This is a genomic window from Agrobacterium sp. Ap1 (assembly GCF_017313375.1).
GTDB classification, from domain to species: Bacteria; Pseudomonadota; Alphaproteobacteria; order Rhizobiales; family Rhizobiaceae; genus Neorhizobium; species Neorhizobium cellulosilyticum.
In genome coordinates this window covers 1-47,195 of sequence record NZ_JAFLMY010000031.1, presented here as the reverse complement: position 1 = coordinate 47,195, position 47,195 = coordinate 1, and the positions used below count along the sequence as shown (strand labels likewise).

Genomic DNA, 47,195 nt, shown 5'->3' with positions numbered 1-47,195 from the left:
GCAGCAAGCTGACACTCATCCGGCCCTCTGGGATGAGCCGTGGCCGTCTAAGCTACACCACTCCCTGGGACACGATCTGGTCGCCGGTCGCCTTGCAGTGATGAATGGCGAAATCAGCTTCGTTTATGGTCGATCTTATCTCGAAAACCCGAGCTCGGTTGCCCTTTATCTCCCGGAGTTACCGCTCGAAACGGGCGAGATCAGACCTCTCCATGGTCTTTCAATGGCCAGCTCCATTCGCGACGCTTCGCCCGATGCATGGGGACGTCGTGTTATTCTTAATCGCGCGTTCGGCGTGAAAGGCGGCGAGTTGAATGGACTGGAACTTGATGAACTGACATTTTTACTTGAGTCAGGCTCAGACCGAATTGGGGCGCTCGACTTCCAAGCATCGGCGACACACTATATTGGCCGGGGGACCGGCCACGCCACTCTTGATCAACTTCTGACCGCTGCAGAGCGAGTTGAGAAAAATCTTCCTCTCAGCCCCGAACTTGATCAAGCTCTCCATCACGGCAGTTCGATCGGTGGGGCGAGGCCAAAAGCCCTAATCGACGATGGTGCACGTAAATTCATTGCAAAATTCTCGAGCAGTTCCGACACTTATAGCGTGGTGAAGGGCGAATACATCGCGATGCGCCTAGCAGCTCTTTCGGGACTTAACGTGGCGCCGGTAGAAATCGTTCGCGCGTCCGGGAAAGACGTGTTGCTTGTTCAGCGCTTTGACCGAGTCCACGCGGGCAACGCTTGGTATCGCCGGTCGATGGTATCTGCCTTGACCATGCTTGAGCTCGATGAAATGCACGCGCGATATGCAAGCTATCAGGACTTGGCGGAAACGATACGCATTCGCTTTACAGCTGTTCCTGAAACATTGAGAGAGCTGTTTTCGCGTCTATGCTTCAATATTCTCGTTGGCAACACAGACGATCATGCCAGAAATCACGCTGCTTTTTGGGATAACTCGTCGCTGACGCTCACACCGGCCTACGATGTTTGTCCGCAACCGCGGGCAGGAGGGGAAGTTGGCCAAGCGATGCTGATCGTTGATCAGGACAGAAGCAGCAAGATCGTAACCTGTCTCAACGCAGCGCCGCACTTCCATTTGAGCCCGGCTCAGGCGATTGAGATCGTCAGCCATCAACTGCGGACTATCGCAAATAATTGGCGGGCATTGTGCGCTGAGGCAAAGCTGGGCGAAGTGGATCGAGCGCTTTTTTGGGGACGACAGTTCCTGAACCCCTATGCGTTCTATGGCCTTGACGGTGAAGCGAGCGAATTGGTGACACTGGCAGACACGATACGGGCTGAGCAAGCATAAGCGGCCATCCCTCCGAAGCTGCGCGCTCAATACAATTAGGCGGTCGATACTTCTGCTAGATCTTCGGAAGCGACAGCAAGACGGCGATAGCAATTTCGAGGCGATTCTGACTTTGCAATTGTGACGTTATCGAACTCAATCAACCACTTGGCTGACCGAGGACACGTGTCGTCAGTTCGAATCCTTTCACGACGGCCAAGTGCTAGAAGGTACTCCTCATGAAGGATCTCGTAAGAGGATAACGGCGTCCCCCCTGTCTCGCGTTATCCGTTCAATTTCCTGATACCCCATGCGCTGGGCAAGGCGCATCGATGGGATATTTCCGACCGCTATCAGACAAGCCGTGTGCTGCTTTCGTCTTTGGTCGAACCATCTCTGGGCCGCGCTCGCAGCTTCCAAAGCGTAGCCACGTCCATGAAACTCTGCTCTCAGTGTCCAAGAGATTTCGATGTTGGTCTGCGCGAGGCTCCCCAGATCGCGTTCGAACATGCCAAATCCCACCTTGCCGACATAAACGCCGCTATCCCGCTCGATCACGGAGAACAGGCCAAATTGCATCAATTGCCAGTGGCCGACATCACGCAACAGCCTGGCCCAAACGTCGCCTCGGCTGAGTTTGCCAATATGACGCGACACTGGCTCCTGCGAGAACATGTCAAATGTCGGCTGATAGTCATCTAGCGTTGGCAAGCGGAGGATAAGGCGGTCAGTATCTATCACGCGTCGCTCTGGTTGGGCTTGTTTCGATAGACCGATCCTAATAAGTCTCCGCTATCGAAAGTCTTATAAACAGTCAGCTAATGGGACTGGCTTGTACCAAAAACACTGATGCAATAGCAACCGACCCTTGCAATGCCAGTGCAAAATTCGCCGAGCTATCGTTTCAATTGATTCCGCATTTTTCGCCAGTGAATGAGGTAACCGAAGCCTGGTCCGATCAGCATGCCACCAATTATCCAATGAACGAGCGTTAACGGCTTCTCGTCGGGATTATGGTCGGTAATGTAGAGACAGAGAAAAAAGGCGGCCACACCAAGGACGAGCAGAAATAACGGAAAGAGTAGGCTTTTACGAAAACTCTGCATCGAACTTCATGTCCCAAAAAAAGCGCGGTCGGCGTGATGTTATCCCATATCGAGCGATAAACAAGCTGCGGCACATCTTGCAGTAGCACGCGTCTGCTTTTCGCTAGGCGGCGCCACTGTCTGTGTTGCAACGCGTTCGGTTTCTGCGAGTTTTACTGGTCTTCAGCCAGAGCCATCCTCTCTTCCTCCTGGTTCCGTATCAGGTGGATCTAGATTAGCATCTGGTTCGCCAACCCGAGGAAGCCACATGTGCGGACGTTGGCAATTCGCGCGATCTCTGACAACCGAAAAGTTAACGCGAAATGCCCGGTTTAGGCCGTTGTCAGTTGAAGCCTGGAGTGACACCGCTGCACTCAACAACGACGCCCCCCACTTCTTCAGCAATCAGAGGCGCCCGAAGAAGACGGCCTGTCTTCACCAACATCATCAACAACGTCTTGATCGGTCTCCGCAGCGGGTAAAAAGCTGTTGCTGATCTCCTGGACGGAAGCTGCTGGCTCCCTCTTCCGCTGTGCCCGATGCAGTACAAGTTTGTCATATCGCGACCTAAGGCTGGAGATATCGAATTCGCCACGAATCCATAGCTCCACCCAAGCAAGGAACTCGGGATCACCGTCAATCGGTGTTCCTCTGGCCTCCGCTTTGGTGCGGACCTGGTCGAAGATCTTCCGCCTCTTATCGCTGTCGATCATCAAAGCTGAATCTCCCAATGTCATGTTCACCGTTAATGCGGTTAAAGGAAAACACCGATGCCTTCCGTGTTGATGACATAGATGAATTCCTCCCAAGCCTCTTGGCAGACGCAAATGAATCGGTCCAATCCGTGACCTGCTCTTCCAGGCTGGCGACCTCCATTTGCCAGTGGTCACTGCCGGTACGGCGAAAGATCTCGACAATGACGGTGATGCCGCTTTCCGTGTACCGGCCAGAAAGTTGTGAACGTTCAAACGGCGAAGGGTCTTGCGTCATGAGCTCGCGCTAAGTGATTGATCGGAGGCTAATATTGCGATTGTTCCGCTTGGCCGCAAGCGGACTCCGGTTGATCGCCGAGAAGAGTCTTATCCCTGCGAAAGCGCCTCTGCCCACGTCGCGATATCTTGGGCCGCGGTTGTAATATGATCTTTGACTGTCAAACCCGAAATCGCTTTGCGTGGTTTGAAATCGTGGTCTCCGTCGTCCAGCCAATTTAGCCGGATGGCGTTACTCAGTTGATAGCCTGCAACTTCCGCTTTCGATCCGAATGGATCCCGCGTTCCCTGGCAGATGAGAGTAGGCGTCGAAAGCTCTGCGAGATGGGCCGTGCGCAGCTTTTCGGGCTTTCCGGTCGGATGAAACGGATAGCCTAGGCACAACAATCCAACGATCATTCCTTCTCTATAAAGCTCGTCTGCGATCATGCTCGCAACACGTCCGCCCATCGATTTCCCGCCTATGACGAGTGATCCCTGCTTGCCGAGTTGCGAGACGACCGCCTTGAATTCGTCTTGGAGAAGCTCTGCCCGTGGGGGCGGCCGACGTTTTGAAGAGGTTCGGCGCGATGCCATGTAATCGAACTCGAACCGAATGATCTTCAATCCATGATCGGACAGCGCCTGTGTGATGGCGTCCATCCACTGCGTGTCCATCGCACCGCCGGCACCATGAGCCAGGAGGATTGTGGTCTTTGCTTTATCCGGACCTGCAACCAGAAATCGATGCGTCATGGCAAGCCTACCGATTTTTCTTCATGGGGCCTCATCGGTCCGCCGCTGCATCTCGACGTTAGTCATCGCATGTTGCTGATCAAGCAGATATCGCTCGACATCGCCGCCGCATGCTTCCTTGATCTCAGCAATTGTAAAGCCCTCGGACTGGCCGCTCTCGACCAAGACCTTTGCCTGATCGCGAAACTCCGCCTTGTTCTCATAAAACCCAGGTGAATTGATGATCTCCTGGATGCGATCATCCAACCAGTCGTTGATTTCGGCCATCCCAATACTCCTTACATCGATTGGGATCTGGCGCGGGTGAGCGTCATGGCAAGCGGGCAGACGCTTTAATCTGGTGGGAGACCGACCCTTTAATAGTGATCGGGTGGAAGCACTGGCGATTGGAGGCAGGGAAAGCAAGCGTGACATTGGTCACCGTCATCGCTGATCAGCCTTTCGCAGCCCATCGCGGCCATCCTCCGCAATCGAGCGAAGGTAATCCCCGCGCCATGCTTGCGAACAAGGATCTTTCGCTCGAGTTCGTCTGAGCGCTTACACAAGCGGCATTCCACGGCGATGACAGGCATTTTTACCTGTCGAAGCGTTGTGGTCATATCAAGGATGTGGGGCGCATCTCGTTTAGTGGGCAACGCCGCCGCCTATAATGGCCCCTGCCTGACCGCCAAAATTTTCTTGCACCCGGAAATCTCTCCCTTTGCCTTTCCAGCGATCTGATTCAAAAACAGAATCTGCGATTTCACTAAAATTATTGGTTTTGCGGCCTCGCTCGGAGCACCGCTTGCGCTGAGGGTCTCGGACTTGCCGAAAGCGATCTCGACGAGGCTGCCAATCTGTCCGCGAAGAACCCATACTGGAACCCGCGTCCCATCGATCGGGATGCGATCTGCGAACTTCTGCAGCGGGCCTGAGAGGGGAGGGCAAGGATATCGACCCGCGTTTACGGGAAGTCATGGCTTGTCTCGTCAAGCACCTGCACGCCTCTGCCAAGGAGATCAATCTGACACAGGGCGAGTGGGAATATGGTATCTATTTCCTGACGCGCACGGGCCAGATCTGCAGCGGCGAGCGACAGGAGTTCCTTCTGCTCTCCGACACGCTCGGCCTTTCGATGCTCGTCAATGCGATCAATAATCACCGTCCGCCCGGCGCGACCGAGAACACCGTCTTCGGCCCCTTCCATGTCGCAGGCGCCCCGGTGCGGCAGATGGGTGACATCATCAGCCTCGACGACAACGGAGAAAGCTGCTTCTATGAGGGCACGGTGCTCGACCTTGACGGCAATCCGGTCGAAGGCGCCAGAATCGACGTCTGGTCCGATAATGCCGACGGTTTCTATGAGGTGCAGCAGCCGGACATCCAGCCGAAATGGAACAATCGCGGCATCTTCGTCACCGGCGTCGTCGGGCGCTACAACTTCATCGGCATCAAGCCGGTTTCTTATCCGATCCCCGGCGACGGGCCTGTCGGGTACATGCTCGGCCATCTCGGGCGGCATGCTTACCGGCCGGCGCATATGCATTACCTAGTCACCGCACCGGGCTTCCAGAAACTCGTCACCCTCATCTTCGTAGGCGATGACGCCTATCTGGAATCCGACACGGTGTTCGGCGTCAAGAAGACGCTGGTCGCGCCCTTCGAGCGCCTCGTCGATGGTCCCACGCTCTGGCACTCGACTTTCGACTTCGTGCTCGCTCCGCTTTGAAAGGCCGCATGGCAAACAGTTTCAACCAAGGATGTGAATCATGCCCAACGTAAAGATCTACTTTGACCATACAATCTGAAACGACCGTTCCGATGCGATCAGGGAGACGCTCCTGCCCATTCGCGACCTGCTGTGCGCGGATCTGCAGGTCGACGTTTCGGACTGCCAACTGGCGATCCTGCCGGTGTACGGCCTGCCCGACCAGCCGGCCATCAATCTGGAAGTCATCATCCTGCCGAAGCCGGAACGGACGCGCGAGGTCATCGCCGTCGGGACCCGGTTAAAGGCCACCCTGGCGGAAGCCTCCGGCGGGCGGGTCGCGGTGCGAGCCGCCGCCCTCGATCCGCAGACCTATGTGGCCTTGAAGTAGGCAGGGCGGATCAGCGCTCTCCGAGAACACCCGTCAGACGCTTCGTGGCCGGTATTCGACCACGCCCGCAGTAAGATCGGAATAGCCCGGACGCATAATCGGGAGCGCGGTAGCCATCCCGCGCATCAGAGCTTAATCACCGACGTCACTGAGTTCCGCCTCTACCCATACGCGATCATCGTCATGACCAGCCATTCGTTTGGACGGTCGGTTCCTCGTGCCCAAAGCATTGACAACGGACATCAGAGCGGCGGTTCCTCCGTAATCGACGACGAAGACACGACCGCTTCCCGTCTGGGCGATCCCCGGACCTGGCGTGCGCAACGCCTCGCCAGTCTCTATGCGTGGACCGCCACCACCCAGGATCGTTATGTCACCGCCGAAAGGTTGGGCTTTCCGTCCGCTTCAACGGGCAGCAGGACCAGTGCCGGGAAACTCGGATCATCTGCTTGGCGAGGTACGTTCAACAGCGTCTGTTATTGATTCGAGGGTGAGGCTTTTTCCAACCGTGCGACGGCCTTGGGATCGGAAGCCTCCTTGTGAAGCGTGTCCCAATCGTCAGGCGGATTGCCGTCATCCAGCATCCCCTTGAAGACCTTATAAGCGTCCGTTTTGGAGCCGTAGGTCCGCAAGCTGTTTTCGTCGTTCACCCATGCGAAGATGATGACCTTGTTGGTGCTGCTGTAGCGGAAAAAGAGCCGGAAACGACCATTGCCGAACTTGGCGCGAAACCAGTGCTTGCGGTCATCGCCAAGAGTCGCGCCTTGTCGATAGATGGATGCTGTCGGGTCCGATGGCACATTGACGGTGACAAGCTGAACCAAGGACGCAAGCAACTTAGCGTCGGCGGATTTCTGATAATCGTCCGGTTTCTTCGCTTTGAGCGCGTCGCCCGCCTCGATCAGCTTTTCCCATTGATCGAGAAAGAGAGGGTGTGCGAGGACGGTCCAGCCATTGATAGTCGGCATATCAGATCGAAACGTCCCCCTCGATCTCGGCATCGAGATCGACCGTCATGCCCGCCGTCAGGGCAACAGCCCGGTCGAGCAAGGCTTGTGGGAACGGAAGAACTGATTTCTCGGGCTGCTTCGCCATGTCCCGTGCGAGAAATTCGAGAAAACGGTCGATCACGGGATCGGCGGTTTCTTCAATCTCGGCCTTCTGGACATAGACGCGGTGGTGCTCATCAATGAGAAAAGCAATGCGTCCACCATAGTCAACGCCCAGCGCCTGCCGAACGGACTTCGGCACGGTGGTCTGTCCCTTGGCGGTGATGGTGCTTTCTTCTTTCAGCAGGGCTCCCATGGCGGGCCTCCATAAATCGGTGTAGTAGAATGTAAGGAATATTCCTTATCATGTCAAGATTGGCCGTTGCCTTGGTCTGCCAGCCGTTTCTGCGCCTTTACTTCACGTGCTGGCCGACACCGTTCACCAGACGCGCCAAGGCGGAGAAAAACCCGTCATCAAAACGTCGCATGGCCTTCACGAAACTGTCTCCTGCAATTGCTAGATCGCCGTCATTGCAATTGTGTTTGCACAGGAGATACGGATGTCACAGAAATTGCAGACTACCATCGCGGCCAGCATGATTGCCCTGCTCGCCAACATGGGCGTGGCCGAAGCGGCGACGACGGTGAAATTCTGGCATAGCTTCAACAAGTCAAACGGCGAAGCGCTCGACAAGATTATCGCCGGCTTTGAAACCGCCAACCCCGGCATCGACATTGAGGCCGAATATGTCGGCAGCTATAATGACATCATCGCCAAGCTGCAGGCCGCCATCCCGGCGCGCCGCGCTCCCGATGCCGTAATCCTCGAAGTCACGCGTTACGGCCTGTTTGCCAACAACAAGCTGCTGACAGATCTGACGCCCTATTTCGATGCCGATCCGCTGAAGGCCGATCTGTACGATTATGCTCGCGAAGTCGGCATTATCGACGGCAAGAATTATGTCGTGCCGTTCAATTCCTCGACGCCGGTCCTCTATTTCAACAAGGATATCTTCGCGCGCGCGGGCCTTTCCGCCGACACGCCGCTGAAGACGTTTGCCGACATCAGTGCTGCCGCCAAGACGATCAGCGAAAAGCTCAGTTCGGAAGGCATTTCCGGCATTGCTGCACCCGGCCAGTTCGCACGTTGGGGTCTTGTCATGGCCAATGACAGTGAAATGGTGGACCCGAAGACCGGCGAAATCCTTCTCGACAAGCCCAACACGATCGAGGCCTATCAGTGGATGGCGTCGCTGGTGAAGGACGACAAGGTTGCTTCGCCCGATGGCGTGACTGAAGAAGACAATGGTCGTGACGCCTTCCTCGCCAAGAAGGTCGGCATCATGATGAATTCGACCGGCAATTATGTCGGCTCGAAAAAGGCACTCGGCGACAGTCTCGCCGTCCGTCCGATGCCGTGCAACAAGGCTTGCTCGGTTCCGATCGGCGGCGCCGGCATCGGCATCATGTCGACTTCTGAAAAGGACGTGCAGGACGCAGCCTACAAGTTCATCAGCTATGCCGCATCGCCTGAGGCCAATGCAACTTGGTTTGCCGGCACCGGTTACCTGCCGATCAACAAGAAGAGCGCAGATCTCCCTGTCGCCAAGGAAGCGCTTGCAACCCAGCCGGGCATCGATGTCGCAATCGAATCCCTGCCGGTTGCCCATGGTCGTGCGCGCACCACCGTTGTCACCTGGATGCGCACCACCGAATACAAGATGTGGGAAGCCATGGCGCTCGGTCAGCGCAATGTCGAAGAGACGATGAAGGACTTTGCAGTGCAGACCCGCGCTGAAGAAAAACGCGTCGGCCACTGATCCTCTCTGAAAAGGGCACCGGCAGACGCTTCTGGCGACTGTCGGTGCAATGATGACCATGCTTCGTAAACTCACGCCCTATCTTTTCGTGGCACCGCTGATGATCTTCATCGCGCTGTTCACCTACATCCCCATTCTCGCCAGCATCAATCTGAGCTTTCGCGAATGGAATTTTCTAACACCCGACATGCCCTTCGTCGGTTTTCGCAATTACGAGCAGTTGCTTGCCTCCCGAGACCTGTGGAATTCCCTCTGGGTGACGACACTCTTCGCCGTCCTCTCGGTGCCACTCCGGCTCGGCCTTGCGCTGGTGATTGCCAACTATCTCGTGCGGGAAAGCATGCATGTGCGGCTGCTGCGCGGCGCGTTGTTTCTGCCCTCGGTGACATCCACCGTCTCTATCGCGGTCGTGTTTTCGTGGGTTTTCTCAACGGACTACGGCATGGTCAACGCGTTGCTCGGCACGTTCGGCCTGGGCAAGGTTCAGTGGCTGCAAAATCCGCATCTGGCCCTCTGGGTGCTGATCTTCGTCAACACATGGAAACAGATCGGCTATGACATCGTCATCTATATTGCCGGCCTGCAGGCAATTCCACGCGAGCTTTATGACGCGGCAGCCGTCGATGGCGGCAAGCGTCTGCATGTGTTTCGCCGCATTACCATGCCGCTGGTCATGCCGACCACCTATTTCCTTCTGGTAATCTCGGTGATCGAAGCCTTCCAGGTTTTCACGATCGTCAACGTCATGACGAAAGGTGGGCCGGCAGGGGCAACCGACATGCTCGTCAACCTTCTTTATGAGATCGGCTTCGTGCTTTTCGATATCGGCCGTGGATCGGCACTGGCGGTGCTGCTGTTCATCCTGCTGGTTGGCCTCGCCATACTGAAATCGCGCATCATCGGGCGGAAGGTGCATTATGAAGCCTGAAAACCCCATTCTTGCCGGGCTGGCGCTGGTCGCCGGCCTGCTGTTCCTGTCGCCGGTGCTCTATTCGATCTGGATGTCTTTCCAGACTGTTGACGCCTACTATGCCGGTGAACTCGGCTTCACCCTCGACAATTACGCGCGGGCGGTCGGGCAATACAATTTCGCCCGCTATCTGCTGAACAGCCTGATCGTCTCGGGACTGGTGACGCTTATCGGCATCACCTTCGCCACCATGGCAGCCTACGCTTTTGCGCGGTATTCATTCCGGGGCGGCAATTTCCTGTTCGCGGCCACCGTCGCGACCTTGATGATCCCGAGCCATATCAGCCTCATTCCGAACTATCTGACACTGGCCAAGGTCGGGTTGCTGGACAGTTATGCCGGTCTCATCCTGCCGGCGATTTCCAACGGTTTTGCCGCCTTTTTCCTGCGCCAGTATATTCGCGGCATTCCAAAGGCGCTGGATGAGGCGGCCTATATGGACGGCGCCTCGTCGCTGCAGGTTTTGTGGCGCATCATCGTGCCTTTGTCGCGCCCGGCCATTGCCTCCATGGCGCTCTACATCTTCATCACGGAATGGAACAACTACATCTGGCCGCTGGTCGCCGTCGGCAAGCAGGACCTTTATACGCTGCAAATCGGTCTGGCCCGTCTGTACCGCATCAATCCCGGTGAAGGTCTGATCGACTGGCCGCTGGTCATGGCCGCATCGACCATCACCATTCTTCCCGTTCTCCTCGGTTTTCTTCTGGTGGAGCGCCATCTCGTGCGCGGCATCACCATGGGCGCCGTCAAGTAATCCAGGATATTTTGACATGACACGCATTGCATCCCATCGCGGGGGTACGCTGGAATTCGGCGACAGCACGCCTCACGGATTTGCCGCCACCGCCGCCATGGCGCTCGAAGAAGTTGAGTTCGATCTTCACCCAACGGCGGACGGCGCGATTGTCGTCCATCATGACGCCACGCTCGATGCGACGACGGATATGACAGGCGCCATCGCCAACATGACGCTGGCCGAAGTCAAGGCGGCGACGATCCGTTATGGTGCCGGCAGCCACCCGATGACGCTTGAGGAATTGTGTGCGCTTTATGCGGGCAGCCATGTGAATTTCCGCTGCGAGATCAAACCGGGCACGGACGGGCTTCCATATGAAGGTTTTGTTGCCCCCGTCATTGCGGAACTGAAGCGTCATTCGATGCTGGAGCGCACGACGTTTTCATCCTTCCTTGTCGCCTCCATGGACGAGATTGGCGAGGCGAGCAGCCGTCCCAGGCTCTGGCTTGTCAGTCCGTCGGTCCTGCGGCAACTGGGGCCGGACGCTGTCATCGAGGCGGCGATTGCCCACGGCATTCCTGAGATCGGTGTCCACATCGATACCGCCGATGAGGACCTGATGGCGAAGGTGCAGGCCGCCGGCCTCGATTTCGGCTGCTGGGCGGCCCACAGCCGAGCGCAGATCACCAAGGCGCTCGATCTGGGCGTGAAGGTTTTTACGACCGATCGCCCGACGCTTGCGATCGCCGTCCGTGCCGAGCATCGCGGGGAGGCCTCGGTATGAGCGGGATTTCTCTGCGTGATATTCGCAAGGCTTATGTCAACGGCCCCCAGGTTCTGCACGGCGTCTCACTCGATATTCAGCCGGGCGAATTCGTGGTGATCGTCGGCCCGTCCGGCTGCGGCAAGTCCACGCTGTTGCGCCTTATCGCCGGGCTCGATCGCTGCGAAGACGGCACGATCGAGATCGGTGGACGCCGTGCCAATGATCTGGCACCACAGGATCGCGACATCGCCATGATCTTTCAGAACTACGCACTTTATCCGCATATGACGGTGCGCGAAAATATTGCATTCGGTCTGGAACTGCGCGGCATGAAGAAAGCAGAGCGCAACGAACGGGCGCAGAGTGTCGCGAAAACTCTGCAACTCGAAAGCTATCTCGACCGCAAGCCGGCAGCCCTTTCCGGTGGTCAGCGTCAGCGTGTTGCTATGGGGCGGGCGATGGCCCGCAATGCCTCTATCTTCCTGATGGACGAGCCGCTTTCCAATCTCGACAATGCTCTTCGCATTACCATGCGCACCGAGATCAAGGAACTTCACCGGCAGCTCGGTGCAACCATGGTCTACGTCACCCACGACCAGACGGAGGCCCTGGCTCTGGCGGATCGTATCGCGATCATGAAGGATGGTCATCTTCTGCAGTTCGATCGCCCGGACGTGATCTACGACCGTCCAGCCAATCGTTTCGTGGCAAGTTTCCTCGGCAGCCCGCCGATGAATTTCGTCGCCGCCGACATGCTTCCCGATTGGAATGGGCCAACGGGCCTGACATCCGGACTACGCCCAGAAATTCTTTCCGTGCATGGTGCAAAGCCGAGCAACACAGCGCTCCCCGCGCGTCTGCTACTGTCCGAGATGACCGGTGCCGACATGCTTCTCCATTGCGAAAGCCCGGCTGGACGCTTGACGGTGTCCGCGTCGCGTCATGACCTGCCGAAAAATACCGAACAATTCTGGATTGCTTTCGATCTTGACCGCGTGCTGTTTTTCGATAGCGAGAATGGCGACCGTGTTGATCTTCCGGTTGCAACGCAGTCGTAGCGATAGCCAAGCCTCGAGAATCCGATGGACAAGCAGGATACACCGCTCGCGCTAAGCGATCTCATCAGCCGTCACTCGACGCGATTGACCGATGCCGACACGCGCCTGCTTGATGTGTTGATACAGGACCCGATCCGCGCTGCGCTGGAAAACGGCAAGGATGTCTCTTCGCGGGCAGGGGTCCATCCCGCCTCGGCGGTCAGGCTTGCACGGCGCCTAGGCTTCAAGGGTTATCCGGAATTTCGTGGATTTCTGCAGTCCAGCCTAACTGAAGGCGGCGGCGACTTCGAAAGCCCTGCCGCACGCATGGCCGCACGCCTAGTGAAGGCCGAAAGCGATGGCTTGCTGGCATCGGTACTGGACAGCGAGATCGCAGCTCTGCAGCAGGCGCGCAACAGTGTCTCCGATGCGGATATTCGCGCATTCTCGACAAGTCTTCGCGACAGTCGTCGGATTTTCGTCTTCGGGCGAGGGCATTTTGCGGCACTGTCGTCTCTGATCGCCCTTCGCCTCAACCGATCCGGTTACGAAGCGGTGGATCTCAGCAGCCAGATGCACCAGCTGACCGAAATGCTGTCCACCTTGTCTGCGCAGGATGTCGTCTGGCTGCTCGCCTTCCGAAGAGCGCCGCCGCTCATGCAGGAAGTGCGCGATATCGCGGCGCAACGGGGAGCAAAAACACTTGCTGTGACGGATGTGGGAGGCACAAGGATTGATCCGGCACCCGACCATCAAATCCTGGTCTCTCGAGGTGATCCGGGTGAATCGCAATCGCTCGTGGTGCCGATGACCATCGCAAATGCCGTTATTCTGGACCTCGCCTCGATAGATGACGGCCGTTCGATTAAATCGCTGAATGAGTTCAAGGCATTCAGGGCGTCGTCACGTCTGGCGGTTGGCTAAAAGGACATCTTCGACATTCCTTAATACCCATGCTGATGATCGGTCATGATAAAAATATCACTATTTCAGCTGTTTGGGGGCCGTCGAACATAGCGGCCGACGGTTCTGTTCTCATCAAGAGCTTAAGACGAGCAAGCTGCCCATCTTATCCGTGGATATGAATATGTTGGGGGTAGCAAGATCTTTAGCGGCCGATCGTAGGAAATCCGCCTTCAGATGCGCTACGACGGCAAGCTTTACCTGATCCGCGACACCTTCAATGGTCTCCGCCTCCAGTGCCAGTATGGCGTGAAAGGCGAGGGCACGGCAGTTGACTGGAAGGATTGCCGACATGGCGTAAACTTCTCTGAGATTGAGCCGTTCGCGGTTCTGCCGGTGGATGAAGCCACGGTTCGCACCGACGCTCTGAAAACCCTGCACGATCTGATGACCGATGAGTATGTGCCTCACGCAATCCGTGCCGATATCGCGAAATACGTCATCGAGAGCCGTATCGGCTGATTATCGAGCCATAGCCTGAAACGAGAAAAGCGCGCCATTGAGCGGGTTTTTGTTTATCTGCTTTTCTTTGGGGCTATGGTGGCGGAATGTTCGTAGATGGTGGATTCGTCAATGAAAATGAGAGCGGTCGCTTTTCTTCTAGCTTCGGCTACATCGGCATCGGCTGCGATGTCTCCGGGACCGCCGCCGTGGTCGTGCAATCCCATCGCGGCATGTAACGCAACTGATGTTTGCGTTTCACTGATGTCGTTCCCTTTGAGGTTCAGCCTTGCCCGTGTCGAAGGCGATCAGACGAAGTACGATCTTAGTGGAGTGGGTGGGGCAACAACTTCTGCACTTGAAATGCCGTCGTTGGCTGATGCGAAGCGATTTATCGAGACAGACGAAACCTACGACCGGATGCCGTACCTCTTAGTCCGGAACGAACTCGTCAGTGACAGCAACGGTTTCTGGCTACTTTCGTCATACACGCGAGCCGGGAAGCGCCATATGGGTGATGACAGGCTGCTGATTTCTTGTAATCGGATACGGCACTAGGTCACCTTGTGGTGATGCGCCTCACCGCATCGATCGACGCCGCGAAAGCATCGTTTGCACGCGCCTCAATCTCTGCCGCATCGCCGGTATCGGTCTCCAGGTCGAGCGTATTGATAGCATTCCAGCTTGCCGCCTGTTCCATCTTGGATTTCATGATGTCGCGGGATAGCTTAGCGTTGGCAGCAGCAAGGACTTGGGCATCGGAGATCATCTGCTGAATGGTCCGCTCGTTCAGCGACACCGCGTCTTCGAGCCGGATGTTGTTCGCCTTCAGGACGTCGATCGTGGCTGCATCCCGGCTGGACTGATACCCCCAGCACCCGCCCATGATGCCGATTACAGCAATGAGACCGACAAAAATATAGAGCGTGATGGATTGGAGCATGCCGGTATTTATCGGGCTAGGTGCGTTGATCGGCATTGGTACAAATGTGTTGTTGCAGCTAGATTTAGTGTTTCTTGCGGGATTTTGTCAGAATATATGGAATGTCAGCATTCTTCAGCAGTGAGGCTGGCATGGAACTCATCTGGAAAAAAGGCGTCGACGTGAAGATCGCAATAGCTCCGCGATCGGTGCTCATTGTGTCGGCGGTCGTATTTAGAAGCTACACGCCCGAACAACTCGCGTCGTTGTCCACTATTGTGCGTTCGGTTCTGTGGTAAGTCGAAGCGATTTAATATGCTTCGATGCGATCCGACACATCACCATGTCCGGCACAGATGGACGATCTCCCGATGGAACCGGTCAATGCCCGTGATCTGCGACTATCGCTTTGATGACCGGCGATGACGAGCAATAGTTTTGCCAGTCCGATTCCATGACGCGCTTACGTTTGCGGGAAGTGCCTTTCAGCGGTGGTAGTGTTTTGGTCGATGTGAACTGCTTCTTGCCAACGTACTTTTTGCCGTTGATCCGGTCGGTCAGCACATATACGAACCCGACGTGATTGCCGATGTGGGCGCTGGTGAACGGCTCACCGCGATAAATCCAAGTAATATGCGTCGTCCTCTAAAACGCATATTTATCCAGCCGCCATTATTTACGCTGATGAGTAAGCCTTAATGTATGTTCTGTGAATATTCGCTGTAGGTGCTGTGGATGTTCGCCTGTTGTTGGCGGCGGTTATCAGTATTTGCACTGTCGAATAAAAAAAGACGCGACGAATGGTCGGGCCTGATGGAGGTTCAAAGCACTTTCCACCTAGAGAACACTAAAAAGCGTGACTGCAGACAACCCGACCTACTGAACGAGGTGGTTATCTAGCGGCTTCATCATCGCCTTTAGTTCTGAAGAGCCGCGAAAACCGGCAAGCCAAAGATTGACGAGATCGCGTGCCAGTTCGTCCAAACTTGGATCAGGCGCAACGATGCCGCGATCCAAGCGAATTTCTTCCAGCACGGCTTTGAGTGTTGTGAGATCGGCTGGTTCCAGCGCTTCGAATGCCGTAAAGTACATCTGCGGTGCCTCATTTTCGCCATAACCTACCAGAGGTTTGGGGTAAGCGAAAAGATGCGAGAAGTTGCAATAGCTTACATGTGATTGCCTTAATCGATGTTGACTCCGTCGCGCGATAAGAACATAACAGGAACATAATCCTATTTTGGAGGCTGTTATGTCTGCTGCTGTGAAGATCGAAAAAGCTGAAGCCGACATCGACAAGGCTCAGATGATCCTTGATGCGTTCGGCGGAAACGCATTGGCGGCACTTAGGTCAGTGGTTGCAGATGCTGAACATCTTTGCGCTGAACTGGAAACGGCAAGCTTGTATCTGAGCCATGGTGCCGCTGGTGGCTGGACGCCATCGTTTGAGCGTGATCGGTGATGGAGGCGATCGAAGCTGTCCTTGAGCAGTTGCGGGCGCTTAACGCGAAGCCGGATACGCCGATCAGCATCTTCGACATCGGTATTCCGATGATCGGAGCAGGGTACAGCCAAGACCGGATTTTGAACGCGTTGTATTATCCTGAGAGCAAGAAGCAAATCGAATTGCTTCCGGGTAACCGGCTTAGGCTAATTTAGCTGTTATTCACTCATGTTTCTTGACAAGTCGCACTATTCGCCCAAATATTCGGCATCTGCTTAAAAATAAGAGCAAGACGGCAGTATAGGAGCAAATCATGGCTGTCGATATCCTCGCGAGCGCTCCATGGCGCGCGCCTGTACTCGTGCGAATTGGTCACGGCTCATCGGAGCCAGTCGAAAGTGCGTCTGACGCGATGCATTATCTGCAAAACCGGTGGCCTCATGAACGCGGTGATCACTATCGCCGCGCGATGAACGTCTGCAAAGAAGCAGCGCAAGGGTCTGTGCCGACTGAAGTTGCGCGGGAGGCGTTCATATCCGCAGCGATCGAAGCTTACGTTCTCGCTTGATTTACGGGGGAGTGCTCTCTGCCGCGCGGGGTGAGAGAGGTGCGCGGCAGAGAGGCACCGAACAGTCATTGCGTTAGAATGACTGTCGCTTTAGCGAACTGAGATTGTTGTTCGGGGTTCCGTTCGCTAAGCAACTTTTTTGGCTGATACCCCTGCCGCCGATGTAGAGGTCAGCGACAGGGAGTACCACAGCCCGACCACGGCAATGGAGCGGGCTATCTAAAGACAGGAACCCCCTGCCGGAGGGGGACAACGGCAAGGGGCCTTGGAGATCGGTAGGTAGCAATGATTACCGATGCATGCCTAACCGCGCGATCTCGACCGAGTTCCATCGGCAAAAGAAAACCCCACTGCAGAGCGCAGCGGGGTGAGGATAGCCAATCTGAGAGGGGACAAAACAGACCGGTAGCCAAAGAACGGCGGTTGTAGCGATTGGTTCCCTCAACGCAAAAGGGTCCGGAAGCGGAAGCCGCCGAACCCTCAGTATGCAGGAGACACATACGTCTCTATTTAGTCGAGCAAGCTAACGTGCTCGATCAGCCTCTTCTTGTTTTGGGCGTGGTCCATAGCGGCTTTCAGGAAGCCGAAGTCCTTGCACCACTTGATCAGCTTGTCGTAGTTCGCGAAGAATTCGTCACGGGCTTTTCGGTCGTAGACGAGCGTTTCAATGTTAGAAGACATTTCATTTCCTTTGGAAGGAAACGATGACGCTTCATCATATAAAGATGGCTCTCAAAGCCTCACGTTGGTCATGGTTTCGAGGTTGGTGGATTAGTCTTTTCGTTCTCTTGTTCTTTTTTGATTGGTGCGGCTGCTAGAGCCTTTTCGATAGCCTCCTTCTTCTGCTTGAGGGTGTATGCGTTGCCGGACTTGCCGTAATAGTGGAGGTGACCACCAAGGCTGCGACCGCTGATCGACGCCTTGATGCCGAGATCGACGCCGCTGATTTTCAGCAGGTCATCCATGCGGTGACGCGCTGAATAGAATGACTTGCCCGGTGTGACCGTGGTGAAGAACGGGCTGAAAATCTTGTTGATGCGTGATGGACCTTTGTCGTCCTGAAACTTGGGAAATCCGTTCGTGTACTTCTTCAGGATGGCGATGCCTTCGGCGGTGACGATCGGCAAATCTCTATGCCTATCTCCACCAGATTTGACGCGCGTTCGCAGGGAGTTTTCACCGACGTTATTTTCGGATCCGAAACAGGCAATCACCAAAAGTCTGCTTGCCGGTATTCGGGCCCAGTTACCAGAATATATCGCGAGCGCGATCCACGCAGAATCGGGCCGTGAGGCCGTTCTTCCGATTGATGTGGCCGGCGAGTACGCACAGCATCAATTTTTCGCTGATCTCGCGGTCGGCTTTTCGCGCGGCGCCCGACTGATCGAAGGAGGGATCGAGCATATACGGGCGACACCTGTGGCGCGCTTCTTCATCGCAGTTCCCACAACGGAGGGCGAGTTAGCAGGCGATCTTAAACGCAAACTGATTGCTGCGGGCGCACGAGTGGTGATGCTTGGTTATGTCTGATGTTCTGATCGATCTGTTCATCAGCGCCATCGTGGAAACGCTGATGATGACTTTTGCATCCGGCCTTATTTCTCTAGCGATCGGATTGCCGCTTGGTTTGGCGCTTGTCGCAACTGCGCGTGGCGGTAGGCTTACATTGTCGCCCACAATCTCGGCTGCTTGGTCGTCGCCAAACTCGGGGCGCGCCCTGCCGCAAAAAGAATAAGGGCAGCTTTGCTTGTCGCGCCTTGCGACCCAAAGCTGACCGAAGACCTCCATCCAGGGATGATCGATTTTGGGCAAGCTCCGGTCGGGGCGCCGAGATGTCCAAGCCTGATTGTCGGCAGCCTCAACGACCTCTACATGCCAATCGATGAACTCGCACAACTCGGGCAGTCATGGAACCTACCCGTCCACAATCTGGGCCTCGCAGGTCATATCAATATCGCAAGTGGTTATGGTCGGTGGACGGGCGGTTATCGTCTCTTGGATCAATTAGCGAGCGTTGCCAGGGCGCGGCCGGTCAGTACAAAGGACCAGTTCCAACCGATGAGCGACCTTCGCTCGTGTTGACGGAGCGGTATGTTTCAACTCCCGATCCACTGTCTCATCTAGAGCGTCCCGCTGAGGATCCATCCGAACGATGCGGGGAAGAACACCATCGGCCAGGCTTAAATCGACATGGAGATTTCTTCACATGCTGAGAGAGAATGACTATCTCAAATTCAGCCCGCACCCAGATACGCTATTCGCAAACTGGTTGCGTGCTCGCTGCGAAAGTTCCCCGGCTGTTGCACCCAACGGTGATGAACTTAGACCGCGATTAGGTTCTGAACTTTCATCATCCCCTATCGACACCCAAGAGGCGTAACAAATGGCAAAATCAATGCATCTAACCGCGTTCATGCGTCCCGTCAGTCTCCATACGGGAGCGTGGCGTTATCCTGGCTCCTATCCTGATGCCAACTTTAATTTCGGTCATATTCGGTCGTTTATACTGAAGCTGGAGGCGGCGAAATTCGATGCATTCTTCATGGCCGATCATCTGGCGGTCCTCAATATGCCGGTGGAGGCGCTGAAGCGCAGCCATACGGTCACCTCGTTTGAGCCGTTCACACTTCTTTCGGCGCTCGCCGCAGTCACGGAAAAAATCGGTCTTGCGGCCACGGCGTCAACCACGTTCGACGAGCCCTATCATGTCGCCCGGCGCTTCGCTTCGCTGGACCATATCAGCAACGGCCGCGCCGCCTGGAATATAGTCACCACCTCCAATCCGGATTCGGCGCGTAATTTCGGCTTGGATGAGCACGTCGAACACGGTGAGCGATACAAGAGGGCGAAGGAATTCTACGAGGTCGTCACAGGCCTTTGGGACAGCTTCGCGGACGACGCCTTTATCCGCGATCAGGAAAGCGGGATCTTCTTTGATCCAGCGAAAATGCATGTTCTCGACCACAAGGGTGACGAGCTCAGCGTGCGCGGCCCGCTCAACATCGCCCGGCCCGTTCAGGGCTGGCCGGTCATCGTGCAGGCGGGACAATCCGAGCCCGGTCGTCAGCTTGCTGCCGAAACCGCCGAACTCGTCTTCTGTTCGCCGCGCGATCTCGCCGCTGCCAAAGCACTTTACGCCGACATCAAGGGGCGAATGCCAGCCTTCGGTCGCGCGCCCGAGCATATGAAAATCCTTCCCGCGGCCCTCATCGTCATCGGCGACACGGTCGAGGAGGCCAAGGCAAAGCGATCCAGGCTCGATAGCTTCGTTCACTACGACAGCGCGATTGCATCACTCTCGATAGCCCTCGGACATGATGTATCGACCCTCGATCCTGACGGTCCCTTGCCGGCTATTCCGGATACCAACGCCAGCAAGACCGGGCGGGCGCAGGCATTGCGGTTGGCCACCGAGGAAAATTTGACGGTTCGCCAGCTTGCGCAACGCTATGGAGGATATGCCGGCCTCGCCTTCGTTGGAACGCCAAAAACCATCGCGGACGAGATGGAGGCCTGGCTGGCGCAGGGGGCGTCGGATGGCTTTACCGTCGTCTTCCCCTATCTTCCCCAAGGGCTGGACGATGTCACAGAGCAACTCATTCCGGAGCTACAGGCGCGCGGGCTGTTTCGACAAGATTATGATGGAACGACGCTTCGGGACCACCTCGGCTTGCCACGCCCTGTTAACCGGAACTTTGAATGATTGCTTCAATGCATGTTGCGACAAACTTGGCGTGTTCAGGAACCTGCGGGAAGCCCATCAGCTCGCCGAATTGTCCGCGTGCAAGCGGGCCTGCAATGAACAAGCTTTGGCTGGCCGCGCCCGCTTTCCCGATAGCGAGGGCGTCGCGGTCGCAGTCGAGGCCGAGGCCGGTTGCGTCGATCTTGATATGTCCTGCTTCGGAAAGGCGCCAAAGCCAGTCCTGGCTCGAAAGAAGCTGACTATGGGCGGGGCCGGTCGTCACCACCACAGCATCGAACTCATGTTGCTCCATGCCATCGCCACCGCGAGGCCTGATAACGATCCGGATCACGTCATCGACGATTTCCGCCCCTTCAATCGATCCGGCCAGGATTTCGAGCATGCCTGTCGCAATTTCATGATCGAGCACTTCTTCCACCTGGGGCGCGATGCGGAAACGATGCACGTCCCAGTAGGGACGCAAATGGCGAACGATCCGGCGCCGTTCTGCCGTGGAAAGTGCCGACCACAGACCACTGCCCTGAGCTCGCACCTGATCCAGCACCGCATGCCAGGTCAGCCCTTCTTTCGCGGCATCGCGGATGGCCTTTCGGATGCGCATGACAAGTCTCGCAGCGCGCGTTTCCGGCGATGACAAGAAGTCGCCGTAGGGTTCTTGCGTGACCGCTGCGTGCCCACGCGAACGCAGCCCGCGCCGCGATACGGCGGAGATCCTGCCCCTATGGCCGCGTTGCTTCAGCGAGGCAATCACATCGGCGGACGTCAGGCCGTTGCCGACGACAAGAACGCGATCGCCTTGTCGGATCGGAGCCAATGCTACGGCTGCGGTCGGGTTAGCAACGAAACGGGGATGTCCCGCAAGGGCGCTCGCAAGCCGGCGGGGTGGTGCAGGTGCCGGATGTGTGGTCGCGATGACGAGTATGTCGGCATCGACAGTCTCACCGTTATCGCTGACGACATGCCAGCGTCCGTCGATTTTCTCTACGGTACTCGCGGCCGAGCGCACATGCCTGATTCTACCGGTTTCAAGCAGCGGACGCACGCAGGAAAAAACGTAGTCGCCGAAAACGCCGCGTCGCGGAAAGACTGAGCCATCTGGGCGGATCGCTTCGGCGTCATCACACAGGATGTCGGCTGCCTCAAGCCATCGAGTGAAGTGATCTGGATCATCGGGCAGGAGGCTCATCCGTGCTGCCGGCACGTTGATCCGGTGGACGGGATCGGCCGTATCATAGGCCAGTCCCTTGCCGATCCTCTCGCGGGGTTCGAATATCACGATATCTGGGTCTGGCGTTCTTTCATGCTGGGCAAGATGATAGGCGACCGCAGCACCAGTGACGCCGCCGCCTATGATGGCGATGACCGTCTTTGCGGAACCGGCTGATGATGGGCGGGATGAAGAATGGGTCACGGCTCAACGCTTCAATTGGACTGGCGGAACTTTGGGTCGGCATAACAGCTTCATCAAAGCTATAAATTCCATAGAGTAATCCGACAATGGAAAGGCTTTGCTTATCCTTTACCTGATCGACGCTTAGGCTTTTGACAATCGCCAAGTGGTTGGTGGTGCCTGATCATTGGTGGAGAGGAATTTAGCATGCGATCGATCATTGCAAAGCTTGCGGCTGTCGCCGCCATTATGGGGATGGGGTTCAGCCTTGCGGCGACGCAGGCTTCGGCTGCCGATCTTTCCGAAATCCGTATCGACTGGGCAACCTATAATCCGGTGGGCCTGTTGCTCAAAAAGGAAGGGCTGCTCGAGAAGGAATTCGACAAGGACGGGATCAAGATCCGCTGGGTGCAGTCCGCCGGTTCCAACAAGGCGCTCGAATTTCTCAATGCCGGCTCGATCGATTTCGGCTCGACGGCGGGAGCCGCGGCCCTGATCGCACGCGTCAACGGCAATCCGGTCAAGTCCATCTATGTCTATTCCCGCCCCGAATGGACGGCGCTGGTGGCCGGCAAGGATTCCCCGATCAAGAGCGTCGCGGATCTCAAGGGCAAGTCGGTCGCGGTTACCCGCGGCACTGATCCGCATATCTTCCTCGTGCGCGCGCTGGCCGATGCCGGGTTGAAGGATGGTGATGTGAAATTCGTCCTGCTGCAGCACGCCGATGGTCGGCTGGCGCTGACCCGCGGTGATGTCGATGCCTGGGCAGGGCTCGATCCGCTGATGGCGGCGGCCGAAGTGGAGGACGGCGCGCAGCTCTTCTATCGCAAGCCCGAGAACAATACCTGGGGCGTGCTGAACACGACCGAAACCTTCGCCAAGGACCACCCGGACGTCGTCAAGCGGGTGCTCCGCGTCTATGAGCAGGCCCGTAAGCAGGCGTTGGCCGATCCGGCGGCTTTGAAGGTCGCCCTTATCGAAGCCGCCAAGCTGCCCGATGCGGTCATCACCAAGCAGCTGGAGCGGACCGATATCAGCAAATCCCGCATCGGCGACGAGCAGCGCGACACGATCCTCAAGGCCGGGCTTGCCCTGCAGCAGGCCGGCGTTCTGCCTGCCGATGCGGATATCGCCAAGGTGACGGGTGAACTGATCGATCCGAGCTTCGGCGAAGCTCTTGTCCAGTAAGAGGGGCAGGCCGTGACCACGACCGACATTCTGACAGACCGGCTGCCGCGGGAAACCCGCGGCAATGCCGTGCCCGCCCGGTTCGGCCTTTTGAAGCGGCTCGGCCTGGCATTGGCGCTACCGCTCGGTGGCTTCCTTCTCTGGCAGGTGGCCGTGTCATTAGGCCTTGCGTCTGGCCGGCTCGTGCCGCCGCCGTCACGGATTCTTTCTACGCTTTGGCAGCTTGCGCAGGCAGGCGAACTTTACCAGCACGTCTCGTCGACCTCCCTGCGGGTTCTTCTGGGTTTCCTTGCGGGCTCGCTTGCGGGCGCGGTGCTTGGCAGCGTCACGGGTTTTTTCGGCTTTGCCCGGCAGGTGGTTGATCCTACGCTCCAGGCACTGCGGGCCATTCCGTCGATTGCCTGGGTTCCCCTTTTCATTCTTTGGTTCGGGATTTTCGAGACATCGAAGATCGTGCTGATCGCAACCGGCGTGTTCTTCCCGGTCTATCTCGGCGTGTCGACGGCGCTTTTGTCGGTTGACCGCAAGATCGTCGAAGTGGGCCGGATATTCCGGCTGTCTGGTTTCGAACTGGTGCGTCGGATCATGTTTCCGGCCGTTCTGCCGGCCTTCATCGTCTCGCTGCGCTCCGGCCTCGGTCTTGGCTGGATGTTCGTCGTTGCCGCCGAGTTCATGGGCGCATCCGAGGGGCTGGGCTATCTCCTGGTCGACGGCCAGCAGTTGGGCAAGCCCGACCAGATCGTCGCGGCGATCATCGTCTTTGCCATCATCGGCAAGCTTTCCGATGGGTTGCTGGTCTTTGCGACCAAGCCGCTGATTGCCTGGCAGGATAATTTCAAGCGGGAAGGCATCTGATGTTATCGCTGAATGGGTTGTCGAAGACGTTCAGCAACGGGGTACAGGCGCTTGGCGGTTTCACCCTCGACGTGCCGGCCGGCGAAATCGTTGCCGTCATCGGCGGTTCTGGCTGCGGCAAGAGCACGTTGCTCAGGCTTGCAAGCGGACTGGAGAGACCGACGCGCGGCGAGGTGACGATCAATGGCGATGTCGTGCAGGCGCCGCATCCGTTGATCAACCTGATCTTCCAGGAACCGCGCCTTCTGCCCTGGTTGACGGTCGGCGACAATATCCGCTTCGGCCTCACGCATCTTTCGGCCGCAGAACGCGACCGGCGCACGAATGCGGTGCTGGAACAGGTTCACCTGACCGGATACGAGAACCGGTTGCCGAAGGAATTGTCCGGCGGGCAGGCGCAGCGCGTGGCGATTGCGAGAGCATTGGTGACAAGGCCGGAAGTACTGCTTCTCGACGAGCCTTTCTCGGCGCTCGACGCGCTGACCCGCGCTGCACTGCAGAATCATCTTCTGGAGATCTGGCGCGAAAGCCGGCCGACGATCATCATCGTCACGCATGATATCGATGAGGCCGTGGCGCTTGCCCACCGCGTCGTGGTGATGCAGCCCTGGTCCGGACGGATCTTGGAAGAGATTGCCATCGATCTACCGCTCCCGCGCGATGGCGAGGACGGCGATGTCGAGCACTATCGACGCAAAGTACGGGCATCGCTCGATCGGTCGCTGGCAGGACGGCACGAGACGGCGCGCGAAGGTCTCGCAGTTTCTCGGTGAGCCTTATCTTCTGCCGGGAGCCTGGAATTGCTGCTTTTGAAGGCTCTCTCCTTGCAAAGACGCTCTTTTTCCGAGGCGCCGAATTAAGGGCATGTTCATCTCCTGCCGGTCCGCAATTTAGTACATGGTTTTAGTAGAGAATATTGGAATTCGACGCGTTTGCGGCGAAACTGGACCTCCACAAATACCAAGAAACGGAGGTCGGTCATGATCGGTGGTGGCATTTCTATCTTCGGGTTCGATCTTTTCGGTCCGCTTCGCAAGGTCGTTGAGGATGCAAGGGAAGAGGCGCGGCGGTCGTCCGCGTCGTATCAGGAAAAGGCCGCGGAAGACCGCAGGCAGGGTGTTGTGGAACGCGACGACAATGTCGCCTTCTACTGGAGCCTCCATTTCGGTTACTGACGAGGGAGAGATCGATGGCCCTGGCTTTCGAGCGGCAACCCGAGCTTGGCCGGGTGTTTCGCAAACCGGTGATTAGTCTGGCTCAATTCGAACGGTGGCTGGCGCATTGCGCCATCACCGGGGCTTTCGGTTTCGTCACCGGTTTGCTCATCTTCCTGTAAGCGGCGCGTGATGCGCCGCACGTCGACGGGGACGCGATCTGTCCCCGGTCTGAGGCGGTCGCAACACGCCGGTTGCCATGTCGGCCCAACCCGGAATGGAATTCTTCCGGAGTGGCGAGGATTAGTCGTCCAATCCTATCGAAATTATCGCTCTGATCTTAGCCTGTCTCTTAATCTTGCTGTGCCCGGCCGATCCTTGGTCGATGGCGCATGCAGCCAATCGCTTCCGCGGAGAGCGGCAAGCTCCAAGGGAAGGACGAAACCTCATGGCAAATGCCGGGCAGCCGCTTGATTTTCTCTGGTTCATCCCCTCGTCGGGAGATGGCGCGTATCTCGGTTCGGATGATCTCAATCGCCCCGCCGATCCGGGCTATTTCCGCGAGATCGCCAAAGCTGCCGACCGGCTGGGTTATTCCGGCGTGTTGATCCCGACGGGCGCAGCCTGCGAGGAGTCCTTCATCCTCGCGGCCGATCTCGCCGCCCATACGGAAAAGCTCAAGTTCCTGGTCGCAATCCGTCCCGGCGTCGCGTCTCCCGCTTACTATGCCCGCCTGACGTCCACTCTGGACCGCGTCTCCGGCGGCCGGCTTCTCCTTAATATCGTCGTAGGCGGAAGCGCGCAGGAACTTGCCGGTGACGGGATCTTCCTGCCGCATGACGAGCGCTACCTGCATGCGGGCGAATTCTTCCAGGTGTTCAATTCGCTGATCGAGACGGGCCATGCGCATCTCGACGGCAAATATATCCAGGCGCATCATGCCGATCTCGGCCTACCGCCGGTGCAACAGCCGCGCCCGCCCATCTATTTCGGCGGTTCCTCCGACGCGGCTATCGATTTTTCCGCCGGCATCATCGACAAGTATCTCACTTGGGGCGAACCGCCGGCCCAGGTGGAGGAAAAGATCACCAAGGTGCGTAAAGCCGCGGCGCTGCATGGGCGCGAGGTCTCCTTCGGCATCCGCCTGCATTTCATCGTTCGGGAAACGGATGAGGAAGCCTGGGAGGCGGCCGATCGACTTATCTCTAAGCTTTCCGATGAAACCATTGCGGCCGCGCAGGAGGTTTTCGCCAAGAATTCCGACAGCGTCGGCCAGGCGCGCATGGTGGCGCTGCATAACGGCCGGCGCGACAAGCTGGAAGTCTCTCCCAATCTGTGGGCGGGTGTCGGGCTCGTCCGTTCGGGCGCGGGGACGGCCCTGGTCGGTTCGCCCAAGACGGTTGCTGCGAGGCTTCGGGAATATCAGGAGCTTGGCATCGATACGGTGATCGCGTCCGGCTATCCGCATCTGGAAGAGGCCTACCGGGTGTCTGAACTGCTTTTCCCCGAACTCGGCCTTGCCGGCCCGCGCAACCAGATTCGCTCGTCCTTCGGTGCGAAACACGTCTTCGGCGGCGGTGGCCATGGTGGCAACGTCAAGGTGGCATCCGGCTCGTAAGAGCGGATGAAATGGGGCAGCCCGTCTATGTTGTAGAGCGACACAAGTGTTCGCGCTGGAATTGATCCGAGGCAATTTATTCCACGGCGCGATTTCCAATCGAAACGGCGTCTCTCTCAAAACCCATTAGAACTATTAGATTGATGGACATTCGTCTTTTGAGAGGGTCTCATGAAACTTCTGGCTATCATTTCCGCAGCTGTCATGGCTGTCGCAGCTCCCGCATTCGCCGAAACTGTCAAGATCGGCGTCGTGCCGGGTGTCTATGGCGATAGCGTCGAGGCACTAGTACCCGAGGCCAAAGCCGCCGGCATCGACCTGCAGGTCACCGAGTTCAGCGATTGGACGACGCCAAACGAGGCGTTGCAGGCTGGCGATCTCGATCTCAATTACTTCCAACACAAGCCGTTCCTGGCCAATGCCGTGAAGCAAAAGGGTTACGAAATCGTGCCGATCGGCGTCGGTACGCTCGCCAATATCGGCATCTATTCGCTGAAATACAAGGATTTCGCCAGCGTGCCGGACAAGGCGGTCGTGGCGATTGCCAACGATCCGGTCAATCAGGGACGTGGCCTTCTGCTTCTGGAGCGTGGCGGCCTCATCAAGTTGAAGGACGGCGTTGGCTCCCAGGGCACACTCGACGACATCGTCGAAAATCCCAAGCATGTGACGTTCAACGAAGTCGAGGGACCGCAGTTGGCGCGCGTGACCGGCGACGTTGACCTCGCGCTCGGTTATCCGCATTTCATCATCGCCGCCAAGACGTTCGATCCCGGCTCGGCGCTGATCTATTCCGGTATCGATGACAAGCAGTTCGCCATCGTCTTCGCCGCAAACAAGGCCAAGGCAGACAATCCGGCGCTGAAGAAGGTGGTCGAACTCTACCAGAATTCCAAGGTCGTACGTGAGGCGATCGACAAGGGCTTCGCCAGCAATTCGAAACTCTACACGATCGCGTGGTGAGAATGAGCACGGTCTTCTTCGACGCCGAATTCGAGGTCTCGCGCAAGCCGGTTGAACCGGCCCGCGAGGGTGCCTCGACGCGCGATACCGCATCGACGCAAGGGGAGGCCGCTTCGGCCTCCGGCTCCATCCGGTTCGATGCGGTGGAGAAGACCTACCTTTCCTCTGCCGGACAGGTGGAGGCGCTCAAGGGGATTTCGTCGGCGATACCCGCCGGCACGATCTTCGGCATTATCGGGCGTTCGGGGGCCGGAAAGTCGAGCCTTTTGCGCACCGTCAACCGGCTGGAGCGTCCGACCGGCGGCAAGGTCCTGGTCGATGGCCAGGATATTGCCGCCTTCGACGAGGACGAACTCGTGCTCCTGCGGCGCCGGGTCGGCATGATCTTCCAGCATTTCAACCTTCTGTCGGCCAAGACCGTGTTCGGCAATGTCGCGCTGCCGCTCGTGGTGGCCGGCCTGCCGCGAGACGAAATTCGTGAGCGTGTCGCCGAAGTGCTGAAACTCGTGGGTCTCGAAGGCAAGCAGAATACCTATCCGTCACGTCTGTCGGGCGGCCAGAAACAGCGCGTCGGCATTGCAAGGGCGCTGGTCAGCCGTCCGCAGATACTGCTTTGTGACGAGGCGACCTCGGCGCTCGACCCCGAGACGACCCTGTCGATCCTGACGCTGCTGAAAGACATCAACCGAAGGCTCGGCCTCACCATCGTGCTGATCACCCATGAGATGAGCGTGATCCGCGAGATCTGCGATCGGGTTCTGGTTCTGGAAGGCGGTGCCGCCGTCGAGACGGGACCTGTCTGGCAGGTCTTCGGCAATCCGCAACATGACGCGACCCGCGCCTTGCTGGCTCCGCTCAGCCGCGGCCTGCCGGAGGATCTTGCGGCACTCATCGAGCCCGCACCAGTCAAGGGCCGGCCGACGCGGATGATCGTGGAGTTCGTCTTTACCGGCGTCGATGGTGCCGAGCCGGACCTGCTGCGTCTCACGACGGCACTCGGCGCCGGTGCGAAGCTGATCCAGAGCAATCTTGAGCGCATCCAGGGCCACGTCAGCGGCCGCCTGTTCATGAGCGTGGCCTATCGCGAAAATCTGGAAACGCTGGTTCTCGACCCGAGGCTTGCTGCCGAAACAAGGATTGCCGGATATGTCGCCGCAGATGATTGAGCGCCTCTGGCGCGCCTTTTTCGACACGCTCACCATGGTCGGCGTGTCGACGCTGATTGCGCTGGCACTCGGCATTCCGCTTGCCGTATTCCTCGTTCTGTCGGCGCCGGGCGGGCTGATCGAGGCGCCGCGCACCAACCGCGTGCTCGGCGGTATCATCAACGGTTTTCGCGCCACGCCATTCGTGGTTCTGATGGTGGCGCTTTTGCCCTTCACCAGGCTCGTCACCGGCACGACGATCGGTGTCTGGGCAGCCATCGTGCCGCTGTCGGTCAGTGCCACGCCCTTCTTTGCCCGTATTGCCGAGGTGAGCCTGCGCGAGGTCGATCACGGCTTGATCGAGGCGGCACAGGCGATCGGCTGTCGGCGTTGGCATATCATTCGCCATGTCCTGTTGCCGGAGGCATTGCCGGGGCTGGTCGGCGGTTTCACCATCACCATTGTCTCGATGATCGGCGCCTCGGCCATGGCCGGCGTCATCGGTGCCGGCGGGCTCGGCGACGTGGCGATCCGCTATGGCTATCAGCGGTTCGACACGACCGTGATGCTGATCGTCATCGCCATCCTGATCGTCATCGTCTGCGTTGTGCAGTTTGCCGGGGATTTTGCGGTGCGCCGGCTGCGCGCGAGATAATCTCCTTTCAGGATAAAAATCATGTCGAAAAGATCCATCCTGCCTGTCGGGTCCGAGCCGGAAGACCGGTTCGGACCTCTGCCGCCATCGCCCGTCCATCGCATTTCCACCGACGCTGATGCGATCGCGATCGCCGGGACGCTTGCCTCCAAGTTCAAGCAGGGCGCCGCCGCCCGCGACCGTGATCGCCTTCTCCCCTGGAAGGAGATTGAGGATTACACCTCGAGCGGGCTCGGTGCGATCACCATCCCGAAGTCCCATGGCGGGGCAGGTGTCTCCTACGAGACGCTCGTGAAAGTCTTCGAGATCATCTGCGCTGCCGATCCGGCGCTCGGGCAGATCCCGCAGAACCAGTTCGGCGTTCTGGCGCTGGTGCAGGATATCGCGACGCCCCAACAGCGCGAGCGCATCTATGGCGATATTCTTGCCGGATACCGGATCGGCAATGCCGGGCCGGAGCGCAAGACAAAGGCAGTGAACATCACCACAACCCGACTGGAACAGACCGCCGATGGGCTGACACTCAGCGGCCAGCGCTTCTACTCAACCGGCTCGATCTTTGCCCATTACATCCCGACGCGCGCTCTGGACGACGAGGGCCGGCCGGTTCAGGCCTGGGCGTCCTTCGACAGTCCCGGCCTTACCGTTTTCGACGACTGGAACTCTTTCGGCCAGCGGACCACGGCAAGCGGTTCCGTCCAGTTCGACGCGGTGCCCATCGATCCGCTTCTGGTCCTGCCGGTCCATGCCTTTGCCGAGAAGCCGGGTCTTGCGGGGCCAGTGTCTCAGCTCATCCAGGCGGCGATCGATGCCGGCATTGCAAAGGCGGCATTCCAGGACATGCTGTCCTTCGTGCAAGGCAATGCCCGGCCTTGGGTCGATTCCGGGCTCGAAAACGCAAGTGACGATCCGACCATCCTGCATGAAGTGGGCGCGCTTGCCGCCAGCCTGCATGCCGCGCAGGAAGTGCTTTATTCGGCCGGACGCACGATCGACAAGATAGCTGTCGAACCAGTGACGGCCGAGAGCAGCGCGCTTGCCTCGGTCGCCGTGGCAGAAGCCAAGATCCTGACGACGGAAATCGCGCTTGAGGCGACGGAAAAGCTGTTCGACCTGTCGGGTTCGTCCGCGACCCGGGCCAAGCATGGGCTCGACCGGCACTGGCGCAATGCGCGTGTCCACACGCTGCACGATCCGGTGCGATGGAAATATCACCTGATCGGCAATTACGAACTGAACGGCGCTCTGCCAACTAGACATCAATGGAACTGACATCATGAGCAGCGCACCGATTGCCGTTCCCGCCACACATCCGGCCACCAGTCCGCATCTTATAAAGACCGATGCCGAGGCGGTTAGGGTTGCGACGGAGTTTGCCAAGACGTTGAGGGCAGGGGCCTCCGAGCGGGATGCCGAGAGGCGCCTGCCATGGCAGGAACTCGACGCCTTCGTTGCAACCGGGCTTTGGGGCATCAGCGTGCCGAAGGCCTATGGCGGTGCCGGTGTCTCTTCCGGCACACTTGCCAAGGTCACAGCGATCATCGGCGCGGCCGATGGTTCGCTTTCGCAGATCCCGCAGAACCATTATTATGCGCTGGAAGTGCTGCGTGTCGGCGGCTCCGCAGCGCAGAAGCGCTTTTTCTACGACAAGGTTCTGGCTGGAGAACGCCTCGGCAATGCGTTGGCGGAAATCGGCCACAAGGATTTCAAACGCCGCACGAGGCTGGTCGAGGAAGACGGAAAGCTGTTCGTCGAAGGGACCAAATATTATTGCACAGGCGCAATCTACGCCCACTGGATCCCGACGCTGGTGACGAGGCAGGAGGACGGCGCGGATCGGCTGTTTATCGTTTTCGTGCCGCGCACGGCGCCGGGCGTGACGATCTATGATGACTGGGACGGGTTCGGCCAGAGGGTGACGGGCAGCGGCACCGTTCGCTTCGAGCACGTGGCAGTCGAGGGCGAGTGGATCCTCCCGTTCCAGGCCTCATTCGAGCGCCCGACCTCGATCGGACCGCTGGCGCAGATCATCCATGCGGCGATCGATCTTGGCATCGGCCAGGGCGCCTATCGCGACACGCTGGAATTCGTCCGCAGCCGCGCGCGGGCCTGGATCGATGCCAAGGTGGAAAGCGCCGGCGAGGATCCGCTGACGCTGAGCGAGATCGGTAAGGTGCGGATCAGTTTGCGGGCGGCGGAAGCGCTGGTCGAGCGGGCGGCACGGCTTGTGGATGCTGCGATGGAAGCGCCCGACGAGGCCAATGTCGCGGCCGCCTCCATCGCGGTTGCCGAGGCGAAGATCCTCACGACCAAGGCCGGGCTGCTGGCCGCAAACAAGCTGTTTGAACTCTCCGGCACCTCGTCTACCATGGCTGAGGACAATTACGATCGCCATTGGCGCAACGTGCGCACCCATACGCTGCACGATCCGGTACGGTGGAAATATCAGGCGATCGGCCAATATTATCTCAATGGTCGGCTGCCGCGGCGCCATGGTGCGATCTGAAAAGGCTTACCCTTCGTGTCCCAGAAAAAGCAGATACTTCTCAATGCCTTTAACATGAACTCGGTCGGCCATATCAATCATGGCCTGTGGACCCATCCGCGCGACCGGTCGCATGAATACAAGACCCTCTCTTACTGGACCGATCTTGCGAAGACGCTGGAACGCGGGCTTTTCGACGGGCTTTTTCTGGCCGATATCGTGGGCGTCTACGATATCTATCAGTCTTCGGTGGATCTTACGCTGAAGGAAGCGATCCAACTGCCGGTCAATGATCCGACGCTAATCGTTTCCGGCATGGCATCGGTCACCAGCAATCTCGGCTTCGGCATTACCGTCAATACCAGCGTCGAGCATCCCTATATATTCGCCCGTCGCATATCGACGCTGGATCATCTGACCGATGGGCGGATCGGCTGGAACATCGTCACCGGCTATCTCGATAGCGCCTCGCGGGCGCTCGGCCACGACGGAATGAACGACCACGACCATCGCTATGACCGCGCCGACGACTATCTCGATGTTCTCTACAAGCTCTGGGAAGGCAGCTGGGACGACGATGCGGTGATCGCCGACAAGGCAACGCGGGTCTACTCGGATCCCTCGCGGGTGCGCAAGATCTTCCATGACGGCCCTTTTTACAAATCGGAGGGCTACCATCTCGCCGAGCCGTCGCGACAGCGTACACCGCTTCTCTTTCAGGCCGGCAGTTCGGGCAGGGGAAAGAAATTCGCCGCCCGCCACGCTGAATGCATTTTCATCAATGCGACGGATCCGGCGTCTGCGGCAAGGACGGTGAAGGCGCTGCGGGACGAAGCGGTGGCCGCTGGCCGGAGGCCCGGCGACGTGAAAATCTTCATCGGCATCACCGTCGTTACCGGCGCAAGTCAGAGCGAGGCAGAAGCGACGCTTGCCGATTACATCGACCATGCCAGCCCGGAAGCGGGGCTTGCGCATTTCTCCGCCGGCACGGGGCTCGATTTTTCTCGCTTCGAGCTTGATGAACAGGTCAGCTACGATGGCGGCAATGCAATTCAGTCCGTCATGCAGCTTGCCAAGTTGAAAGGCTGGACGAAGAGGCAGCTTTTGAAGGAGTTGGCGATCGGTGGGCGATATCCCTTGATCGTCGGCGATGGCGCGCAGGTTGCCGAAGAGCTAATCCGATGGATCGAGGAAAGCGGTGCAGATGGCTTCAACCTCACACGAACCGTGGTGCCGGAAAGCTACGAGGCCTTCATAGAGCACGTCATTCCTGGGCTCCAATCGCGAGGAGCTTACAAGACGGCTTATGCGCAAGGAACTTTACGGAACAAGCTGTTAGGCGATGGCGACCGTCTGCCCGCCGGCCATTACGGATATCAGTTTCGCTAACCCTTCACCGGAGGAAGGTCGGCGCGATCTCACCACGGCCTTTTATGTTGCTGCTTCGCTGCTGCGTTTAAGTGGACAGGCGGTCCATAAGTATATGATTTCGCGTGGTTTCCAGACCGAGGGTCGACGGTTCGATTCCTCTCAAGAGCGATGAATAAATTTCGAAACGGGTTAGTGTTCTTCAGTCCCGAACGAAGGACTACCGAATAGTCCAGCGCAAGAACCGAGAAGGCCCTTTTCTCGGTAGCCTACACGCGCTTGTGGAGCCTTCGGACTACGCGCCAGCGATCTCCTTCCTGTAATTCCAGGCGCCAGCACTTCTCCGCGATGGCCGTGCCGCGGCGGGTCCTGTAGGCATCGATTGTCAATGACATCTGCCCCAGCCTGAGCCGTTTTGCGGAAGCGCTGGTTATTGTGCCGTCACTGAATTCCACTTGGACCAAACTTCCTTCCTGCTCCGGATCGACGATTGCCGGGCAGCCGGGGTAGGCGTGGCTGTCCATAATTCTGATCATTTCGTTCTCCTGGCGATCCTCATGGATAGCAGATTGACGGCGGATATTCTATCATATACGAAAAGATATATGGAGATAGCAAGGAATGGCAATCTCCATTGAGCGCAACATCAATGGGTACGGTTGCTGCCGTGCCGTGGAAGAGGTTTCCATGTATTACTTCGCCTATTGCACATGGCTGCATGACATCGAGATCGCCCGCTTCATGCCCCAGGCAAAACCGGTTACCAAGGCATATGCCGCAAATCATGCGCTGCGTTTCCATGCAGCAGGGGATCGCACGGACCGTGGCTGGTGCCATTTCCTGAATACGGCGGATGCCTGGGGCGAGCGTGCATATGGCGTCGTGTTCGAGCATGACGACTCGCATTTTGCCGAGGACTACGACGACTTCGAGCGTTGCTGCGTCACCGTTTACGGTGAAGATGGCAAGCAGTACGATTGCTGGACCTATCGCCTGGTCCGCCCGGGTGTTGCGATGCGTCCGCCGAACTTCTACTGGGATCACATTCCGGCCGGCCTGAAGCAGTGGAGTTTTGCGCCGGAGTATATCGCCAAGGTTCAGGCGGTTTTTGACAAGGCCGCCGAATGCCCGCGCGCCGATCGTCCTAATCCCTCGAACGTTCCAGGTAAGGGCGCCGAAACGCGCTGATCTTCAAGGCTGCGCCGGGGGCGGCGCAGCCTCAATCCATGCCGACTGCGAAGAAAATCAACAATCACAGGGGTAATGCAATGAAACATGGGATCATCACAAAATTCGTCCTGGCCGCCAGTGCGGCAACGCTTTTTGCGAGCACGGTTTTCGCCGGCGAAGGCGCAAAGCTCGTGCCCGAGGCGGTCAGGACCGCAGGCAAGATTACGGTCGGTTCGCAGCAGACCTTTCCGCCGATCGAATTTCGCGAACCGGGCGCGTCCTCGGTGACTGGCGCCAGCGCCGATCTTCTGACCGAGATCGCCAAGCGGCTCGATCTCCAGCTGGAATATGTCCAGGCGGAATATGCCGCCCTCATTCCCGGTATCGAGGCCACGCGCTTCGACGTCGCCTCCGGCGGCATCAGCGACACGGAAGAGCGGGAGCAGAAGCTCGATTTCGTCAACTACATGCAGTCCGGCGGTTCTGCCATGGTGCGCGCCGAGGACGCGCAGGCCTACACGACCATCGCGGATTTCTGCGGCAAGTCGGTCGCGACGCTTCTCGGCAGTCGCGTCATCATGGCCAAGGTCGAGGAAGCATCCGCGGCCTGCACGGCCGGCGGCAAGGCCGAAATCCATGCCGAGCAGCTTCCTTCCGCGCCGGATGCCCGCATGCAGCTCGATCTGAAGCGCGTCGACGCCTATCTCGGAGACTTTCCCGCACTCGTCTACATGGGGGCGCAGTTCCCCGGAAAGTATTCGATCGTCGGCGGCAACTATATGCTGACGCCCTACATCACCTCCTGGGGCTTTTCCAAGGACAATGCGGAGTTGCGCGACGCCGTGAAGGAGACCTTGCAGGAAATGCTGGCTGACGGCGCCTACAAGGCGATCATGGACAAGTGGGGCGTCGGTGGCGCGCTGCTGCCCGAGATCACCGTAAACCTGCCGGCCAGCAAGCGCTGACGGGACGGAAAGAGCAGGCCATGACGCAACGTCCTACCGCCTCCGAACTGCCGATTGTGCATCGTCGCCGCTGGGGAGCCTGGCTCCTCGGCGCTGTCGCCCTCATGGTGGTGGTGACGATCGTTCATGCCGCCATCCGAGCACGGATCGTCAATCTCGGTGTCTTCGCCGACTACATATTCGATCCGCTGATCGTCATGGGGGCGGTCAATGCCCTCATGCTCGGCACCCTGGCCCTGTTCATCGCCACCGTGATCGGCTTCGTGGCGGCACTGATGCGGGTCAGTGGCAATCCGATCCTTGTCGCGATCTCCTCGACCTATGTTTATCTCTTCCGCGGCACCCCGATGCTGATCCAGCTCATCTTCTGGTTCAATGCCGTGCCGATCATGTTCCCTTCGATCACGATCAGCCTGCCGTTTATGGCGGAGCCGTTGTTCTCGACGCCGACGACATCGCTGGTTACGCCGTTTCTTGCGGCCCTTGCTGGTCTCAGCCTTGCGGAGGGTGCCTACATGAGCGAGATCATTCGTGCCGGCATTCTTGCCGTCGACAAGGGGCAGCGGGCCGCAGCCACCGCGCTCGGCATGACGCAGCGGCAGGTGCTGACGCAGGTCGTCATCCCGCAGGCAGGCCGCATCATCATTCCGGCGGCAGGCAATCAGTACATCATGTTGCTGAAATCCTCCTCGCTGGCGTCTGCCATCGGCTATCTCGAGTTGCTGCGTGTCGCGACCGATATCTACTCCTCGAACTTTTATGTCGTCGAACTGCTGGCCGTTGCTGCCTTCTGGTATCTGGTCATGACAGCCTTTGCGACCGCGATCCAGACCGTCCTCGAAAAGGTATTCCCCCAGCGATGAGCACCGCACCCGTCCAATCCCACGCCGTCTCCGTGGTCGGCGTCTCCAAGAAATGGGGGCCGGTCTCGGCCTTCACCGATGTCAGCTTCGATGTGCCGCAAGGCGAAGTGGTCGCGTTGCTCGGTCCCTCCGGCGCCGGCAAGTCCACGCTTCTGCGCTGCGTCAATCACCTCGAAACGATCTCTGCCGGTCGCATCTACGTGCATGGCGACTTGATCGGCTATCGCCTGGGCGATCAGTCGCTCTACGAACTGTCGGACGCCGAGATCAGCCGGCAACGGCAGAAGATCGGCATGGTCTTCCAGCACTTCAACCTGTTCAAGCACATGACGGCGGTGCAAAACGTCATGAGCGGTCCCGTGCATGTTCTCAGGCAGCAGAAGGCGGACGCCGCGGCGCTGGCGTTGGGCCTACTGGAGAAAGTGGGTTTGAAAGCGAAGGCGAACGCCTATCCGTCGGAGCTTTCAGGCGGGCAACAACAGCGTGTCGCCATCGCAAGGGCGCTTGCCATGCAGCCTCGCGTGCTTCTGCTCGACGAGCCGACCTCCGCGCTTGATCCGGAATTGGCGCAGGAAGTCGTAGACACGATCCGCAAGCTGGCCGAAGAGGGCCAGACTATGCTGATCGCCACCCACGACATGGGCATCGCCCGCGACGTCGCCGACCGGGTGATCTTCATGGAAGGAGGACGAGTCGCCGAGGATGCGCGATCCCGGGACTTCTTCACAGCGCCGAAAAGCGACCGAGCCAGGCAGTTCCTTTCCAAGCTGCTGCCTGCCCACTAGCGTATCAGACAACTACGCCATTGCTGGCTGCTCGCCTGTCGGTGAGCCGGCAAGGCCTGCGCATCCCGAAGGAAAAATCGATATGATCCCGCTCTTCAATACGCTCCATCACATCTGCATCGTCGTGCACGATCTCGAGAAGACCGTTGCCTATTACGAGAGCCTCGGGGTCGGCCCTTGGTTCGACTATCCGAGGAAAGGCGCCTACCTTGAGTTTGACGTACCCAACAAGGCGGCTTCGGATGCGATGCGCTACAAATGCTGCGATCTTGAAAACATGCAGATCCAGCTTTGCGATCCGGGCAAGCTGGAATCGCCGCAGAAGCGGTTCCTCGACGAGCGCGGCGAGGGGGTCTACCATCTCGGCTTCGAAGTCGCCGACCGCGACGCGGCGGAAGCCCAGGGGCGCGCCCTTGGGCTCGATGTCGTGGCGCGCGGAAAGCGGGCGGACGGCTCCGGCTTCTGCTATTTCGATACGCGCGAAAAAGCGGGTATCGTGCTTGAAATCCGCAAATCCTGACGCCCGGGATGAAGCGCATTCTTTCGAGCACCGAAGCGAAGATCGACATCTACGCTGCAATTCGAGGGCGTGAGAGCCTTCTGCTGTGTCTCGCCGCCATGATGTTGTTCGCGGCGTCCGATGTCATCGCCAAACTTCTCTCAGGAACCTTCCATCCCCTTCAGATCGCATGGTTTCGCTATTCCGCGGCGTCGATCCTGCTCGCGGTCATCTGTCTGCGTGCGGGCCTGCCCGCGCCAAGCGTGGCGTCTGCATCGCAAATCATCCGCGGCCTCGGCATGGCCGGCGCGACCATTCTGCTGATCGCCGCGCTGAGCCTTCAGCCGGTGGCGGAAGCAACCGCGCTGGTGTTCATCTCTCCCTGCCTTGTCACGCTGCTCTGCGTGCTGATCCTCAAGGAGCGCGTGCCAGCCAAGCGGCGGCTGGGCGTTGCCGGAGGGCTGCTCGGGGTGCTGGTCATTCTTCGTCCGGGTTTTGCAGGCTACAACCCTGCCGCGCTGTTTTCGATCGCATCCGCCGCCTGCTGGGCGACAGCACTTGTGATGACGCGGCGGGCGGTGGTCGCAGACAGTCTGGCAACGACGCTCGCCTATTCAGCCCTCACGGGCTTCGTGCTTTTGAGCCTGACTTTGCCGTTCGTCTTTCTGGGCCTGACGCTCCAGCAATTCGTGCTTTCCTGCGCGACAGCCGTTTTGTGGCTCGCGGCGCACGTCGCGATTGCCTTTGCCTATCGGCGACCGGAGGTCCAGGTTTCGCGGCTGGCGCCGGTTTCGTACACGCATCTCCTGTGGGCGACGGGCTTCGGCTATCTCACATTCGGCACGATGCCCGACGCAATGACCGTGGCAGGTTCGGTGCTGATCGTCGCAAGCGGATTGGCCGCCCTCAGAGCGAGCGGCCCGCATGAACGTAAACTGTAGAGGATTTTCACCATGACGAACGTGCTTTTAATCGGAGCCGGCAATATGGGGTTCGCCATGCTGCGAACCTGGGTCGGTGGTTCCGGCCATCGTTTTTCCGTCGTCGAAATGCATGAGGCCCTGCGAAAGAGAGCGGAGGATGTCGGCGCAGACGCCTATCCTGATGTTTCCGATCTGCCCGCGGGCTACCGTGCCGATGTTATCGTCGTTGCGACCAAGCCGCAGGCGGTCGCTGACGCGCTCGCTCGCAGCACAGACAATCTGCGCGAGGGCGGGCTGGTGATTTCCGTTGCCGCAGGGATCACGATCGCGGCGGTAAGCCGGAGCATTGGCGACAATGCCAGGATCATCCGTGCCATGCCGAACACGCCGGCGGCCGTAGGCGAGGGGATGATCGTCTGCTGCGCAAGCCACCACGCCACGGAAGCGGATCGCGATCGCGCAAGTGCGCTGCTTTCGGTCGTCGGTCGCGTCGCATTCGTCGAGGAGGAAGACCTGATGGATGCGGTCACGGCGATCTCCGGATCGGGGCCGGCCTATGTCTTCTACTTCCTCGAAACCTTCAGTGCCGCCGCCGTATCCCTTGGCCTGTCGGAGGAGCTTGCAATGACGCTTGCAAAGCATACGGTTTTCGGTGCCTCGAAAATGGCACTGGAGCGGGATACCAACCCCTCCGACCTGCGAGCGCAGGTCACCAGCCCGAATGGAACGACAGCGGCCGCCCTCTCTGTTTTGATGGATGTCCGGCAGGGCCTGGCACCGCTCATGCACCAGGCGACGGAAGCAGCGCGACGGCGGTCGCGCGAATTGGGCCTGCAGTCGCCATGACGCCTCTTGCAATTAGCAGCGTCAATTGAACGCGGAGCGGCATTGCTTCATACACGAAGATATATATTGAATTAAGCTTTTAAACTTGGTCTCGCGAAAGGACGATAGTCATGGCAGTCAGAAAGACCTCCGCCGGCGAGTTCATGGCATCGGATGTACGCAACCGCCTTCGAAGCATGATTCTCGGAGCGGAGCTGAAGCCCGCCCAAAGGCTCGTGGAAGACGATCTTTGCGAGCGCCTTGGGGTCGGCCGCACACCCGTGCGCGAGGCGCTGCTGTTGCTACAGGGAGAAGGCTTTCTCAGCCGCGAACGAGGCTGGGTCGTCGAAACGGTCGATCGCAGTCAGGTGAGAGCGATTTTCGAAAGCCGGGCCGCCATCGAGGCGGCCACGGCAAGACTTGCTGCTCGCCATGCAGAGGCGAGCGAGCTCGATTCGCTGGCGACCCTCGTAGAAGCCATGGAACCTGGCGAGACACTCACACGCAGCGAACTCAACAGCCTCAATACCCAGTTCCATAAGACGATTATCGCTGCATCTAAGAACATGTTCCTGGCGCAGTTCCATGAGCGTACGCTGTTCCATTACTGGATGCTGCGCGTGCCGATCCTTTTTTCCGAAGCCGAGGTGAGGGAAACCAATCTCCAGCATCGAAGAATTCTGGCCGCACTGGTCGGTCGCGACGAGGAGGAGGCGGAGAGGGCTGCCCGCCATCACGTCGAGGCGACGATGGCGATCGTCGAACCAGCCATCGAACTCTAGCGCGCTCAGTCCGACGGCGCGTTCCCGAACGCGCTGCAGGGACACCTTTCGACATCGCTGCCATACCAGAAAAACACAGGAGGAAGGATTGCCTGATCTCGACAAGACAGACCGTCGCATACTGACAGTCCTTCAATCGGAAGGCCGTATCACCAACAGCGAGCTTGCCCACCGACTCGGTATTCCGCAAACCTCGATGAGCGACCGCTTTCGTCGGCTCCAGCGGGATGGGTTCATTACCGGCTTCGGATGCAGGCTCGATCCGGCGCTGATCGGTTTCGATCTTCTGGTGTTCGTCGAGGTCTTGCTCGACAAGACGACGCCGGATGTTTTCGAAAAATTCGCCCGTGCCGTGCGCCTCGCGCCTGAGGTGCTGGAGTGCCACATGGTGGCCGGAGGCTTCGATTACCTCCTCAAGACCAGACTATCGACCATGACGGCCTATCGCCGTTTCCTCGGCGAGGTCGTTCTCGCCTGGCCAGGGGTTTGCGAAACACGCACCTATGCCGTCATGGAGGAAATCAAGACGGACGGCGCCCTGCCATTGTTCCCGTAAACGGTGATTGGAAAAGGGGCGTTGCGCCCCCTTTCGGCTTATCACGTCCGCAGATTGTCCTGCGCGTTCAGGCTGTAGGCTCTATCTCGGCCCCCAGATAGAGCTTCCGCATGGCTGGGTCGGTGAGCAGGTCACGCGCCCTGGCCGTCAGGGCCACCTGTCCCAGCGACAGGACATAGGCGCGGTCGGCGATGCCGAGCGCTTCGAAGGCATTCTGTTCGACCATCAGGATGCACAGGTTCTCACTGTCGCAGATCGCTGCAATCGCATCGAACACCTCATGCATCATCAGCGGCGACAGGCCGGCAGATGGCTCGTCCAGCAAAAGAATCTCCGGACCGGCAATCAGCGCCCGCGACAGCGAGAGGATCTGCCGCTCGCCGCCTGAAAGGGCCGACGCCTTGCGGTTCTTTTTGCTGGCAAGCGCCGGGTACTGCTGCATCAGGGCATCGAAGCGCTTTTCCTTTTCTTGTTTGCCCAGCAACCGTGCGCCCAGCATGATGTTTTCAAACACGCTCAGCGTGCCGAACACATTGTCGGTCTGCGGCACATAACCGACTTTGTGGTGGCGCACCTTCTTTTGGATCGGAACGCTGCCGACGTCCGTTCCATCAAAGGCGATCGTGCCGGCGCGCGGGCGTACATAGCCGGCAATCGTCTTCAGAAGGGTCGACTTGCCGCAACCGTTCGGCCCGAGGATGGTCACGATCTCGCGGCGGTTTGCGGTCAGCGAGATGCCGGTGAGGATGTCGGCGCCGTCGCCATAACCGGCACGGATGTTTTTTGCTTCGATCATCGCGCAGTCTTTCCCTTTTCCACGGCCTTGCCGAGATAGGCCTCGACAACCCGCGGGTTGTCTTCCAGTTCGTGCGGAGCGCAATCGGCAATGATCTCGCCGCGATCGAGAACCACGCAGCGCGAGCAGAGGTCGCGAATGAAAAGCATGTCGTGCTCCACCACCAGAATGGCGACGCCCGCATCCCGGTAGCGCTTGAGGATGGCGACCATGTCGGCTCTAAGGTTGGGGTGTACGCCGGCGGTCGGCTCATCCAGGCAGAGAAGCTTCGGCTTGCTGCGAAGTGCTGTTGCCACGGAAAGCAGTTTTTTCTGCCCGCCGGAAAGGGCTGCTGCCGGCAGGTCGGCGACATGCGTCAGTCGGAAGGCTTCCAGCAGTGTCTCCAGCTCGTCGTCGAACCGGAAGGACGAGAAGATCGATCGAAGACCTGCCCTACCGCGGGCACCCGCTTGGAGCACCTCGCGAACCGTCATTTTTTGCGGCATCGAGGGCAGCTGGAATGTGCGCACGAGGCCGTGTGCTGTCGCCCGCTGCGGTGAGGCATTGGTGATGTCGGCATCGGCCAGGCGGATGCTGCCGCCATCGGTCGGCAGGAAACCGGAGATGACGTTGAGTGCTGTGCTTTTGCCGGACCCGTTGGGGCCGAGCAGACCGACGATCTCGCCGGGTACGATGCCGAAGTCGACGGCTTCCAGAACGCGGTGCGCACCGAAGGACTTTGAGACGCCTTTGATATCGAGAAGCTTAGTGGCCACGGCTGCCTCCTACCTTTTCCGGGAACAGGCCCTTTGAGCGCCAGAGAAGGAAGGCCAGCAGACCGCCGCCGACGATGACGAGCCGTGCGGCTGCGACGAAATCGGTTGGCAGGTCGAGCGCATCCTTGACGAAGGGAACATAGGCCATGGCGAACTGCATGACGATGGCGCCGGCGACCACGCCCCAATTGTTGCCGATCCCGCCGATGATCACCATCGACCAGATCAGGAAGGTTTCGGGAGACACCAGCTGATCCGGGCCGACGAAGGTCAGGTAATGCGCATACAGGTAGCCGGCAAAAGCCGCGATGGCGCCGCTGATCAGCATGACCGTGCGGCGAATGGAATCGAGATCGTAACCGAGCGAGCGGGCAAGCTGCGGCTCTTCGCGCATCAGCTTCATCGCAAGCCCGAACGCGCTTTTGACGATGCGTTGGCAGATGAACCAAGCCAGCACAAGGACGAGCGCGTACAGCGCCAGGCGCGCCACGCCGTCATAGGGCTTCAGGTCTGCAAACAGCAGCGGAAGACCGGATATGCCCTGTGCGCCGCCCGTCAGCGCCTGTTCGTTGGTGATCGAGATACGCAGGATTTCAGCGATCGACAAGGTGGCAATGCCCCAGTAGTCGCTGGAGAGCTTGCGGCCGAGGCGGGCGTAGAAAAGCGCGAGCAGCGCTGCCATGGCGAGACCGGCCGGCAGGCCGGCGAGGGGATGCCAGCCCATGCCGCTCGCCAATGCCGCCCCGTAGGTGCCGCAGCCGAAGAGCGCGATCAGGCCGAAATTGACAAGACCGGTGAAGCCGGCCTGCAGATTGAGGCTGAGCGCCAGCACACCGTAGAGGCAGGCGATCGAGGCGACATGGATGAAAAAATCAAACACGATTGACCTCGCTGTTAAACAGGCCGCGCGGGCGGAAAAGCAGGAATACCACGAGGATGGCAAAGGATGCGACCGGGGCGTAGCTCGCCGGGAGGAAGTAGAAATCCTCGCCGATGAAAGGCCCGATATTGGTGTTGGTGATGACGGTTTCGGCGGCTGCGATGACGATCGCGCCGACGACCGCCCCGAGCGCATTGCCAAGGCCGCCCAGGATGGCGGCGGCGAATACCGGCAGCATCATGTTGGTGCCGAGATCGATGCTGACGCTGCCGCGCATGGCAAGCGTTATGCCGCCGAGGGCGGCGAGCATGCCGGAAAGAAAGACGACAATATTGGTAACGCGGCGTGTATCGATGCCTGTTGCGGCGGCAAGCACGCCGTTGGTTGCCGTTGCGCGCATCTCGTGGCCAAGGCTGGTTTTGAACAGGATAAGTGCGAAAAGCCCGAGCGCGACCGTGGTGAGAACGAGCGTCGTGATCTGATGATCGGTGATCCGGGCGCCGAGAATGCGCATGGCCGGAGAGACCTGCAGTTTGAAGCGGTAGGCCGTCGGGCCGTAGGTCAACAGGAAGACGGCCGAGAGGATCATGCTGAGCGCCAGCGAACCGATAAGGGCGATGGCCGAGTCGGATTTCAGCAGGCGCTCGAAGATCAGGACATTGAAGGCGACGGCGAGAAGGCCGACAAACAGCGCCGAGGCGAGGCCGGCCATAAAGAGCGGCAGGCCGGCCGCATGCAACGACATGGCGACGAAAGCACCGACGACGGCATATTGCACGAGCGCGACATTGGGAAACTTGATCAGGGAGTAAACGGCGCTCAAAGCAACGGCGATAAGGGCCAGATCGACGGACCTGATCAGGACGTCGAAGAGGAATTGAAACATGAACTTGTCCGTCTGCGCAATCCCGGCGGCGGCTGCAGCCTCGACCCGGCATTGTGTGAAAGGGGAAGGCGCATTGCATCTTGCCCTCGGGCAATGTTGCCACCTCAAATGAAAAGCCCGCCGCGGTCACGGCGGGCATTCCGGGGTATCAATCGTAAGCGACGAGCTTTTCGCCTTCGACCTTGAACTTCAGGTAGGGCTGATGGGTGCGCTGGCCGTCCGCATCGAGCTTGATCTCGCCGGTGGCACCCTTGACGCCTTCCTTGCCGAGGTCTTCGATGGCCCTGAGGACCGCCGCCTGGTCGGTGCTGCCGGCCTTGTTCAGGGCTGCGGCGGCAAACAGAACGGCGTCATGCGCATAGCCGCCATAGGCCGAAAGAAATGTCTCGCCATAGGTCTTTTCGTATTCGGTCTTGTAGGCGTCGCCATCGTCGCCAATATAGCCGACGTCCATGCCGATCAGGCCCTCCTTGAAATCGGCCGGCGTGTCCTTGTTCATCATGGTGATGAGGATCGAGTACCACGGCTTGCCTTCCTGCAGGCCGAGTTCGAATGCTTCCTGCATGATGAGCGCGCCTTCGGTGCCATAGGCGGTGAAGACATAGGCATCGGGTGCTGCAGCTTCGACCTGCTGAAGCTCGCGACGATAGGTGGATTGGCCGATCGTATACATGACGGTGGTCGTGATTTCTCCACCCTTGGCGGTGAAGTTCTTCTTGAATTCTTCGGCAACGCCCTGACCGAAGGCGTTGTTCATCGCCAGCACGGCGACCTTCTTCCAGCCGTGATCGATGACGTCCTGGGCGGCGAATTCGGTCGAAACGTTGTCGAGTCCGACGACGCTGTAGGAGGTTGCGCCGATACCGCGCACCAAGCCGCTGGTGGAAGCCGGGTTGATATGCGGGATGCCTTCCTGAACCAGATACTGGCCGAGCGGAATGGTGTTGCCGGATGAGTATTCACCGATGACGATCGGCACCTTGTCGACGGAAACTAGCTTCTTGGCCGCGTCGATCGCCGTCTGCGGCTTACCGCCGGAATCCTCTACGATGACCTTCATCTGCTTGCCGAGAACACCGCCCTTGGCGTTGATCTCCTTGAGGGCCAGCTCGATGCCGCGGCTCTGGTCTTTGCCGGTGGTGGCGCTGGCGCCCGAGAGCGGAATAACCGCACCGATGGTGATTTCTTCGGCTCTGGCCGGTGCGGCGGTCACAACGCCGGCGAACACGGCTGCAAAGGTTGCGCCAATTGCAATTTTCTTCATTTTTACCCCTCTTTCCGTTGTCTAACGGGACGGGGCGAATCCTAGGTCCGAGTGGACCGTAGCTATATACGAGATATTGAAGTGGAGCCGCAGATCGTACGACAGCTGGCGCTACGGGTCGTTGACTCTCCGAAATGGCGCAGTTTCTCTGTTACTAGGACCAGTTCTGCTCCCATCAGATTGCAAAAGAGGCTTGTAGTCTCCAGACCGTTACAATTTTTCTCGCACATCGAGCAGGCAGAGGGATCTCGCTTTTTGCCGGTATGTTTGCCGTTAGAGAAACGAATTTAAAGTTGGTTTGAGGTTCTGAGTGGCGCCTTGCGTTCGGATCCGTTGTCTAATCGCCTGCATCCGGTCAAGCGGATTTTAAACGAGTTGCTTCGTTGCCGTGTTGCTAACGCGACATTTTTTTAGGTTTCCTTTCGACCTCTTTCATTCCTGCAATTCGTCCGGTGCTAGAGCACGGTTGTGTCCGCGGTCGACATGCAGTCGCCGCATGATGGGTTTTCGCAGGGAGGTCTTCCTAGGTTCAAGACGCAGTCTCAATAAGCTGCGACGGCGACGGGATGACCTAACCCACGTCCACAGCAGCGACGCCCAGCATCTCAGTCATATTGAGACGCTGAGGCAGGTAGGCCGGCGGTTCGGCTAGGCCGCTGCCCCGGCCAATGGATTGAACGCTTTCTTGGCCTTGAGCATGCTATGCATTATGGCGGCAAGTATCGATTGCAGGCTATGGCATCGCGTTGGGGCCGCAAACCGAGTGGCGTCGCCATGTGGTTACGTGGCAAAACGCGCAGCCAGGCATTCGGCCGAAACGCCAGCGCGAGATCGGCAACTGTTTTGGGATCGAGCTTCACAGTGTCAGCCGAAATCACGCTCGGCCGCAGCAAGGACCTCGTCCAGACGGCCAATTTTCATGAGATCCAGCGGCGAGCCGCCGATATCAGGCTTTGTCCGGATCAACCACTGCCATGCGACACGAGGATCGGCAATGATCCGCGTCACCTGAGCCATGCCCTCTACAGGGCGCCCATCGACGAACTGCGCCAATGGAAAGACATGCTTGCGTTCGCCCTTCAGCAGGCCAATCACCGCGCCACGCCTCTGCCAGTCGTGCAGGGTCGACCGTTTCGTGCCAAATGTCTTTTCGATCTCGGCCGGTCCCGCGACAGGGCCGGCCCAGTCCTCGAGACGCGTCGGCTCTGCAAAAGCTGCAAGTCTGCGCCTGCCTTCATCCAGATCGATGGGCGCGGGAAGACCGGCGCCTTGACTGACCTCGATAGACTTGCCAACTGCAAGCGGCGTGAGGCGGACGTCCGCTTCCGCGACGAGGCCAGCGACCGCGACCTCGACGGCTTGCGCCAGCTCGCGTTCGTCGGCAACGAGCCGGCGTTGCTGGTCGGCGGCAAGACGTGCGGTTGCTGCGGTGACTGCGGCGACGACACGCCCCGTTGCGGCAAGCGCCGTCTTGGAAAGACGTGGATTATGACGGGCGAGGACCTCGACGACATCGGCGATGGCCGCCGGGTTCAACCCCGACAGGGAGGTTGCTGACGATTTTCTGACGGACGTAACCATGTTGCTGCTCCTATCATCTGCGACGATAGATAGTACAGATTGTCCGGAATGTCCAGATTGCAGGGCGCATTTACAATGTAGGGGGCAGAACAAGATTGTTCGCAGTCTCCAGGAACGTCAAGTACTGTGGCCGCATGCTTTCATGCGGATTTCGTCGAAGCTGCCGAAGGTAACCGACGGAGTTGTCACGTTATCGAGCGGTGATCGAACTACGCCTGCGTCTCTCCGAGATCAGGCAATCGCGCCCGTCACGGCTTTCCAATGCGCTATTGCGCGGGTGCGGTGAATATGCGTGGCC

The 47,195-nt window shown here is 58.7% G+C and carries 58 protein-coding genes and 2 pseudogenes; 41 read left to right on the top strand and 19 right to left on the bottom strand.

Annotated elements, in window-relative coordinates; all coding sequences use genetic code 11:
* The first annotated feature begins 64 nt into the window (after window positions 1-64).
* Complete coding sequence (locus JZX87_RS28455; protein WP_286195150.1) at window positions 65-1,321, top strand: type II toxin-antitoxin system HipA family toxin; 1,257 nt, start codon at window positions 65-67, stop codon at window positions 1,319-1,321.
* A gap of 216 nt (window positions 1,322-1,537) precedes the next feature.
* Here the strand turns inward: JZX87_RS28455 and JZX87_RS28450 are convergent, their stop codons facing one another.
* The 4 genes from JZX87_RS28450 to JZX87_RS28435 form a co-directional block, all read right to left on the bottom strand.
* Entirely contained in the window at window positions 1,538-2,041 is a 504-nt protein-coding gene (locus JZX87_RS28450) for a GNAT family N-acetyltransferase (RefSeq protein WP_183687617.1), read from the bottom strand.
* 742 nt (window positions 2,042-2,783) lie between these two features.
* Entirely contained in the window at window positions 2,784-3,098 is a 315-nt protein-coding gene (locus JZX87_RS28445; RefSeq protein WP_206829164.1) for a hypothetical protein, read from the bottom strand.
* Between the two features lie 366 nt (window positions 3,099-3,464).
* On the bottom strand, window positions 3,465-4,109 hold the full coding sequence (locus JZX87_RS28440; protein WP_206829163.1) for an alpha/beta family hydrolase: 645 nt from the start codon (window positions 4,107-4,109) through the stop codon (window positions 3,465-3,467).
* 21 nt (window positions 4,110-4,130) lie between these two features.
* Window positions 4,131-4,376 (bottom strand): hypothetical protein, encoded by a 246-nt coding sequence (locus JZX87_RS28435; RefSeq protein WP_183687609.1) that lies wholly within the window; start codon window positions 4,374-4,376, stop codon window positions 4,131-4,133.
* 140 nt (window positions 4,377-4,516) lie between these two features.
* On the opposite strand from JZX87_RS28435, the gene JZX87_RS31950 reads away from it, so the two are divergent.
* From JZX87_RS31950 to JZX87_RS28425, 4 genes and pseudogenes are all read left to right on the top strand, one after another.
* Window positions 4,517-4,642, top strand: coding sequence for a hypothetical protein (locus tag JZX87_RS31950; RefSeq protein ID WP_353654284.1), 126 nt, complete (start codon window positions 4,517-4,519; stop codon window positions 4,640-4,642).
* Between the two features lie 226 nt (window positions 4,643-4,868).
* Window positions 4,869-5,023: pseudogene (locus tag JZX87_RS31620) on the top strand (maleylacetate reductase); the annotation flags it as partial.
* Window positions 4,999-5,817: a dioxygenase family protein gene (locus JZX87_RS28430; protein WP_286195148.1), complete on the top strand. Its 819-nt coding sequence runs from the start codon at window positions 4,999-5,001 to the stop codon at window positions 5,815-5,817. The pseudogene JZX87_RS31620 and the gene JZX87_RS28430, both read left to right, overlap by 25 nt.
* 184 nt (window positions 5,818-6,001) lie before the next feature.
* Window positions 6,002-6,187, top strand: coding sequence for a hypothetical protein (locus tag JZX87_RS28425; protein ID WP_206829159.1), 186 nt, complete (start codon window positions 6,002-6,004; stop codon window positions 6,185-6,187).
* Between the two features lie 476 nt (window positions 6,188-6,663).
* On the opposite strand, the gene JZX87_RS28420 is transcribed toward JZX87_RS28425, so the two are convergent.
* Window positions 6,664-7,155 carry a type II toxin-antitoxin system YhaV family toxin gene (locus tag JZX87_RS28420; RefSeq protein ID WP_206829157.1) on the bottom strand — a complete coding sequence of 164 codons (492 nt, stop codon included), beginning with the start codon at window positions 7,153-7,155 and terminating at the stop codon, window positions 6,664-6,666.
* Window position 7,156: 1 nt separating this feature from the next.
* Window positions 7,157-7,492, bottom strand: coding sequence for a type II toxin-antitoxin system PrlF family antitoxin (locus tag JZX87_RS28415; protein WP_183687605.1), 336 nt, complete (start codon window positions 7,490-7,492; stop codon window positions 7,157-7,159).
* A 244-nt stretch (window positions 7,493-7,736) separates the two neighbouring features.
* Here JZX87_RS28415 and JZX87_RS28410 point away from each other — a divergent pair, with 244 nt between their 5' ends.
* From JZX87_RS28410 to JZX87_RS31615, 8 genes are all read left to right on the top strand, one after another.
* Entirely contained in the window at window positions 7,737-8,996 is a 1,260-nt protein-coding gene (locus JZX87_RS28410; RefSeq protein WP_206829155.1) for an ABC transporter substrate-binding protein, read from the top strand.
* 58 nt (window positions 8,997-9,054) lie between these two features.
* Complete coding sequence (locus JZX87_RS28405; RefSeq protein WP_183687636.1) at window positions 9,055-9,924, top strand: carbohydrate ABC transporter permease; 870 nt, start codon at window positions 9,055-9,057, stop codon at window positions 9,922-9,924.
* Window positions 9,914-10,723, top strand: coding sequence for a carbohydrate ABC transporter permease (locus JZX87_RS28400; protein ID WP_206829153.1), 810 nt, complete (start codon window positions 9,914-9,916; stop codon window positions 10,721-10,723). Before JZX87_RS28405 ends, JZX87_RS28400 begins: the two co-directional genes overlap by 11 nt.
* A 16-nt stretch (window positions 10,724-10,739) precedes the next feature.
* Window positions 10,740-11,489: a glycerophosphodiester phosphodiesterase family protein gene (locus tag JZX87_RS28395; protein ID WP_206829152.1), complete on the top strand. Its 750-nt coding sequence runs from the start codon at window positions 10,740-10,742 to the stop codon at window positions 11,487-11,489.
* A complete protein-coding gene (locus JZX87_RS28390; protein ID WP_206829150.1) occupies window positions 11,486-12,529 on the top strand; it encodes an ABC transporter ATP-binding protein in 1,044 nt (347 codons plus the stop codon). Before JZX87_RS28395 ends, JZX87_RS28390 begins: the two co-directional genes overlap by 4 nt.
* Before the next feature lie 24 nt (window positions 12,530-12,553).
* Window positions 12,554-13,432: a MurR/RpiR family transcriptional regulator gene (locus JZX87_RS28385; protein WP_206829149.1), complete on the top strand. Its 879-nt coding sequence runs from the start codon at window positions 12,554-12,556 to the stop codon at window positions 13,430-13,432.
* Window positions 13,433-13,648: 216 nt separating this feature from the next.
* Window positions 13,649-13,933: a hypothetical protein gene (locus tag JZX87_RS28380; RefSeq protein WP_206829147.1), complete on the top strand. Its 285-nt coding sequence runs from the start codon at window positions 13,649-13,651 to the stop codon at window positions 13,931-13,933.
* 86 nt (window positions 13,934-14,019) lie between these two features.
* Window positions 14,020-14,151: a hypothetical protein gene (locus JZX87_RS31615; RefSeq protein WP_286195144.1), complete on the top strand. Its 132-nt coding sequence runs from the start codon at window positions 14,020-14,022 to the stop codon at window positions 14,149-14,151.
* A gap of 320 nt (window positions 14,152-14,471) precedes the next feature.
* On the opposite strand, the gene JZX87_RS28375 is transcribed toward JZX87_RS31615, so the two are convergent.
* The 3 genes from JZX87_RS28375 to JZX87_RS28370 form a co-directional block, all read right to left on the bottom strand.
* A complete protein-coding gene (locus JZX87_RS28375; RefSeq protein ID WP_206829145.1) occupies window positions 14,472-14,855 on the bottom strand; it encodes a hypothetical protein in 384 nt (127 codons plus the stop codon).
* Window positions 14,856-15,215: 360 nt separating this feature from the next.
* Complete coding sequence (locus JZX87_RS31945) at window positions 15,216-15,458, bottom strand: hypothetical protein (protein WP_353654286.1); 243 nt, start codon at window positions 15,456-15,458, stop codon at window positions 15,216-15,218.
* 252 nt (window positions 15,459-15,710) lie between these two features.
* The gene (locus tag JZX87_RS28370) at window positions 15,711-15,926 is read right to left on the bottom strand and encodes a hypothetical protein (RefSeq protein WP_183687593.1); all 216 of its coding nucleotides are present in this window, start codon (window positions 15,924-15,926) and stop codon (window positions 15,711-15,713) included.
* A gap of 157 nt (window positions 15,927-16,083) precedes the next feature.
* On the opposite strand from JZX87_RS28370, the gene JZX87_RS28365 reads away from it, so the two are divergent.
* The 3 genes from JZX87_RS28365 to JZX87_RS28355 all read left to right on the top strand — a co-directional run bounded on the left by JZX87_RS28365 (window position 16,084) and on the right by JZX87_RS28355 (window position 16,843).
* Window positions 16,084-16,293 (top strand): hypothetical protein, encoded by a 210-nt coding sequence (locus JZX87_RS28365; protein WP_183687591.1) that lies wholly within the window; start codon window positions 16,084-16,086, stop codon window positions 16,291-16,293.
* Window positions 16,293-16,490 (top strand): hypothetical protein, encoded by a 198-nt coding sequence (locus tag JZX87_RS28360; protein WP_183687589.1) that lies wholly within the window; start codon window positions 16,293-16,295, stop codon window positions 16,488-16,490. Before JZX87_RS28365 ends, JZX87_RS28360 begins: the two co-directional genes overlap by 1 nt.
* Before the next feature lie 98 nt (window positions 16,491-16,588).
* Window positions 16,589-16,843, top strand: coding sequence for a DUF982 domain-containing protein (locus tag JZX87_RS28355; RefSeq protein WP_183687587.1), 255 nt, complete (start codon window positions 16,589-16,591; stop codon window positions 16,841-16,843).
* Window positions 16,844-17,353: 510 nt separating this feature from the next.
* Here JZX87_RS28355 and JZX87_RS28350 read toward each other — a convergent pair.
* Complete coding sequence (locus JZX87_RS28350; protein WP_206829144.1) at window positions 17,354-17,524, bottom strand: hypothetical protein; 171 nt, start codon at window positions 17,522-17,524, stop codon at window positions 17,354-17,356.
* Window positions 17,525-17,592: 68 nt separating this feature from the next.
* Window positions 17,593-17,970 (bottom strand): site-specific integrase, encoded by a 378-nt coding sequence (locus JZX87_RS28345; protein ID WP_206829142.1) that lies wholly within the window; start codon window positions 17,968-17,970, stop codon window positions 17,593-17,595.
* On the opposite strand from JZX87_RS28345, the gene JZX87_RS28340 reads away from it, so the two are divergent.
* The 4 genes and pseudogenes from JZX87_RS28340 (at window position 17,945) to JZX87_RS28325 (ending at window position 20,546) form a co-directional block, all read left to right on the top strand.
* Window positions 17,945-18,373, top strand: coding sequence for a hypothetical protein (locus JZX87_RS28340; protein WP_206829140.1), 429 nt, complete (start codon window positions 17,945-17,947; stop codon window positions 18,371-18,373). The two genes, JZX87_RS28345 and JZX87_RS28340, sit on opposite strands and share 26 nt — an antisense overlap.
* Window positions 18,366-18,500, top strand: a pseudogene (locus tag JZX87_RS31610) (ABC transporter permease); the annotation flags it as partial. The gene JZX87_RS28340 and the pseudogene JZX87_RS31610, both read left to right, overlap by 8 nt.
* Before the next feature lie 32 nt (window positions 18,501-18,532).
* A complete protein-coding gene (locus tag JZX87_RS31940; RefSeq protein ID WP_206829139.1) occupies window positions 18,533-18,925 on the top strand; it encodes an RBBP9/YdeN family alpha/beta hydrolase in 393 nt (130 codons plus the stop codon).
* Between the two features lie 301 nt (window positions 18,926-19,226).
* Complete coding sequence (locus tag JZX87_RS28325; protein WP_206829137.1) at window positions 19,227-20,546, top strand: LLM class flavin-dependent oxidoreductase; 1,320 nt, start codon at window positions 19,227-19,229, stop codon at window positions 20,544-20,546.
* On the opposite strand, the gene JZX87_RS28320 is transcribed toward JZX87_RS28325, so the two are convergent.
* Window positions 20,527-21,957 (bottom strand): FAD/NAD(P)-binding protein, encoded by a 1,431-nt coding sequence (locus JZX87_RS28320; protein WP_206829136.1) that lies wholly within the window; start codon window positions 21,955-21,957, stop codon window positions 20,527-20,529. The two genes, JZX87_RS28325 and JZX87_RS28320, sit on opposite strands and share 20 nt — an antisense overlap.
* 234 nt (window positions 21,958-22,191) lie before the next feature.
* Here JZX87_RS28320 and JZX87_RS28315 point away from each other — a divergent pair, with 234 nt between their 5' ends.
* From JZX87_RS28315 to JZX87_RS28260, 12 genes are all read left to right on the top strand, one after another.
* Complete coding sequence (locus JZX87_RS28315; RefSeq protein WP_286195147.1) at window positions 22,192-23,124, top strand: aliphatic sulfonate ABC transporter substrate-binding protein; 933 nt, start codon at window positions 22,192-22,194, stop codon at window positions 23,122-23,124.
* Between the two features lie 12 nt (window positions 23,125-23,136).
* Complete coding sequence (locus JZX87_RS28310) at window positions 23,137-23,979, top strand: ABC transporter permease subunit (protein ID WP_206829132.1); 843 nt, start codon at window positions 23,137-23,139, stop codon at window positions 23,977-23,979.
* Window positions 23,979-24,752, top strand: a complete 774-nt coding sequence (locus JZX87_RS28305) for an ABC transporter ATP-binding protein (protein ID WP_206829130.1) — start codon at window positions 23,979-23,981, stop codon at window positions 24,750-24,752. Before JZX87_RS28310 ends, JZX87_RS28305 begins: the two co-directional genes overlap by 1 nt.
* Before the next feature lie 207 nt (window positions 24,753-24,959).
* Window positions 24,960-25,154 (top strand): hypothetical protein, encoded by a 195-nt coding sequence (locus JZX87_RS28300; RefSeq protein ID WP_206829129.1) that lies wholly within the window; start codon window positions 24,960-24,962, stop codon window positions 25,152-25,154.
* Between the two features lie 14 nt (window positions 25,155-25,168).
* Window positions 25,169-25,315 (top strand): hypothetical protein, encoded by a 147-nt coding sequence (locus tag JZX87_RS28295; protein ID WP_206829128.1) that lies wholly within the window; start codon window positions 25,169-25,171, stop codon window positions 25,313-25,315.
* A 266-nt stretch (window positions 25,316-25,581) separates the two neighbouring features.
* On the top strand, window positions 25,582-26,751 hold the full coding sequence (gene ssuD / locus JZX87_RS28290; protein ID WP_206829126.1) for an FMNH2-dependent alkanesulfonate monooxygenase: 1,170 nt from the start codon (window positions 25,582-25,584) through the stop codon (window positions 26,749-26,751).
* A 171-nt stretch (window positions 26,752-26,922) separates the two neighbouring features.
* Window positions 26,923-27,714, top strand: coding sequence for a MetQ/NlpA family ABC transporter substrate-binding protein (locus JZX87_RS28285; RefSeq protein ID WP_206829124.1), 792 nt, complete (start codon window positions 26,923-26,925; stop codon window positions 27,712-27,714).
* 2 nt (window positions 27,715-27,716) lie between these two features.
* Window positions 27,717-28,880 carry a methionine ABC transporter ATP-binding protein gene (locus tag JZX87_RS28280; protein ID WP_206829123.1) on the top strand — a complete coding sequence of 388 codons (1,164 nt, stop codon included), beginning with the start codon at window positions 27,717-27,719 and terminating at the stop codon, window positions 28,878-28,880.
* Entirely contained in the window at window positions 28,861-29,514 is a 654-nt protein-coding gene (locus JZX87_RS28275; protein WP_206829121.1) for a methionine ABC transporter permease, read from the top strand. The genes JZX87_RS28280 and JZX87_RS28275 overlap by 20 nt, the downstream gene beginning before the upstream one ends.
* Before the next feature lie 21 nt (window positions 29,515-29,535).
* On the top strand, window positions 29,536-30,786 hold the full coding sequence (locus JZX87_RS28270; protein ID WP_206829119.1) for an SfnB family sulfur acquisition oxidoreductase: 1,251 nt from the start codon (window positions 29,536-29,538) through the stop codon (window positions 30,784-30,786).
* Window positions 30,787-30,790: 4 nt separating this feature from the next.
* Complete coding sequence (locus JZX87_RS28265) at window positions 30,791-32,020, top strand: SfnB family sulfur acquisition oxidoreductase (protein ID WP_206829117.1); 1,230 nt, start codon at window positions 30,791-30,793, stop codon at window positions 32,018-32,020.
* 15 nt (window positions 32,021-32,035) lie between these two features.
* Entirely contained in the window at window positions 32,036-33,388 is a 1,353-nt protein-coding gene (locus JZX87_RS28260; RefSeq protein ID WP_353654283.1) for an LLM class flavin-dependent oxidoreductase, read from the top strand.
* Window positions 33,389-33,636: 248 nt separating this feature from the next.
* Here JZX87_RS28260 and JZX87_RS28255 read toward each other — a convergent pair whose 3' ends face one another.
* Complete coding sequence (locus tag JZX87_RS28255) at window positions 33,637-33,903, bottom strand: hypothetical protein (protein ID WP_206829116.1); 267 nt, start codon at window positions 33,901-33,903, stop codon at window positions 33,637-33,639.
* Window positions 33,904-33,988: 85 nt separating this feature from the next.
* Here JZX87_RS28255 and JZX87_RS28250 point away from each other — a divergent pair, with 85 nt between their 5' ends.
* The 9 genes from JZX87_RS28250 (at window position 33,989) to JZX87_RS28210 (ending at window position 40,735) form a co-directional block, all read left to right on the top strand.
* Window positions 33,989-34,555, top strand: coding sequence for a gamma-glutamylcyclotransferase family protein (locus JZX87_RS28250; protein WP_286195143.1), 567 nt, complete (start codon window positions 33,989-33,991; stop codon window positions 34,553-34,555).
* Between the two features lie 80 nt (window positions 34,556-34,635).
* Window positions 34,636-35,502, top strand: coding sequence for an ABC transporter substrate-binding protein (locus JZX87_RS28245; protein WP_206829115.1), 867 nt, complete (start codon window positions 34,636-34,638; stop codon window positions 35,500-35,502).
* A 20-nt stretch (window positions 35,503-35,522) separates the two neighbouring features.
* Entirely contained in the window at window positions 35,523-36,365 is an 843-nt protein-coding gene (locus JZX87_RS28240) for an amino acid ABC transporter permease (RefSeq protein WP_206829114.1), read from the top strand.
* A complete protein-coding gene (locus JZX87_RS28235) occupies window positions 36,362-37,150 on the top strand; it encodes an amino acid ABC transporter ATP-binding protein (protein WP_206829113.1) in 789 nt (262 codons plus the stop codon). The genes JZX87_RS28240 and JZX87_RS28235 overlap by 4 nt, the downstream gene beginning before the upstream one ends.
* Before the next feature lie 82 nt (window positions 37,151-37,232).
* A complete protein-coding gene (locus JZX87_RS28230; protein ID WP_210349136.1) occupies window positions 37,233-37,670 on the top strand; it encodes a VOC family protein in 438 nt (145 codons plus the stop codon).
* Between the two features lie 8 nt (window positions 37,671-37,678).
* The gene (locus JZX87_RS28225) at window positions 37,679-38,590 is read left to right on the top strand and encodes a DMT family transporter (protein ID WP_206829112.1); all 912 of its coding nucleotides are present in this window, start codon (window positions 37,679-37,681) and stop codon (window positions 38,588-38,590) included.
* 12 nt (window positions 38,591-38,602) lie between these two features.
* On the top strand, window positions 38,603-39,418 hold the full coding sequence (gene proC / locus JZX87_RS28220; RefSeq protein ID WP_206829111.1) for a pyrroline-5-carboxylate reductase: 816 nt from the start codon (window positions 38,603-38,605) through the stop codon (window positions 39,416-39,418).
* A gap of 110 nt (window positions 39,419-39,528) precedes the next feature.
* Complete coding sequence (locus JZX87_RS28215) at window positions 39,529-40,179, top strand: GntR family transcriptional regulator (protein ID WP_206829110.1); 651 nt, start codon at window positions 39,529-39,531, stop codon at window positions 40,177-40,179.
* An 88-nt stretch (window positions 40,180-40,267) separates the two neighbouring features.
* A complete protein-coding gene (locus tag JZX87_RS28210; protein WP_206829109.1) occupies window positions 40,268-40,735 on the top strand; it encodes an Lrp/AsnC ligand binding domain-containing protein in 468 nt (155 codons plus the stop codon).
* A 67-nt stretch (window positions 40,736-40,802) separates the two neighbouring features.
* On the opposite strand, the gene JZX87_RS28205 is transcribed toward JZX87_RS28210, so the two are convergent.
* The 6 genes from JZX87_RS28205 to JZX87_RS28180 all read right to left on the bottom strand — a co-directional run bounded on the left by JZX87_RS28205 (window position 40,803) and on the right by JZX87_RS28180 (window position 46,897).
* Window positions 40,803-41,531, bottom strand: coding sequence for an ABC transporter ATP-binding protein (locus JZX87_RS28205; protein WP_206829108.1), 729 nt, complete (start codon window positions 41,529-41,531; stop codon window positions 40,803-40,805).
* On the bottom strand, window positions 41,528-42,286 hold the full coding sequence (locus JZX87_RS28200; RefSeq protein ID WP_206829107.1) for an ABC transporter ATP-binding protein: 759 nt from the start codon (window positions 42,284-42,286) through the stop codon (window positions 41,528-41,530). The genes JZX87_RS28205 and JZX87_RS28200 overlap by 4 nt, the downstream gene beginning before the upstream one ends.
* On the bottom strand, window positions 42,276-43,166 hold the full coding sequence (locus JZX87_RS28195; RefSeq protein ID WP_206829106.1) for a branched-chain amino acid ABC transporter permease: 891 nt from the start codon (window positions 43,164-43,166) through the stop codon (window positions 42,276-42,278). Before JZX87_RS28195 ends, JZX87_RS28200 begins: the two co-directional genes overlap by 11 nt.
* Window positions 43,159-44,052 carry a branched-chain amino acid ABC transporter permease gene (locus JZX87_RS28190; protein WP_206829105.1) on the bottom strand — a complete coding sequence of 298 codons (894 nt, stop codon included), beginning with the start codon at window positions 44,050-44,052 and terminating at the stop codon, window positions 43,159-43,161. Before JZX87_RS28190 ends, JZX87_RS28195 begins: the two co-directional genes overlap by 8 nt.
* 148 nt (window positions 44,053-44,200) lie before the next feature.
* Window positions 44,201-45,316 (bottom strand): ABC transporter substrate-binding protein, encoded by a 1,116-nt coding sequence (locus JZX87_RS28185; protein ID WP_206829104.1) that lies wholly within the window; start codon window positions 45,314-45,316, stop codon window positions 44,201-44,203.
* An 864-nt stretch (window positions 45,317-46,180) separates the two neighbouring features.
* Window positions 46,181-46,897 (bottom strand): antitoxin Xre/MbcA/ParS-like domain-containing protein, encoded by a 717-nt coding sequence (locus tag JZX87_RS28180; RefSeq protein WP_206829103.1) that lies wholly within the window; start codon window positions 46,895-46,897, stop codon window positions 46,181-46,183.
* Window positions 46,898-47,195: the final 298 nt, after the last annotated feature.

Coding starts and splice junctions, on each gene's coding strand:
- JZX87_RS28445 (WP_206829164.1), bottom strand. CDS start 3,098: ATGATCGACAGCGATAAGAGGCGGAAGATCTTCGACCAGGTCCGCACC.
- JZX87_RS28440 (WP_206829163.1), bottom strand. CDS start 4,109: ATGACGCATCGATTTCTGGTTGCAGGTCCGGATAAAGCAAAGACCACA.
- JZX87_RS28435 (WP_183687609.1), bottom strand. CDS start 4,376: ATGGCCGAAATCAACGACTGGTTGGATGATCGCATCCAGGAGATCATC.
- JZX87_RS28420 (WP_206829157.1), bottom strand. CDS start 7,155: ATGCCGACTATCAATGGCTGGACCGTCCTCGCACACCCTCTCTTTCTC.
- JZX87_RS28415 (WP_183687605.1), bottom strand. CDS start 7,492: ATGGGAGCCCTGCTGAAAGAAGAAAGCACCATCACCGCCAAGGGACAG.
- JZX87_RS28410 (WP_206829155.1), top strand. CDS start 7,737: ATGTCACAGAAATTGCAGACTACCATCGCGGCCAGCATGATTGCCCTG.
- JZX87_RS28405 (WP_183687636.1), top strand. CDS start 9,055: ATGCTTCGTAAACTCACGCCCTATCTTTTCGTGGCACCGCTGATGATC.
- JZX87_RS28400 (WP_206829153.1), top strand. CDS start 9,914: ATGAAGCCTGAAAACCCCATTCTTGCCGGGCTGGCGCTGGTCGCCGGC.
- JZX87_RS28395 (WP_206829152.1), top strand. CDS start 10,740: ATGACACGCATTGCATCCCATCGCGGGGGTACGCTGGAATTCGGCGAC.
- JZX87_RS28390 (WP_206829150.1), top strand. CDS start 11,486: ATGAGCGGGATTTCTCTGCGTGATATTCGCAAGGCTTATGTCAACGGC.
- JZX87_RS28385 (WP_206829149.1), top strand. CDS start 12,554: ATGGACAAGCAGGATACACCGCTCGCGCTAAGCGATCTCATCAGCCGT.
- JZX87_RS28380 (WP_206829147.1), top strand. CDS start 13,649: ATGCGCTACGACGGCAAGCTTTACCTGATCCGCGACACCTTCAATGGT.
- JZX87_RS31615 (WP_286195144.1), top strand. CDS start 14,020: ATGTTCGTAGATGGTGGATTCGTCAATGAAAATGAGAGCGGTCGCTTT.
- JZX87_RS28375 (WP_206829145.1), bottom strand. CDS start 14,855: ATGCTCCAATCCATCACGCTCTATATTTTTGTCGGTCTCATTGCTGTA.
- JZX87_RS28370 (WP_183687593.1), bottom strand. CDS start 15,926: ATGTACTTTACGGCATTCGAAGCGCTGGAACCAGCCGATCTCACAACA.
- JZX87_RS28365 (WP_183687591.1), top strand. CDS start 16,084: ATGTCTGCTGCTGTGAAGATCGAAAAAGCTGAAGCCGACATCGACAAG.
- JZX87_RS28360 (WP_183687589.1), top strand. CDS start 16,293: ATGGAGGCGATCGAAGCTGTCCTTGAGCAGTTGCGGGCGCTTAACGCG.
- JZX87_RS28355 (WP_183687587.1), top strand. CDS start 16,589: ATGGCTGTCGATATCCTCGCGAGCGCTCCATGGCGCGCGCCTGTACTC.
- JZX87_RS28350 (WP_206829144.1), bottom strand. CDS start 17,524: ATGTCTTCTAACATTGAAACGCTCGTCTACGACCGAAAAGCCCGTGAC.
- JZX87_RS28340 (WP_206829140.1), top strand. CDS start 17,945: ATGCCTTCGGCGGTGACGATCGGCAAATCTCTATGCCTATCTCCACCA.
- JZX87_RS28325 (WP_206829137.1), top strand. CDS start 19,227: ATGGCAAAATCAATGCATCTAACCGCGTTCATGCGTCCCGTCAGTCTC.
- JZX87_RS28315 (WP_286195147.1), top strand. CDS start 22,192: ATGGGGTTCAGCCTTGCGGCGACGCAGGCTTCGGCTGCCGATCTTTCC.
- JZX87_RS28305 (WP_206829130.1), top strand. CDS start 23,979: ATGTTATCGCTGAATGGGTTGTCGAAGACGTTCAGCAACGGGGTACAG.
- JZX87_RS28300 (WP_206829129.1), top strand. CDS start 24,960: ATGATCGGTGGTGGCATTTCTATCTTCGGGTTCGATCTTTTCGGTCCG.
- JZX87_RS28295 (WP_206829128.1), top strand. CDS start 25,169: ATGGCCCTGGCTTTCGAGCGGCAACCCGAGCTTGGCCGGGTGTTTCGC.
- ssuD (WP_206829126.1), top strand. CDS start 25,582: ATGGCAAATGCCGGGCAGCCGCTTGATTTTCTCTGGTTCATCCCCTCG.
- JZX87_RS28285 (WP_206829124.1), top strand. CDS start 26,923: ATGAAACTTCTGGCTATCATTTCCGCAGCTGTCATGGCTGTCGCAGCT.
- JZX87_RS28280 (WP_206829123.1), top strand. CDS start 27,717: ATGAGCACGGTCTTCTTCGACGCCGAATTCGAGGTCTCGCGCAAGCCG.
- JZX87_RS28275 (WP_206829121.1), top strand. CDS start 28,861: ATGTCGCCGCAGATGATTGAGCGCCTCTGGCGCGCCTTTTTCGACACG.
- JZX87_RS28270 (WP_206829119.1), top strand. CDS start 29,536: ATGTCGAAAAGATCCATCCTGCCTGTCGGGTCCGAGCCGGAAGACCGG.
- JZX87_RS28265 (WP_206829117.1), top strand. CDS start 30,791: ATGAGCAGCGCACCGATTGCCGTTCCCGCCACACATCCGGCCACCAGT.
- JZX87_RS28255 (WP_206829116.1), bottom strand. CDS start 33,903: ATGATCAGAATTATGGACAGCCACGCCTACCCCGGCTGCCCGGCAATC.
- JZX87_RS28250 (WP_286195143.1), top strand. CDS start 33,989: ATGGCAATCTCCATTGAGCGCAACATCAATGGGTACGGTTGCTGCCGT.
- JZX87_RS28245 (WP_206829115.1), top strand. CDS start 34,636: ATGAAACATGGGATCATCACAAAATTCGTCCTGGCCGCCAGTGCGGCA.
- JZX87_RS28240 (WP_206829114.1), top strand. CDS start 35,523: ATGACGCAACGTCCTACCGCCTCCGAACTGCCGATTGTGCATCGTCGC.
- JZX87_RS28235 (WP_206829113.1), top strand. CDS start 36,362: ATGAGCACCGCACCCGTCCAATCCCACGCCGTCTCCGTGGTCGGCGTC.
- JZX87_RS28230 (WP_210349136.1), top strand. CDS start 37,233: ATGATCCCGCTCTTCAATACGCTCCATCACATCTGCATCGTCGTGCAC.
- JZX87_RS28225 (WP_206829112.1), top strand. CDS start 37,679: ATGAAGCGCATTCTTTCGAGCACCGAAGCGAAGATCGACATCTACGCT.
- proC (WP_206829111.1), top strand. CDS start 38,603: ATGACGAACGTGCTTTTAATCGGAGCCGGCAATATGGGGTTCGCCATG.
- JZX87_RS28215 (WP_206829110.1), top strand. CDS start 39,529: ATGGCAGTCAGAAAGACCTCCGCCGGCGAGTTCATGGCATCGGATGTA.
- JZX87_RS28205 (WP_206829108.1), bottom strand. CDS start 41,531: ATGATCGAAGCAAAAAACATCCGTGCCGGTTATGGCGACGGCGCCGAC.
- JZX87_RS28190 (WP_206829105.1), bottom strand. CDS start 44,052: ATGTTTCAATTCCTCTTCGACGTCCTGATCAGGTCCGTCGATCTGGCC.
- JZX87_RS28185 (WP_206829104.1), bottom strand. CDS start 45,316: ATGAAGAAAATTGCAATTGGCGCAACCTTTGCAGCCGTGTTCGCCGGC.
- JZX87_RS28180 (WP_206829103.1), bottom strand. CDS start 46,897: ATGGTTACGTCCGTCAGAAAATCGTCAGCAACCTCCCTGTCGGGGTTG.